Genomic DNA, 55487 nt, shown 5'->3' with positions numbered 1-55487 from the left:
GCTACCTCGGCCCGAAGGTCTTCCGCGTCGAGACGGCCTCCGGCCTCGGCCACGGCGCGCGCGATCGCCTCGGCCATGGGGCCCTCGTGGAAGGCTGCGCGCCCCTCGCGACCGATTGCCCGCAGAAGGCGGGCCAGCGCGGGCTGGACGAAGCGGTCGCCGGATCCCAGCCGCAGAAGGGCCCATTCCCCCGCCCCCCCGGCGAGCAGCCGCGCCTCCTGCGCCGTCCGCGCCGCAACGAGCGCCGGACTCACCTCAAACCCCGCCTCGGCCAGACCGACGGCCGGGGCGAGAACGGCCTCGAGCGGGCGGCGCCCCCAGCGGCCGTGAAGCGCGATCCAGGCATCGACCAGACCCGGCACGGTGACGGACGCGCCCCCAGATGTCGCCATCGCATCCGCGCGACGGGCCGAGGGGCCCGCGCCGTTGACCGCGAGGACCCGGCCCCCCGGCTCGCGCACGAGTGCGAAGGCATCGCCGCCCAGTCCGCAGGCATCGGGGGCGAGAACGCAGAGGGCGGCCTGCGCGGCCACCAGCGCGTCCACCGCGCTCCCGCCCTCCATGAGCAGGCGCTGTCCCGCGGCCGTCGCCAGCGGATGGGCGGCCGCCACGGCGCCGCGCTGGCCCCCGAGCACAGGGCGGGGCCGGGAGGAGAAGGGCGTGATCCGCATGGATCCTCCGTCACGATTGCCGCCCGACGCTAGCGCCGGTGCTGCGACGGATTTTCGCCCCCTGCGGGTCTGCGCGCCCGCTCTGCGCGCGGAGGTCGCTCTCTCCCGGAAAACTTGCCGCTTCGCACCGCACCGGGGAAGCCGCTAGAAGGGTCCGGCAGCCGGGGGAGGAGCACCGTGACCTATGTCGAGCACGATCCGCGCTTTCGCGCCCTGATCCAGCCCTCGGCCCGGCTCGAATGCCTGGGCTCCGGCCTGCGCTGGGCCGAGGGGCCGGTCTGGTTTCCGATGCTCCGCACCCTCCTGCTGAGCGACATCCCGAACGACCGCATCATGGCCTGGACCGAGCAGGGGGGGCTGGTGCCCTTCCATGCCCCGGCCGGCTACACGAACGGGCACACCCGCGACCGGGAAGGGCGTCTCGTGTCCTGCGAGCACGGGGGGCGGCGCGTGGTGCGGTGGGAGCATGACGGCCGCATCACCGTCCTGGCCGAGCGGTTCGCGGGGCGGCGGCTCAACTCGCCCAACGACGTGGTCGTCGCCGCCGACGGCGCCATCTGGTTCACCGACCCGACCTACGGCATCCTGTCGGACTACGAGGGCTTCGAGGCCGATCCCGAGCAGGATGCCCGCGGGCTCTACCGCATCGCGTCCGAGGGCGGCGAGCCGGAGCGCATGGCGTCCGATTTCGTCCAGCCGAACGGCCTGGCCTTTTCACCCAACGGCCGCCGCCTCTATGTCGCCGAAAGCGGATCGAGCCACGATCCGTCCGTCCCCTCGATCCTGCGCGCGTTCGACCTGGACGGGTCCGGTCGCCTCAGGGGCGGCGGCGAATGGGCCCGGGTGGAGCCCGGACCACCCGACGGATTGCGGGTCGATGCCAAGGGGCATGTCTGGTGCTCGGCCGCCGACGGTGTGCATGTGTTCCACCCGGACGGCGACCTGCTGGGCCGCATCCTGGTCCCCGAGCGCGTGGCCAATCTCTGCTTCGGGGGGTCCCGCGGGCATCGTCTGTTCATTGCGGCCACCACCTCGCTCTATGCCGTGTTCGTCAACGCGCGGTCGGCGATCTGATCGGCCCCCACGACACGCCCCCCGTCCCCCTCGGTCCCGTCTGGCCCCCCCGGTGACAGGGCGCGCCGGACGGCCTCCGCCAGGTCGTCCCCAAGGTCGTCGGTCGCCGGCGCGGGAGAGGCGGGCGCTTCGGCGGGCGCCGGGCGCGGGCCGTCGCCCAGCGCCGCATCGAGTTCCCCGAGCCGCGCCACAAGAAGGCCGAGGGCGCCGCCCACCCGACCCGGCCTGAGGGTGTCGTCGGCGGGGCCGGGTGACGTGCCTTCCGTCAGCCGGGCCGCCACGGCGCCGATCCGTTCCGCGCAGCGCAGGATCAGCGCCGGAACCGGCCCCTCCAGCCCGGCCACCGCATCCTCGATGGCCGCAAGGCGGCGTTCCAGCCGCTCCTGCCGTGCGGCGAGGTCGCCGCCGGCGGCGGGCGCGCCCCGCTCCGCCACCAGCGCGTCGATGATTTCGCCCTGCATGGCGATCTGGGCGGACAGGCGCGCCTCCATCTCTGCCATCGCCCGTGTCCAATCCCCGTCGTCCGGCCGTGACCCCAGCCGCGCGGCGATGTCGTCGAGCCGCGCCAGGATGCGCCCGCCGGTGGTCAGCCGGAGCGGCATCCCGCCCCCCGGACCCGCTGCCCCTCCCTGTTCCATGCCGCTACCGCCCGTCGAATCGAATCGCCCTTCCGCGCCCACTCTGCCGCAAAGGTCCTAAGGAACCGTTAACGCGCCGCAGGCTGGGGCTGGCCGTGCCGGATGGGCGGCGCTAGCTTCCGCCGGGCGCCAGGGGGCGACCGAGTCGCGGAGGGGCCATGGAACTCGTCACCTATGCCGATTCCGAGATGATGATGATCGAGATCGCCCAGCGCCTCGCCGGAGAGCTGCGCCAGGCGCTCAATGCCGGCGACAGCGCCGCCATCGCGGTGCCGGGGGGGCGCACGCCGGGCCCGATCTTCGACTCGCTCTGCGCCGCGGATCTGGAATGGGACCGGGTCTCGGTGCTGCTGACCGACGAGCGCTGGGTGCCCGAGGATCATCCGCGGTCCAACACCCGCCTGCTGCGCCAGCGCCTGCTGACCGGCCACGCGGCGGCGGCCCGCTACCTTCCGCTCCATGCCGACACGCCGACGCCCGAGGAGGCCATCCCGCTCCTGTCCGCCCCGATCGCCGCGGTTCTACCCTTGACGACCTGCCTGCTGGGCATGGGCGAGGACATGCACGTGGCGTCGATCTTTCCGGGTGCGGACCGCCTGCAGGAGGCGCTCCACGGCGAGGCCATCCTTGTGCCGATGCGCGCGCCGGGCGCCGAGGAACCGCGCATCACCCTCTCGGCGCGCGTCATCGGAGGGGCGATCGCGCGTCATCTGGTCATCACCGGCCCCGAGAAGCGGGAGGCGCTGGAACGGGCCCGCTCGTTGCCGCCCGAGGAGGCGCCCGTCGCCGCCGTCCTCAAGGGCACCGTGGTCCACTGGGCGGAGAGCTGAGCATGTGGGACGACCTGAAGCGCCACCACGCCGCCACCCGCGACCGGTCCATCCTGTCGCTGTTCGAGGCCGATCCCGACCGGGCCGGGCGCTTCTCCGCCCGCGCGGGGGACCTGCTGCTCGACTGGTCCAAGACCAGCATCGACGACGAGGGCCGCCGCCTGCTGCTGCGCCTGCTCGACGAGGCACGCGTGGCCGACCGGCGCGAGGCGATGTTCCGCGGCGACAGGATCAACGAGACCGAGGGCCGCGCCGTCCTGCACACGGCCCTGCGCAACCTCGATGGCGGCCCGGTCATGGTGGACGGGCAGGACGTCATGCCCGGCGTGCGCGACACGCTCGCGCGGATGGAGCGCTTCGCCGCCGCGGTCCGCGAGGGGCGCGAGGCGGGGCCGGGGGGCCGCTACACGGATGTCGTCAACATCGGCATCGGCGGCTCGGACCTCGGGCCCAAGATGGCCACGCTTGCGCTCGCGCCCTATGCGGACGGCCCCCGGACGCATTTCGTCTCCAACGTGGACCCGGCCGACATCGCCGACGCGCTGTCCGCCTGCGACCCGCGGCGCACGCTGGTCATCGTCGCCTCCAAGACCTTCACCACGCAGGAGACCATGGCCAATGCCGCGACCGCGCGGGCCTGGCTGTCGGATCATGTGGAGAAGCCGGCCGCCCAGTTCGTCGCGCTCTCCTCGGCACTCGACCGCACGGCCGCCTTCGGCATCCCGCCCGAGCGGGTGTTCGGCTTCGAGGACTGGGTCGGCGGGCGCTACTCGGTCTGGGGGCCGATCGGCCTGTCCCTGATGATCGCGGTGGGCCCCGAGGCGTTCCGCGCCTTCCTGCGCGGCGGGCAGGCGATGGACCTCCATTTCCGCGCCGCGCCCTGGGAGGAGAACCTGCCCGCGCTGCTCGCCCTCGTGGGCCTGTGGCACAACCAGGTCTGCGGCCATGCCACGCGCGCAGTCCTTCCCTACGACAACCGCCTGATGCGCCTGCCCGCCTATCTCCAGCAGCTCGAGATGGAATCGAACGGCAAGGGCGTGGCGATGGACGGCTCGCCCCTCTCGGTCCATTCCGGCCCCGTCGTCTGGGGCGAGCCCGGCACCAACGGCCAGCACGCCTTCTACCAGCTCATCCACCAGGGCACCCGCATCGTCCCCTGCGAGTTCCTGGTCGCGGCCGAGGGCCACGAGGAGGGGCTCGAGCACCAGCACCGCCTGCTTGTGGCCAACTGCCTCGCCCAGTCCGAGGCGCTGCTGCGCGGCCGGACCGAGACCGAGGCGCGCGCGATGCTGGAGGCCAGGGGCCTCGCGGGCGCCGAGCTGGACCGGCAGGCGCGGCACCGCACCTTTCCGGGCAACCGCCCTTCGGTCACGCTGGCCTATCCGCGGCTCGACCCGTTCACGCTGGGCCAGATCATCGCCCTCTACGAGCACCGCGTGTTCGTGGAAGGGGTCGTGCTCGGGATCAACTCGTTCGACCAGTGGGGGGTGGAACTCGGCAAGGAACTGGCCGGGGCGCTCCTGCCCATGGTGGAGGGGCGCGAGGGGACCGCAGGCAAGGACGGCTCCACCGCCGCGCTCGTGGCCTTTTTGCGCCAGCACGGGCTGTGAGGGCGCGCCTCAGCGGCGGGCGCAGTGGAACGGCCGCTCGCCCGTGCGGGTGAAGATCGAACCGTCTCCCCCGAGCGTCATGCGCAACCGCCAGAACGTGTCGCCATGCACCTCGAGGGCGAGCGGCATTCCCGGCCCCGAGGAGGCCGAGGCCACGAACTCGGACGGACCGACGCGCGCGAAGAACTTGGGCCCCGGATGGGCGGCGGCCACGCGCGAATCGGTGGCCACGGAGGCGAGGACGCCTGGCGCGTCCGGATCGGTCAGCCCCCAGCCGCCCTGCGGCGCGCAGGGCGCCACGTCCTCCAGGTCCAGCCACTCCACGCAATGGAGCGGGCCGTCCGCCGAGGGCTGCCACAGCAGCACCCGGAACGCCTCGCCGCCCTCGGTCGCGCAGTCGAGAAGGGCCGGCTCCTGCGCCGCCGCAAGGGCGGGCGCCAGCGCGAGCAGGAGCGCGCCCCCGCGGATCATCCCACCGCCGCCGTGACGATGATCTCCACCTTGTAGTCTGGCGTGGCCAGCCGCGCCTCTCCGGTCCAGCGGGCGGGGGGGTTCGCCGGGTCGATCCAGGCATCCCAGACCGCGTTCATCTCCTCGAAGGCGGCCATGTCCGCGAGCCAGATCTGCGCCGTCAGCAGGCGGCTCTTCGAGGTGCCGCAGGCCGCGAGCAGGCGGTCGATCTCGGCCAGCACGGCGCGGGTCTGCTCGGCCACGCTGGCGCCCGGCGCCCCGACCTGCCCGGCCAGATGGGCCACGCCCCCGTGGATCACCGCCTGGCTCATGCGCGGCCCCGGCTCGATGCGCTGGATGTCGTGGCTCATACGGTCCTCCCTGTCCGGCCTCGGGGGGAGGACTAGCGCGAGGGAAGGCGGGACGGAAGGGCTGGAGCGGGTGAAGGGAATCGAACCCTCGTCGTCAGCTTGGGAAGCTGCTGCTCTACCATTGAGCTACACCCGCGCGGGGCCGACATAGCGCAGCGCCGGCCCCGCCCGCAAGGCCCTCAGTCGTCGTCGCCGTCGCGCAGGACGAAGGTCACCATCATGTTGACGCGAAAGCCAGTGACGCGCCCGTCCTGCACCTCCACGTGCTGCTCCTTGACCCAGGCACCCGTGATCCCGTGCAGCGTGCGCGACGCGCGCGCGATCCCCTGACGGATCGCATCTTCGAAGCTCTGTGCCGAGCGGCTCGACAATTCGATGATCTTGGCCACGGACATGGCATTCCTCCCTGCGGGGCCGCGTGCCCCCGGGTCATCATACCGCTGCCGGGCGCGAGGGTGCGCGGCTCCTCAGCCCCGCCGCCGCCGTCGGCCACCCTCCGCCGCCCCGCCCGCGTTGAAGGAGGGCTCGGGCAGGGCCACGCGCGCAGCCAGATGCGGGAACGGGTCCGTCGCGTGCGGGATCGCGTTGGCGGCCACGAAATGCTCCTGGAACCGGGGCTCGATCGCGGTCTCGATCTTCTGGATGCGCCGGACCAGCGCCGCCGCCTCGCGCCGCGCCGCGACCGAGCAGAGCGCGATCCGCGCCCCCGTGCCGGCGGCATTGCCGGCGCTGCGCACGGCCCCTTCCGGCACGTCCGGGATCATGCCCAGGATCGTGGCATGCAGCGGCGAGATGTGCGCACCGAAGGCTCCGGCCAGCACCACGCGGTCCACCCGCTCCACCCCGCGCGCGTCCATCAGCAGCCGCGCCCCGGCATAGAGCGCCGACTTGGCGAGCTGGATCGCCCGGATGTCGCCCTGCGTGACCAGGATGCGCGGGCCCCCGGCGGCGGTCGCGTCGTGCAGCAGGTAGGCATGGGTGCGCCCCTGCGGCACGCAGCGGGCGCTGCCCGTCTGCTCGGCCGATCCGATCAGCCCGGCCCGGTCCACCAGCCCCGCGAGGCGCATCTCGGCCACCGCCTCGATGATGCCCGACCCGCAGATGCCCGTGACGCCCCCCGGCCCCACCGCCTCGGCAAAGCCCGGCTCGTCGGACCACAGGTCGCAGCCGATGACGCGGAATCGCGGCTCCCCGGTCGCGGGGTCGATGCGGACGCGCTCGATGGCGCCGGGGGCGGCACGCTGGCCCGCGCTGATCTGCGCCCCCTCGAAGGCCGGCCCCGTGGGCGAGGAGCAGGCCAGCACCCCCGAGCGGTCCCCGAGCAGGATTTCCGCATTGGTGCCCACGTCCACGACCAGCACCAGGTCCTCCGACAGGTCGGGCCGCTCGGCCAGCGCCACGGCGGCCGCGTCCGCGCCCACATGGCCCGCGATGCAGGGCAGGACATGAACGCGCGCCGCCTCGTTCACCGAGCCCAGCCCGAGGTCGCGCCCCTCCAGGTCGAGCGCCCCCCCGGTGGCCAGCGCAAAGGGCGCCTGCCCCAGCTCCACCGGGTCGATGCCCAGAAGCAGGTGGTGCATCACCGGGTTGCAGACGAACACCGCCTCGACGATGGCGCGCCCCTCGATCCCGGCCTCGGCCGCGAGCGATTGCGCCAGCCCGTCGATCGCCTCGCGCACCGCCCGCGTCATCTCGCGGTCCCCGCCGGGGTTCATCATGGCATAGGAGACGCGGCTCATCAGATCCTCGCCGAAGCGGATCTGGGGGTTCATCACCCCCGCGCTCGCCCGCACGCTCCCGTCCGAGAGGTTCGTCAGATGCGCCGCGATGGTGGTCGATCCCACATCCACCGCGAGCCCGTAGAGCGGTCCCTCGAAGAAGCCGGGCCAGAGGTCGAGCACGACCGCCGGTCCCGCCCCCCCGGTCCAGAGCGCGACCGTCACCTGCCACTCGCCCTTGCGCAGCGCGGTCTGAAGGCGCGACAGGACGGGCAGGGGCGCGGTGACGGCCTCGATGCCCCACTGGCGGCGCAGCGCCTCCGAGAGCCGTTCGAGATCGCCGCGCGGCTCGTGCATGTCGGGGGGCTCCACCTCCACCAGGCGCAGATGGGTGGCGGGGTCCATGACGACGGGACGGTCGTCGGCGGCCTTGCGCACGACCTGCCGGTGGACCTGGCTCTCGGGCGGCACGTCGATGACCACATCGCCCTCGATCCGTGCCTGGCAGCCCAGACGCCGTCCCGGGGGCAGGCCGCGCACCCGGTCGTAGCGGGCTTCGACCGCGTTCCATGCGCTGAGAGCGTCCGCCGCCACGGTGACGCCGTGCTTGGGAAACTCGCCGAACTGGGGCGCGACCTGGCACTTGGAGCAGATCCCCCGTCCCCCGCAGACCGAGTCGAGATCCACCCCGAGGCTGCGCGCCGCCTGCAGCACCGGCGTTCCCACGGGAAACCGGCCCCTCTTGCCGGAGGGGGTGAAGATCACCAGCGCTTCCCGCGCGAGGGCCGGCGCGTCGGCGAGGGGCTGGGCGGTCACGGCGGCGCTCCCTTTGCGGCTGACCTCGCGTGTCTAGCCCGGCCCGCGTCTCCCGCAAGGCCCGGATTCGCCGCAGGCGCGGCCGTTTGCGTCCCCCCGGGCCGCATGGCATGACGCGCCATCACGCGCAGGAGGCACCCATGGAGATTCGCGAGGCCCTGACCTTCGACGACGTGCTGCTGGTCCCCGCCGCCTCCTCCGTCCTGCCCTCGACCGCCGACACGCGGACGCGGGCGACGCGCGGGATCGCCATGAACATCCCGCTCCTGTCGGCCGCGATGGATACGGTGACGGAGGCGCGCATGGCCATCGCCATGGCCCAGGCGGGCGGCATCGGCGTCATCCACCGCAACCTCGACCCCGAGGCGCAGGCCGCCGAGGTGCGTGCCGTCAAGCGCTTCGTCTCGGGCGTGGTGGACGCGCCCATCACGTTGCGCCCCGACCAGACGCTGGCCGACGCGCGCGCCCTGATGGAGCGCTTCTCCGTCACCGGATTTCCCGTGGTGGACGAAGGCGGGCGCGTCGTCGGCATCCTGACCAACCGCGACATGCGCTTTGCCTCGGACGAGCGGACGCCGGTCCGGGTGATGATGACCGCCGACAACCTCGCCATGCTCCAGGAGCCTGCGGATCTCGACGAGGCGCGCTCGCTGATGAAGGCGCGCCGCATCGAGAAGCTCCTCATCACCGATGCGCAGGGGCGGCTCACGGGCCTTCTGACGCTCAAGGACAGCGAACAGGCGGTGCTGAACCCGATCGCCTGCAAGGACGCGCTGGGCCGCCTGCGCGTCGCCGCGGCCACCACCGTGGGCGATGCCGGCCACGAGCGGTCCGAGGCCCTGATCGAGGCAGGGGTGGACATCGTCGTGGTGGACACCGCCCACGGCCATTCCGAAGGCGTGGCCCGGGCCGTGAGCCGCCTCAAGGCGCTCTCCAACGAGGTGCAGGTGATCGCCGGCAACGTGGCGACGGCCGAGGGGACGCGGGCGCTGATCGACGCGGGCGCCGACGGGGTCAAGGTCGGGATCGGCCCCGGCTCCATCTGCACCACGCGGATGGTCGCGGGGGTGGGCGTGCCGCAGCTCACCGCGATCATGGACGCGGCCGCGGTGGCGGGCGACGTGCCGGTGATCGCGGATGGCGGCATCAAGATGTCGGGCGATTTCGCCAAGGCCATCGCGGCGGGCGCCTCCTGCGCGATGGTGGGCTCCATGATCGCCGGCACGGACGAGAGCCCCGGCGAGGTGATCCTCTATGGCGGGCGGTCCTTCAAGTCCTATCGCGGCATGGGCTCGCTCGGGGCGATGGCGCGCGGCTCGGCCGACCGCTACTTCCAGAAGGACGCCGCTTCCGACAAGCTGGTGCCCGAGGGGATCGAGGGGCAGGTGCCCTACAAGGGGTCGGCCGCGGCGGTGATCCACCAGCTCGTGGGCGGGCTGCGCGCCGCCATGGGCTACACGGGCTGCGCCACCATCGAGGCCATGCGCCGCGACTGCCGCTTTGTCCGCATCACCTCGGCCGGGCTGCGCGAAAGCCACGTCCACGACGTGACGATCACGCGCGAGAGCCCGAACTACCGGCTGGGCTGAGCCGCGGCGTCCGTGACCCCGGCCGCCCGAGTTGCCGCCGCCGCGGGCCTGCTCGACCGCATCCTGGCAGGCGAGCCGGCCGAGCAGGTGCTGACCGGCTGGGGCCGGCGGTCGCGCTTTGCCGGCTCCGGCGATCGGGCCGCGGTGCGCGATCTTGTCTTTGATGCGCTCCGCCGCCGGCGCTCGGCCGCCTGGGCCGGAGGCGGCGAGACGGGCCGCGCCCTCCTGCTCGGACTGGCCCGGCTGGACGGCACGGACCCGGCGACGATCTTCACGGGCGGCCGTCATGCGCTGGCGCCGCTCTCGGCCGACGAGGGCGGGCGGGCGCTGGCCGAGGCGCCACGGGCCGTGCGCCTCGACCTGCCGGACTGGCTCCTGCCGCTGTGGGACGCGGCGCTCGGCCCCGACGCCGACCGCGCGGCCGAGGTCCAGCGCCACCGCGCCCCCGTGACGCTCCGCGTCGATCTTTCCCGGCTGACGCGCGAGGAGGCCGCCCGTCGGCTGGCGGCCGAGGGCGTGGACACGATCCCCGATCCCCGCGTGCCGACCGCGCTGCGGGCCCTCGGCCGCGCCCCCCGGATCACCGCCACCGCCCCCTATCGTGACGGTCTTGTGGAACTTCAGGATGCCTCCTCGCAGGAGGCGGTGCTGCGGCTTCCCCTGCGGGACGGAGACCGCGTCCTCGACCTCTGCGCGGGCGGCGGCGGCAAGACGCTTGCCATGGGTGCGCGGGCGCGGCTCGAACTCGTGGCGCACGACATCGACCCGCGCCGCATGGCCGACCTCCCCGCTCGGGCGGAGCGGGCGGGACTCGCCGTGCGGCGCGTGCGCGACCCGGCCTCGGGAGCGCCCTTCGACCTCGTGCTCGTGGATGCGCCCTGCACGGGCAGCGGCACTTGGCGGCGCAACCCCGACGCCCGCTGGCGTCTCACCCGCGCCGATCTCGACCGGCTCACCGCCGTGCAGGATTCGCTGCTCGGTCAGGCCGCGCGGCTTGTCCGGCCCGGCGGGGCGCTGGCCTTCGCCACCTGCTCCGTTCTCGAGGAGGAGGGGGACGCGCGCATCCGGCCGCTCCTTGCAGGCGGGTGCTGGACGCTCGCGGACCGGTTCCGCGTCGTGCCCGACGCGGATCGCGACGGCTTCTATCAGGCCGTCCTGCGGCACCGGGGACACGCGAGCTGACGGTTTTCGGCCGGCGACGCCGTCGGGTCCGTTTCCATTTACCGTTTGTTAGGACTTGTCTGCTCAACTGGTGCGGAGATCACAGGACCCGTGCCGTGCCCCAGACGCAGCCCGCCACGCCCCCAGACGGCCCCCTGCCGCATCCCGTCCGTTCCCGGCCGGGCGGAGAGGCCGAGCTGCGACCCCCGGCGCCGCCCCCTTCGCCGGGCATCTCCCTTCCGCCGCGCCCGGCTCTGGCGATCCCCCTGCCGCTCTCCGTGCTGGTCGCGGGCTGCCTCGCCCTGGCGGCCGCGCCGATCGCCGCGGCGTCCTGGCTGCGCCTTGGTCTGACCCTGCTGGGGGTCACCCTGTTCGCCACCGCGGCCCTGCTTGCGCTGGCGGAGGGGCAGCGCCGCCGCCGCTGCCGGAATGTCGCGCGCTCCCTGTCGCTTCTGGCCGAGCACGACGCCATCCCGACCCTGCTGGCCGATCGCCTGGGCGAGGTGCACTGGCGCAACCCCGCCGCTCGGGCCGCGGGGACCGGCGGGCGGACGGCGACGGCCTTTCTCGAGACGATGATCGCCGCACCGGGCGCGCTCGTCGCCCGGCTGCAGGACCGGGCCGAGCAGACCGGCTGGGCCGCCGAGGACCTGATCACCCGCCGCGGCCATCTGCGCGTCTCCGTCCGAACGGCGCACGAGGATCTGTTCGTCTGGCGGTTCGAGGATCTCGGCGCCCGCCCCGACCAGCGGCGCGCGACCGACGCGCTCACCCTGCCCATGATCGTCGCCGGTCCGGCAGGGACGATCCTCTACATGAACGAGGCGGCGCGGAGCCTGATCGGCGGCCGCCCCCGCCATGTCGATGCCGTCCTCGGCGCCGCGCCGCTCGTCTCCGGGCGCAACCACACGCTTCGTACCGCCGAGGGTCCGGTGGACTGCCTCCTGGCGGTGGTCAACGGTCCCGGCGGTCGGCGCGAGATCTATCTTCTGCCCGCTTCGGCCTCGCTGCCGCCGTCCGCCGCACAATGGGCGGTGATCGAGACCCTGCCGATCCCCCTGCTCAAGGTCTCCCGCACGGGCGAGGTTCTGGCCGCCAACCGGTCCGCCCGCGCGCTGATCCCCGTTCCCGTGCCTCAGGGCACCCGGCTGTCCGACCTGCTGGAGGGGCTGGGACGGCCCGTGGCCGAATGGGTGGCCGACGTGGCCGAGGGGCGTGCCGCCGCCGGTCCCCAGTTCCTCCGGGGCCGGGGGGAGCATCAGGACTGGTTCCTGCGGGTCACCCTCACCCTGGCGGGACCGGCCGAGGACCTTCATCTTCTCGCCATCCTGGACGACGTGACCGAGCTCAAGGCGCTCGAGGCGCAGTTCGTGCAGAGCCAGAAGATGCAGGCCCTGGGCCAGCTCGCCGGGGGGGTGGCGCACGACTTCAACAACCTGCTGACGGCCATCTCCGGCCATTGCGACCTGCTGCTCCTGCGGCACGACGAGCGGACGCCGGACTATGCCGACCTCATCCAGATCAGGCAGAACGCCAACCGTGCCGCGAGCCTTGTCGATCAGCTCCTCTCCTTCTCGCGCAAGCAGAACCTGCTGCCGGAAACCTTCGACCTGCGCGACACCCTGTCGGATCTGACCCATCTGCTGAACCGGCTGACGGGCGAGCGCATCCGTCTGACGCTGGACCACGATCCGGACCTCCACGCCGTCCGGGCCGACCGCCGGCAGCTCGAGCAGGTCATCATGAACCTGGTCGTCAATGCGCGCGACGCGATGCCGGACGGCGGCGAGATCCGCATCGAGACGGGCAATGTCCTTCTGCCGCAGCCGGTCACGCGGGACCGCGCGGTGATCCCGGCAGGGCGCTGGGTGACCGTGCAGGTGCACGATCAGGGGATCGGCATCCCGCCCGAGCGCCTGCCCAAGATCTTCGAACCCTTCTACACGACCAAGCGGCCGGGGGAGGGGACGGGCCTCGGGCTCTCCATGGCCTACGGGATCATCAAGCAGACGGGCGGCTTCATCTTCGCCACGAGCGAGCCCGGCCGCGGATCGACCTTCACGATCTGGCTGCCCGCGCATGATTGGCCCGACCCTGCGCCGCCGGTGCCCGGGCCCGCGGAGGGAGCTGTGCCCCGGCGGCAGGGAAGCGTGCTCCTGGTGGAGGACGAGGCTCCTGTCCGCGCCTTCGCGTCCCGCGCGCTGCGGCTGCGCGGCCACCGCGTGATCGAGGCCGACAGCGCCGAGGCGGCGCTCGCCATCCTGGAGGACCCCGAAGTGGCTGTGGACCTGTTCGTCACCGACGTGGTGATGCCCGGCCGCGACGGTCCCTCCTGGGTCCGCGAAGCCATCACGCGCCGTCCCGGCACCCGGGTCGTGTTCGTGTCGGGCTATGCCGAGGACGACTTCGCCGAGCACAAGGCCATGGTGCCTCACTCCGTCTTCCTGGCCAAGCCGTTCTCGCTGCAGGATCTGACGGATGTGGTGCGCGACCAGCTGGCGCTGATCGGCGCCGAGGCGGTCACGCCCGATGACGCGCCCGCTCCGCCAGATGGGCGGCGCAGCCGGTCAGCGCAGCCCAGTCGTCCTCCACCACATCGACCGGGAACTGCTCCATGAACGCCGAGAATCGTCCCTTGTCCCTGAAGGCCGCGGCAAAGCCCAGCGCCTCCAGATAGGGGCCGAAGGCCCGCGCCAGACCGCCGACAAGCCAGATCCCTCCGCGCGGCAGCGTGGCGAGGGCGAGGTCCCCGCACACGGTGCCGAGGATCCGGACAAAGACCTCCCCCGCCTGCCGGGCGCGCCCGTCCCGACCGGCGGCGAGCGCGGACATGATCTCGGTCGAGTCGCGCTCGGCCGGCCGGCCCTCCTCCTCGGCAAGCCAGGCGTCCACATGTTCGATCCCCCGGCCCGACAGAACCTCCTCCACCGAGGCGAAGCCGTGCGTGCGGGCGACGAAGCGGGCGAGGCGCAGGTCGCGCTCGTCGCGCACGGGCAGCGTGGCATGGCCCGCCTCCGCAGGGGGGACGATGCGTCGGCCGCCGACCTCGTAGACGGGTGCGATGTTGAAGCCCGTTCCGAGATTGACGACCAGCTGCGCCGCCCCCCGTCCCGCCCGTGGGCCTGCGATGATGCTCCGGGTCAGGCCGGGCTCCGTGTGGCCCAGCGCATAGCCCTGGGCCTGAAGATCGTTGAGGATGGCCACGACATCCGTCCCCGCGCAGCGCGCCAGCGTCTCCTCGTCGATGACCCAGTCGAGGTTGGTGAGCGCCGCCCGACCGTCCCGGACCGGCCCCGCCACCGCGATGCAGGCCGCCTCCGGCGCCGGTTCGCCACACTCCTCGAGAAAACGCCGCACCACCGCCGCGAGATCCGGGTGATCGGCATTCGGATAGCGGCGGGCGGTCGTCTTGTCGACCTGCGTGCCCCGCGCCAGGGCGATCCGCGTGTTCGTGCCTCCGATATCCGCCACAAGGGTCAGCGGCCGCTCCGGGTCCTTCATCGGCGTCCCCACCTGTCCTGTCGCCGCCTCATAGGCCCGCGCGGCACGGGGCGGCAAGCGGCCCGGGGGCGCGGCCGCCGACTGGACGGAGGCGCGCGGCTCTGCCATGACGCGCTCCGCCAAGCTCGAGGAGGATGGCCTCATGGCAGAGGGCGCGATGTCCGACGTGCTGCTGCGACCCGGCGTCACCGCGCTGCCGCGCGATCCGGACTGGTGGCGGGGCGCCGTGATCTACCAGATCTACCCCCGCAGCTTCCAGGACACGGATGCCAACGGGATCGGCGATCTGGCCGGCATCGCGGAGCGGCTGCCCCACGTCGCGCGGCTCGGGGCCGACGCCGTGTGGATCTGTCCGTTCTTTCACAGCCCGATGAAGGATTTCGGCTACGACGTCTCCAACTACTGCGACGTCGATCCCATGTTCGGCACGCTGGCCGACTTCGATCGCGTCGTCGCCGTGGCGCACGGGCTCGGCCTGCGGGTGATGATCGACCTGGTGCTGTCGCACACGTCCGACCAGCACCCGTGGTTTCAGGAAAGCCGTCGGTCGCGCGACAATCCCAAGGCGGACTGGTATGTGTGGGCCGACCCCAAGCCCGACGGAACTCCGCCCAACAACTGGTTGTCGGTCTTCGGAGGATCGGCCTGGGCCTGGCATCCGGGTCGCGAGCAATACTACCTGCACAACTTCCTGGCCTCGCAACCCGATCTCAACCTCCACTGCCCCGAGGTTCAGGAGGCGCTGCTCGACGTCGTGCGCTTCTGGCTGCAACGGGGCGTGGACGGGTTCCGCCTCGACACGATCAACTTCTATTTCGCGGACAAGTACCTGCGGGACAACCCGTCGCTGCCGAAGGAATTGCGCAACGATTCCATCGCCCCGAGCGTCAACCCCTACAACCACCAGTTGCACCTGTTCTCCAAGAACCAGCCGGAGAACCTCGATTTCCTCCGGCGCCTGCGGGCCGAGATGGAGCCCTACGGTGCCGCCGCCGTGGGCGAGGTTGGGGATGCCCAGCGGGGCCTCGAGATCATGGCGGAATACACGTCCGGGGGGGACAAGGTGCAGATGTGCTACCCCTTCGAGCTGCTCCAGCCCGCACGGGCCACGGCCCGGCTTCTCTGCTCCACCTTCGAGCGGCTGGGCCGCGCGGCCCCCGATGCCTGGCCCTGCTGGAGCTATTCCAACCACGACACGGTCCGCCATCCCACGCGCTGGCGCCTGTCGCCCGCCGCGGTCAAGGCCTATGCGACCCTCCTGATGTGCCTGCGCGGATCGGTCTGCCTCTATCAGGGCGAGGAACTGGGCCTGCCGGAAGCCGACTTGGCCTACGAGGATCTCCAGGACCCCTACGGGATCGCCTTCTGGCCCGAGTTCAAGGGCCGCGACGGGGCGCGCACGCCGATGGTATGGGAAGCGGGCTCGCTCAACGGGGGCTTCTCGGTCGCGCGGCCCTGGCTGCCCGTTCCGCAGGCGCATCTGCCCCTGGCCGTGGACGCGCAGGAGAACGACGAGGAGTCGGTCCTCAACCATTACCGCAAGGCGATCGCCTGGCGGCGGCGCCATCCAGCGCTGCGTATCGGCGTCCAATCTCCCATGATCTCGGCCGGCGACCTGGTCGAGTTCGTCCGCATCGGTGGCGGAGAGCAGGTCTTCGTGGCCGCCAATCTGGGCGAGGGTCGGGCGCCCCTGGTCCTGCCGGACGGCGACTGGCAGGAAACGGGAGAGGGGCTCGGGATCCCGGTTGCACCCGGCATGAGAGAGGCGACGCTGGGTCCGTGGGAATTGTGCCTGATGGTGCGGCCGGCCTGAGACGGCATCAGGGCGCATCTTCGAGCACTCCGTCCGCGCTCATCTGCGCATAGAGCAGACCCTCGCGCAGGCCGCGATCGGCCACCGAGAGCCGGTCGGTCGGCCACAGCCGCATCAGCGCCTGGAGGATGGCCACCCCGGACATGATCAGTTCGTGCCGGTCGCGCCCGATCCGGGGATCGGTGCGCCGCCCCTCGGGGCCGAGGGCGAGGTATTCGCGCACCACGGCGTCGATCTGGTCCGAAGTCATCCGCAGCCCGTCCACCTTGGACCGGTCGTAGCGCCTGAGACCCAGATGCGAGGCGGCGACCGTCGTGACGGTGCCGGACGTGCCGATGATCTGGAATCCCTCGCGTGACTGCTCGGTGGCGGAGGGGGCGAAGGCGGACAGGTTCTCCTCGAAATACCAGGACATGAGCGCGAAGCGCGCGCCGTCATCCTCCACGTCGATGAACTGGTCGCGCAAGGTGGCCACCCCGAGGGGAACGCTGATCCAATCCACCACGCGGGCGACGGGAAAGGGTCCGGGCGCCTGCCGGAAGCCGGCGTGGAGGCGCATGATCGCCCGTCCGCGATCGCGAGGGGGCACCGAGGTCAGGTCGATCCACACCAGCTCGGTCGAGCCGCCGCCGATATCCACCACCAGAAGCTGCTCGGTCCGGGTGGAGACGAGCGGCGCGCAGGAGATGACGGCGAGGCGCGCCTCCTCCTCGGGCTGGATGATCTCGAGCGCGAGGCCGGTCTCGCGGCGGACCTGGTCGATGAACTGGGCTCCGTTGCGGGCACGCCGACAGGCCTCGGTGGCCACGAGCCGCATCCGGCCCACATTGTGCCGCTGGAGCTTCTGCCGGCAGACGCGGATGGCGCCGATCGTCCGCGTCATGGCCGCGCGCGAGAGCCGGCCCGTCGCCTCCAGCCCCTGGCCGAGCTGGACCGACTTGGAGAAGCTGTCCACGACGTGGAAGCCCGCACCCTTGGGCTGGGCGATCAGCATCCGGCACGAGTTGGTGCCGAGGTCCAGCGCCGCATAGAGCGTCGCCGGGTCGGGCTTTTGCTGCGGCGCGGGCGGCTCGACCGCAACCGGGAACGCGCCCGCGCCATGGGGACGCCTGGGCGCCATCCTTGCGCCCTCCGATCTCGAAGTTGACGACGATCTTGGATCAGGGACCGGCGGCACGCAAGAGGGAGAGGCCGGTCGCTCCGACGGCAAGACATGTCGGAAAGCGGCTTCGCCAAGGTCGCGAACAGGCGTAGAAGGCCCGTCAGACCGCCCTCGACGGAGCCCCCGCCCGATGCCCGAAGTCACCATCGTCCTGTGGCGCGACATTCCCGCGCAGGTGATCGTCGGGCAGGGGCGGCGGGCGCACAAGGTCCAGCTGTCCGAGCGCTTCGAACAGGCGATCGACCGGGCCGCCATGCGCGCAGGCGCCCGCGACACCGACGCGTACCTGGCCGAATGGCGCAAGGCCGAGCCGTATGTCGTCGAGGGCGACCCGGCCGAGATCGCTGCCGCCGAGGCCGCGCGGCTCGAGGCCGAATACGACGCCGAGCGGCTGCGCGCGCTCGTCGGCAACGACGGCCGGGCGTGATCGCCCGACCCTCCCTGACCGCCCGCTCCCTGGAGGCCCTCATGTCGCTTCTGCCCTTCCTGCGCCGCAAGTCCGAAGCCCCCGCCGGCAGCGCCGAGGCGGTGGCGCGGCTCCTGTCCGGTTTCTCCATCGAGGTGATGCCGCGCACGGCCGAGAAGGTGGAGGATTTCCGCGCCATCCTGCCCCCCGGCACCCGGATCTACATCGCCCATATCGACGGCACCCCGTTCGAGGACATGCTGGCCACGGCCCGGCGCATCGCCGGGGAGGGGTTCCCGGTCATGCCGCATTTCCCCGCCCGGTCCATTCCCGACCGCGCCACCCTGGCCGAATGGGTCGCGCGCTATCGCGGCGAGGCGGGGGTGACGCAGGGGCTGATCCTGGCCGGGGGGCGGGCCGAGCCCGCGGGCGCGTTCGACTCCTCGATGGCGCTCCTGGAGACGGGGCTGTTCGAGGGCTTCACCGACCTGCACGTGGCCGGCCATCCCGAGGGCAACCGCGACATCGACCCCGACGGATCGGACCGCGGCGTGACGGAGGCGCTGCGCTGGAAGGCGGCCTTCGCCGAGCGGACGGATGCGCGCGTCGCGATCACCACCCAGTTCGCCTTCGAGGCCGATCCGGTGATCGCTTGGGCCGAGCGGCTGCGGGCCGAGGGGATCGGGCTGCCCGTCCATCTGGGCATCGCGGGCCCCGCCAAGCTCCAGACGCTGATCAAGTACGCCGTCGCCTGCGGGGTGGGCCCGTCGCTGCGGGTGCTCCAGAAGCGGGCCATGGACGTGACGAAGCTGGTCCTGCCCTACGAGCCCGACGAGCTTGTGGCGGCGCTCGCTGCGCACAAGGCCGCGCATCCCGACTTTGCCGTGGAGCGCATCCACATCTTCCCCCTCGGCGGCATCAAGGCCGCGGCGGACTGGGCGCGGGCGCGCCTGGACCGCACCCTCGCCCCCGCGATCAACGGATAGGACATCATGACCCGCACCATCGTCGAATCGCAGACCCGAACCGTGGTGATCGGCTTTGACGAGCCGTTCTGCGTGATCGGCGAGCGGATCAACCCCACCGGGCGCAAGAAGCTGGCGGCGGAGCTGGAGGCGGGGGACTTCTCCACCGTGGAGGCGGACGCCCTGGCGCAGGTCGCCTGCGGGGCCACGGTCCTCGATGTCAATGCGGGGGTCGTCTACAACTCGAACCCCAACCCGAACGAGACCGAGCCGCCGCTGATGACGCGGATGATCGAGCTGGTCCAGTCGCTGGTGGACGTGCCGCTCTGCATCGATTCCTCGGTCCCGGCGGCGCTGGAGGCGGGGCTCAGGGTCTGCAAGGGGCGGCCCCTGCTCAACTCGGTCACAGGCGAGGAGGAGCGGCTCGAGTTCGTGCTGCCGCTGGTCAAGAAGTACAACGTCCCGGTCGTCGCCATCTCGAACGACGATACGGGGATCAGCGAGGACCCGGACGTGCGGTTCGCGGTCGCCCGAAAGATCGTCGAGCGCGCGGCCGATCACGGCATCCCCGCCCATGATATCGTGGTGGACCCGCTGGTGATGCCCGTGGGCGCCATGGCCACTGCGGGGCGGCAGGTGTTCACGCTGGTGCGGCGGCTGCGCGAGGAGCTGGGCGTCAACACGACCTGCGGCGCCTCGAACATCTCGTTCGGGCTGCCCAACCGGCACGGGATCAACAACGCCTTCCTGCCCATGGCCATCGCGGCGGGCATGACGAGCGCGATCATGAACCCCGTCGCGCTGCCCGTGACGCAGAAGGCCATCGCCGAGAAGCGCGCCGAGGTGGAGGCGGCAGGCGTGGTCCTGCCCCCCGACATGGACGACGAGACGTTCGTCCGCCTGTTCGGGATGGGCAGCACGCGGCCGCGGCCGGGGCGCGAGATGGAGGCGATCCGGGCCGCGAACTTCCTGATGAACAACGACCCCTCGGGCGCGGAATGGATCCGCTTCAACCGCCCGGCGCAGGCCGAGGGCGAGGGGCGGCAGCGGCGCGCGGGCGGGCGGCGGCGCGCCTGACGGGGTGACGGTGTGGGGATCGGGCATGGGGCGGGCATCCGTGAGGGCGGTTGCGCCTACCCTCGCGCGGCAAGGTTAACGAAGGGTTAGCCCACCGCGCGCAGCGGGGCCGTTTCGCGCAACGCCTTGACAGGATGAAGGGCGACGGGCGGGCCGATTCGGCGCGCGGGCTTCCCTTTGGCGGCCCCTCGCGCCATATCGGCGGCCAGCCCCGAGGAGCCCCGATCATGGCCAAGAGTCCCAAGCCCCCCGGCCGCGGCGCGCGCGACCTCGCCGTGCGGGTGCGGACGGCCAAGGGGCGCAAGCTGTCCTCGACCCGCTGGCTGGAGCGGCAGCTCAACGACCCCTATGTGCGGCGCGCGAAGGCGGAAGGCTACCGGTCGCGCGCGGCCTTCAAGCTGATCGAGCTGGACGACCGCTTCCGCTTCCTGCGGCCCGGCGCGCGGGTGGTGGACCTGGGCAGCGCGCCCGGCGGCTGGGCGCAGGTGGCGGTGGCGCGGACCAACGCGCTGGGCGAGCGCGCGGGCAGGCCGCGCGGTCGGGTGATCGGGCTCGACCTGCAGGAGGTGGAGCCGGTGCCGGGGGCGGAGATCCGCGTCATGGATTTCCTCGCCGAGGGGGCGGACGAGGCGGTGAAGGCCTGGCTGGGGGGCGAGGCCGACGTGGTGATGTCGGACATGGCGGCCGCCGCCTCGGGGCACCGGGGCACGGACCATCTGCGCATCGTCGCGCTGTGCGAGGCGGCGGCGGAGCTGGCCTTCGACGTGCTGGCCCCGGAGGGGGCGTTCGTGGCCAAGGTCCTGCAGGGAGGCGCGGAGGCGGGGCTGCAGGCGCGGCTGAAGCGCGCCTTCCGTGCCGTGCACAACGTCAAGCCCCCCGCCTCGCGCAGCGACAGCGCGGAGAAGTTCGTGGTGGCGCTGGGCTTCCGCGGGCGCGGCGGGGACGACGCGGCCCATTGATCCCGCTGCGGCGCCGCGCCAGTGTCGCGGCGACGGCTCTCGGAGGACGCCATGGGCGAGCAGTGGTGGTATGCGATCGACAACCGGCGCGAGGGCCCCGTTCCCTTCGAGCGGCTGCGCGCTCTGGCCCGCGAGGGGCGCCTGAAGGGCGACAGCCTCGTCTGGCGCGACGGCCTGGCCGACTGGGAGCCCGCGCTGCGGCACGTGCCGGAGCTGGACGGGCCAGACCTGGACGATGCCGACCCCGCCGTTCCCCCGCCGCTCGGGCGGACCGGATCGGGCGACGGAGCCATGCCGGCCTGGGCCGCGCGGAGCCGGCGCGACTATCGCGAGACCGTGGGCATGGCCGAGGCGCTGCGCCGCTTCTTCCGCAACTACGCGACCTTCTCGGGCCGGTCGAACCGGGGCGAGTTCTGGTGGGCGGTGCTGGGTCTGCTGCTGATCGGGCTGGCCATCGCGATCGTCGAGACGGCGATCCTCGGCGCGCGGGAGGGGACAGGGCCCCTGTCGGGCCTGTGGACGCTCGCCACGCTGATCCCGCAGCTTGCGCTCGGGGCGCGTCGGCTGCACGACACGGGGCGGTCGGGCTGGTGGCAGCTTCTGGCCTTTGTCCCGATCGTGGGGATCGTCGTCCTGATCGTGTGGTGGGCCCAGCGGGGCGAGGACGGCCCCAACGCCCACGGCTGAGACGCCGCGCCCGGACGCATCAGGCCGGACGGGCGCGCCGCCGGCCCAGCCACGCGAGGCGCAGGGCCTTTTCCGTCTCGAGCAGTCCGAGAAACACGGCCCCTGTCGCCACGATCATCAGCCCGTCGCGCAGCGGCAGGGCGGCCGTGCCGAACAGCGCCTGGAGCGGCGGCAGGTAGGTGACGGCGAACTGGGCCGCGGTCACGGCGAGCACCGTGATCCAGACTGCGGGCGTCGCGCGGACACCGTCCCAGGTCAGCGACGTGCCGTGGAGGTAGCGGACGTAGAACAGGCTGAAGATGCCGAGCACGACGAGCGTGTTGAGCGCAATCGTGCGCGCCACGGGCAGGGGATCGCCGCGCGCGACCGAGAAGGCGAACAGCTCGGACACCGCGAGCACGAACAGGCCGGAGACGAGGACGACATACCACAGCACCTCGCCCGACAGGAGGGGCGCATCGGGGGCGCGGGGCGGGCGCTGCATGGTGCGCGGCTCGGTCGGCTCGAACACGAGGGCGAGGCCCAGCGTCACGCTGGTGACGAAGTTGACCCACAGGATCTGGAGCGGCGTCACGGGCAGGGCGAGGCCGAGGATCAGGGCGACGATCAGGGTCAGCGCCTGGCCGGCATTGGTGGGCAGCGTCCAGGCGATCACCTTGCGGATGTTGTCGAACACGGTGCGCCCCTCGCGCACGGCAGCGGCGATGGTGGCGAAATTGTCGTCGGCGAGCACGAGGTCGGACGCTTCCTTGGCGGCCTCCGAGCCCTTGCGGCCCATCGCGATGCCCACATCGGCGCGGCGCAGGGCAGGCGCGTCGTTGACGCCGTCCCCGGTCATGGCGACGCGCTCTCCGCGCGCCTGGAGCGCTTCGACGAGGCGCAGCTTGTCCTCGGGGCTGGTGCGGGCGAACACGTCGCAGGTGGCAACCGCCTCGGCCAGGGCGGCATCGTCGAGCCCGGCAAGGTCGGCGCCCGTGAGCACGCGGTCCGTCCGCGCCAGACCGATCTCCCCGGCGATGGCGGCGGCGGTGGCGGCATGGTCGCCGGTGATCATCTTTACCGCGATGCCGGCGCGGCGGCATTCGGCCACGGCGGCCACGGCCTCGGGCCGGGGCGGGTCCACGAGGCCGACGAGGCCGAGCAGGACGAGCCGGCCCTCGAGCGCCCCGGGCGAAAGCGGGCCGTCCGGGGCCTCGGCTTCGGCCAGGGCGAGGACGCGGCGGCCTCGCGCGGCGACGGCCTCGGCCGCGCGGTGCCAGGCGGCGGCATCCAGCGGCCGGTCGCCCTCGGCGGTCCGTTCGGCCCCAGCCATCTCCAGGAGCCGTTCGGGCGCGCCCTTGACCATGAGGCGGGAGCGGCCGTCGCGGACATGCAGGGTCGCCATGAAGCGCAGGTCCGAATCGAACGGGATCGCGTCCGTCCGCTGCCAGCCCTGCGCCGCGTCGGGATCGACCTTGCCCGCGAAGGCGAGAAGCGCGCCTTCCATCGGGTCGCCCTCGACGCGCCAGGTTCCGCCCTCGTGATGGAGCGCCGCGTCGTTGCAGAGCGCGGCGGCAAGGGCGAGGTCTCCGAGGGCGGTGCGGCTCCCGGGCGGGATGTGGCCTTCGGGGGCATAGCCCTCGCCGCCGATGGAAACGGGTCCCTCGGTCGTCACGGCATCGGTGACGACCATCTCGTTGCGGGTGAGGGTGCCGGTCTTGTCGGTGCAGATGACGGTGACGGCCCCGACCGCCTCGATGGCCGGCAGGCGGCGGACGATGGCGTGGCGCCGGGCCATGGTCTGCACGCCGATGGCGAGGCCGATCGTGATGACGGCCGGAAGCCCCTCCGGGATCGCCGCCACGGCCACGGCCACGGCCGTCATGAACAGCTCGCCCGGCGTGCCGCGCCCGAAGGCCAGACCGAAGGCGAAGAGCGCGGCGGCCGCCCCGACGATGAGCACGCTCAGCCACCGCGCGAACCCGTCGATCTGGCGCAGGAGCGGGGTGGTCAGCGGCTCGGTGCCCGCCAGCAGGGTGCCGATGCGCCCGATCTCGGTCGCCGCGCCGGTCGCCACCACCACCCCGCGCCCGGCGCCGCGCGTGACCATCGTGCCCGACCACAGCATCGAATGCCGGTCGCCGATCGGCACGTCCGGCGCGGCGGCGTCCGCCGACTTGGCCACGGGCACCGATTCGCCGGTCAGCATGGCCTCGTCGGCGGCGAGCGCGCGCGCCTCGATCAGGCGGATGTCGGCGGGCACGCGGTCGCCCGCCTCGATCAGGACGATGTCGCCGGGCACCAGCGCCTCGCCGGGGATTGTCCGGCGGCGGCCGTCACGCAGGACCTGGGCCTTGGGAGCGAGAAGGTTGCGGATCGCGGCCATGGCCTGCTCGGCCCGCCCTTCCTGGATGAAGCCGATGGCGGCGTTGACGATCACGACGGCGAGGATCACGGCCGTGTCGATCCACTCGCCCAGCAGCGCGGTCACGGCGGCCGCGACGAGCAGGACGTAGATGAGCACGTTGTGGAAATGGCCGAGGAAGCGGCGCAGCGGCCCCTTGCGCGGCGGCTCCGGCAGGCGGTTGGGGCCGTGGCGGCGGAGCCGCTCGGCGGCGTCCTCGCCGCTCAGGCCGGCCGGCGCGCTGTCCAGTTCGGCGAGGATCTCCTCGGCGGGGCGGGCATGCGGCCGGTCGGGCGGCGGGGCTGCGGTCGGCACGGGGGGGCCTCCTCTCGCAATCCGGCGCGGGGCGTCACCGGAGGGGCGGGATCAGGGCCGGGGCGGGTCGTCCGGCGCGGACCGGGACAGCGGCGCCTGGACGGTCCGGAACATCGGCACGCCCAGCCGCACGGCCGCGCGGCCCATCATGTGGGCGGCGATGGGAGCGGTCAGGAAGAGGAACAGCACGATCGCCGCGCAGCGCACGACGATGCCCACGTCGTTGAAGTAGAGCGCCACGCCAGTGAGGATCAGGCCGGCGCTGAGCAGGCCGATCTTGGTGGCGGCATGCATCCGGATCAGCACGTCCGGCAGGCGGAGCACCCCCACGGAGGCGATGATGCCGAAGGCCCCCCCGGCGAGGATCAGGAGTCCGATGGCCACCTCGATCATTCGCGCATCCCCCGTTCTTCTGCCGTCGGATCGAGGCTGCCGCGCCGTTCGGCAAAGCGCGCAAGGGCGGCCGTGGACAGGAAGCCCACGAGCGCGAGGACGACGGCGATGTCGAGAAAGGCCCGGACCTCGGTCCGGATGGCCAGAAGCGCGCAGAACGAGACAAGCGCGATGGCCATCATGTCGAGCGCCATGACGCGGTCGAGCAGGCTGGGCCCGCGCGCGACGCGCACGAAGGCCAGCGCCGAGGCGATCAGGATGAGGCCGAGGCCCACATCCACGCTCCAGGCCAGAAAGGTCGCGGTTGCGGTCATGCCTGTCCCAGCGCCTCCATCACCCAGCGTTCCATGCCCGTCTTGATCTGCCGGCGGATCGCGTCGGGGTTCTCCGCGAACATGGCGTGGACCAGAAGGGTCTGCCGGTCGTCGGAGACATCGACGGAGAGCGTGCCGGGCGTCATGGAGATGAGGTTTGTCAGAAGAAGGATGCCCAGTTCGCCCTGCACGGCAAGGGGCACCTCGAGAAGGGCCGGGCGCGAGCCCTGGCCGGGGGTGATGACGTCCCAGGCGACCTGAAGCGAGGAGACGAGCAGCTCCCACAGGAACATCACGAGCAGGCGCAGGACGAAGAAGGTGCGCAGGAAATAGGTGCGCGGCACCCCGAAGAGCGGGCGCAGCGCCCAGAGGGTGACGAAGCCCATCACGAAGCCCGCGGCCAGGGTGCCGGGCGTCACGTCCTCGCTGAGGGCGGCCCAGGCGAGGGCGAGGAAGACGTTGAGCGCGAACAGGTTCACGGCAGGTCCCCCAGCACGGCGCGGATGTAGTCCGCCGGGTCGAGGAGCTGCGCGCCCGCCATCTCGGCGAAGCCGAGGAGCGGCTGGGGCACGAGGCCGATGAAGAGCGTGAGCGAGGCGAGAAACGCGATGGGCAGGATCAGCGCCGCGCGGGCGCCGGCGCCGAGGCGGGCGGGTTCGGGCGACAGCCCCTCGGGGTGGGGGGTCCAGAAGGCGGCGCCCCAGATCTTGGTCATGGAGAACACCGTCAGGATCCCCGTCACCAGCGCCACCGTCGCGGCGAGCCAGGCATGGATGTCGAGCGACGCCTTGACGATCAGGAACTTGGCCCAGAAGCCCGAAAGCGGCGGAAAGCCCGCGAGCGAGAAGGCGGGCACGAGGAACAGGGCCGCGAGCAGGGGCGCCGAGCGGTAGAGCCCGCCCATCCGCGCCAGCTCGGTCGAGCCGCAGAGCCGCCCCGCCACGCCCGCGACCAGGAATAGGTTCGCCTTCACCAGGATGTGGTGGAGGATGTAGAATACCGCCCCCGCGATGGCGAGCGGGGTGAACAGCGCCAGCCCGAGGACCATGTAGCCGATCTGGCTGACGATGTGGAACGACAGGATCTTGCGGAAGTCGCTCTGGGCGGCGGCGCCGAGCACGCCCGTGAGCATGGTCAGCAGCGCGACCCAGAGCAGGATCTCGTGCGTGAAGCCGGTATCGAGGTCGAAGACGAGGGTGAACATGCGCACGAGCGCATAGACCCCCACCTTGGTCAGCAGCCCCGCAAACAGCGCCGAGACCGCGAAGGCGGGCGTGTGGTAGGAGGCGGGCAGCCAGAAGAACAGCGGAAAGACCGCCGACTTGATCCCGAAGGCGAGAATGAACATCACCGCTACGACCGAGAGGGGGCCCCGCGCTTCGAGCGAGGCGACGGCGATGGACAGGTCGGCCATGTTGAGCGTCCCGGTCATCCCGTAAAGGAGGCCCACCCCCATCAGGAACAGGATGGTGGAGACGAGGTTGAGCGTGACGTAGCGGATGCCGCCGTCGATCTGCTCGGGCCGGGCGCCCAGCGTCATCAGACCGAAGGAGGCGATCAGCATCACCTCGAACCAGACGTAGAGGTTGAAGATGTCGCCCGTCAGGAACGCGCCGCTGACGCCTGCGATCAGGACCTGAAACAGGGCGTGATAGCCCAGCCGCTCGCGCTCGGCGTCGATGTCGCCCAGGGCATAGACCGCCGTGGCGATCGCCGTGACCGCGGTGACGGCGACCATGGCGGCGCCCAGCGCGTCCGCCACGAGCGTGATGCCGAAGGGGGCGGCCCAGTTGCCCATCTGCGCGGCGATCACCGTGCCGTCCGAGACGATGGCCACGAGGGCGAAGGCCGCGGCGGCATGGAGCAGCGTGCCCCCGAGCGACACCCAGCGGCCCCAGCGGCTGGTGCGCAGGGCAAAGCAGAGGATCGCGGTGGCAAGGGGGACCACCACGGGCAAAACGAGGATCAGGCTCACCGGCCGTCCTCCGTCGTCGGGACGGGGCGCCCCTCGGCCAGGGTCATGTCGTCGCTGTCGAGCGTGCCGAGCGCCCCCTGCGCCCGCAGCACGAGCGTCAGAGCGAAGGCGAACAGGCCGAAGCCGATCACGATGGCGGTCAGGATCAGCGCCTGCGGCAGGGGATTGGCGACCGCGGCCGCCGGCGCAGAGGCGCCTTCGGGAATGAGCGGGGGGTTCACGGTGGTCAGGCGCCCGGCGGCGAGGATGACTAGGTTGGCGGCGTTGGAGAGCAGCACGAGTCCGAACAGGAAGCGCAACACGCTGCGCGCGAGCATCAGATAGACGGAGGCGGCCGTGAGGGCGCCGACGCAGAGGACGAGAAGCACTTCCATCAGTCGTTTCTCTCCCCTTCGTCCTCGAGCAGAAGGACCAGCGTCAGGACCGAACCCAGCACGACGAGGTAGACCCCGATATCGAACAGCAGGACCGAGGAGACGGGCAGGCCCTTGCCTCCGTCGGGACCGGTGCCGAGGAAGGGCCAGAGCCCGGTGAACAGGGGCAGGCCGAGGAAGAGCGGCAGCAGGCCTGCCAGCAGCGCCAGCGCCAGGCCGATCGCCGCCACCGCCTCGGGTGCGACGCGCAGGGCGGCGCGCGCCTCGCCCACGCCGCAGGCGAGCGAGTAGATGACAAAGCCCGTCGCGCCGATCAGCCCGCCGATGAAGCCGCCCCCCGGCTCGTTGTGGCCGCGCAGGAGCATGTGGATGGAGAACAGCAGCAGGAGCGCGGCGAGATAGCGGGCTCCGGCCTGGAGGATGACGGAGTTCATGGGGCCCTTCTCCCGCTGCTGGTCCGCGCCGCGCGGAGCAGCGCCAGGGCCGACAGGGCGGCGACCGCCACCACGACGATCTCGCCGAACGTGTCGAGCGCGCGGAAGTCCACGAGGATGACGTTGACGATGTTGCGCCCGTGCGCGTCAGGGTAGCTCGCCGCCTCGAAGAAGTCGCTGAGCCGCCGGTCCATCGGCGTACCGAGGACCATGAGCAGCGCCCCCCCCACGGCCGTTCCTGTTGCGAGGGCGAGCAGGCCGTGCCCGGGCCGGCGGTCGGCGGCGAGATGCGGCAGCCTGAGCATCGCCACCGCCATGAGAACCACCGTGAGGGTTTCCACCAGAAGCTGGGTGATGGCCACGTCCGGCGCACCCCACAGGATGAAGACGATGGCCACCCCGATGCCGGTCGCGCCGAGACCGGCCAGCGCCGCGATGCGCGAAGCGGTCAGCGCCGCCACGGCCGATCCGGCCAGGATGAGCGCCACCGGCGCCAGCTGGAGCCAGCCCACCGCGCCCAGCGCGGCCGGTTCGGGCCAGCGCCCGCGCATCAGCAGCGCAAAGGCCAGCGCGGCCGCCACGACGCCGAAGGTCGCCGCGATATAGGTGCGCAGCCGTCCCGTCTGGATCGCCTGCGCCTGCCAGATGGCGAAGCGCAGCAGCCCCTCCATCAGACGGTCCCAGCCGGTGTCGAAGTCGGGCAGGCGCGCCTCGGCCGCCGCGATCAGGCCGCGCAGGCGGACATGGACGAGGTAGAGCGCGATGCCGACCGCAAAGGTCACGAGGCTGAGCACGAAGGCCGCGTTGAACCCGGCCCAGAGGCGCAGGATGGCGGGCGTCGTGTCGGGGCCGACAAAGCCCAGCACGGTCGGGTTGACCACCGCCCCTTGCAGGAGGCCGGGGAAGATCCCGAAGGCGAGGCCGCCCAGCGCCAGCAGCACGGGCCCCGCGAGCATCGTCCACGGCGCCTCGTGCGGGGTGCGCGGCAGCGGGGCGGGGGCGGGGCGCCAGAAGGGGCGCAAGGCGACGATGCCTGCGACCACCACCATCAGGACGTTGGCCCCGAGCAGGGCGCCCCCGACCAGGTAGGGCCGGGCCGAGTATTCGACCGCCGCCGCATAGGCCAGTTCCTTGCCGATGAAGCCCAGAAGCGGCGGGAAGCCTGCCATCGACAGCCCCGCCAGCGCAGCCGCGAGGGCCGTGACCGGCATGGCGCGGGCGAGGCCGCCGAGGATCTCGGCCTCGCGGGTGCCGGTTTCGTGGTCGATGCAGCCGACGACGAGGAACAGCGACGCCTTGTAGAGCGAGTGGGCGACGAGAAAGGTGGCAAAGGCCGTCATCGCATAGGCGCCCTGCTGGCCCAGAAGCAGCGTGAGCGTGCCCAGCGCCATCACGGTCGTGTAGGCGAGCGAGAGCTTGAGGTCGGTCTGCCGCACCGACAGGAGCGAGGCGAGCACCGCCGTGAAGCCCCCCGCGACCGTCAGGGTCCAGAACCAGACCTCGGTGCCCCCCAGCGTCGGGTGCAGCCGGGCGAGCAGATAGACGCCCGCCTTCACCATGGTGGCCGAGTGGAGATAGGCGCTGACCGGCGTGGGCGCGGCCATCGCGTTCGGGAGCCAGAAGTGGAAGGGGAACTGGGCCGACTTGGTGAAGGCGCCCGCGAGCACGAGGATCAGGATGGCGAGATACCATGGATGCTCGCGGAGCGGCACCTCGGCGCCCAGGATCTCGGCCAGGCTGTAGGTCCCGGTGGCGGTGCCGATGATGATGACGCCCGCCAGAAAGGCGAGCCCCCCCGCCCCGGTCAGCAGCAGCGCCTGAAGCGCCGAGCGGCGCGACTTGGCCGCGGCATGGTCGAAGCCGATCAGCAGGTAGGAGGTGATCGTCGTCAGCTCCCAGAACACGAACAGGAGCACGAGGTCGTCGGCGAGCACGAGCCCCAGCATCGACAGCATGAAGGCCGTCAGGAACAGGGCAAAGCGCGGATAATGCGGGTGCCCCGCGAGGTAGGTGCGCGAATAGAGCAGCACCAGCGCCCCGATGCCGGTGATCAGCAGCGCGAAGGTGAGGGAGAGCCCGTCGATGAGCAGCGAGGCCCGGATACCGAGCGAGGGGACCCATTCCAGCGTGGGCCGCAGCACCGCCCCGCCCGAGACGGCCGGCAGAAGCGCGGCAAACCAGGCAAAGAGCCCTGCGGCCAGCGCGACGGGCAGCCAGGCTGCGGCGGCCTCCGCAAGGGGGGAGGGCCGCCGCGCCTCGTCGGCGGGGGCCCCGGTCGTCGATGCTGGACTCATGCCGGCCCCTTGCGTCCTGTCTCGTGCTCCGTCTGGAGGGGAGACATATACCCTTCGGGCTTGATGGCCACGACGGAACAGGGCACGCGGCCCAGGATCGTCTCGGCAGTGTTGCCGATGAACAGGCCGGCCACGCCCGTGCGCCCGAGCGTGCCCATCACCAGAAGGTCGGCCCGCTCGGCCTCCGCATGGGCCACGATGGCATCGGCGGGGCGCCCCTTGCGGTGGACGGGACGGACGGGAACCGCAGGATCGAGGCCGCGGACCAAGCGCTCCAGCCGGTCGGCGCTGCGGGCGCGCGTCGCTTCGAGCGTGTCCTCGATCTCGGCCTGCATGCCCGAGAGGGCGTGGCGCAGCGCCTCCTCCTCGGGCAGGTGCCACAGGCTGAGCACGTCGAGCGACGCCCCCTCCCGCGCCGCGATGGCGTGGGCGATGGAGAGGATGCGGGGGTTGAGCGCCTCGTGGGCGGGCTCGTCCGAGGTCGTGTCCACGGCCGCCACGATCCGCCGCAGGGGACCCTGCGCGCGCGGCGCGATCAGCCAGAGGGGACAGGGGCAGTAGCGCAGAAGCCGCATGTCGAGCGACCGGAAGCCTGCCGCCGGATTGTCGGCCGCCTCCTTCACGAGGAGGTCGTGGCCACCCTCGATCACCTGCCGCACGGCCTCGTCGGCGGCCGAACCCTGCCGCACGACGCAGGCTGTCGCCGGGCCGTCGCCCCCTGCGCCGGCGATCCGGGACTCGAGCGCGGCGCGGCGCCGCGCCAGGAGCGCGCGCTCGGCCGCCTCGCCGCGCAGGCCGGCCAGAAGGCGCAGCCAGCGTCCCAGGGCGCCGGGCCCGCTCGATTCGACGACGCCGAGCAGGGTCACCCGGCCGCCCGGCTCGGTCATCCGGCGGGCGACGGACAGGGCCCGGTCGCCCGGCGGGTCCCTGTCGCACAGAACGAGCGCATTGCTGAAGCGCACGCAGTCCCCCTTTTCCACGCGCCCCAGATGGGGCCTCCGGCTTGCCGGCGCCAATCGAAAATGGCATCGGGTCCGATAGACGCTCTCTATCGCTCTCCATGCCCACGCTCCAGCAGCTCCGCTATCTCGTCGCCTTGTCCGAGACGCTCCACTTCCGGCGGGCGGCGGAGGCGTGCCATGTCACGCAGCCCACGCTCAGCGACCAGATCAAGGCGCTGGAACTCCGGCTGGGCGCCGCGCTGGTCGAGCGGGGCTCCTCGCGCGTGCTGCTGACGGCGCTGGGCCTGGAGGTGGCAGAGCGCGCCAGAGCCATCCTGCGCGAGGTGGACGAGATCCGCACCCTCGCCCGGGGCGGGGAACGGGCGGGCGCGGGCACGCTCCGGCTCGGCGCCCCGCCGACCGTCGGACCCTACCTGCTGCCGCCCCTCCTCGACGGGCTGCGCGCCGGTCAGCCCGGCCGCGCGCTGTCGCTGCGCGAGGACCGGCCGGCGGCGCTGCTGCGCGCGCTGGAGGACGGCCGTCTCGATCTTGTGGTGCTGGCTGCCGCCGGATCGTCCGAGGGGCTGGGGGGTTGTGCGGTGCGGCCCCTCCTGCGCGAGCCGCTGCTGCTCGTTCTGCCGAAGGCCCATCCCCTCGCGGCGGCGGCAAGGGTCCCGGCGCGTGCCCTGCGGGGCGAGACGGTTCTGGCGCCGGGGCCCGGCCAGCCGCTGCACGAGGAGCTGCGCCGCTTCTGCGCCGCGACCGGTGCCGTCCTGTCGGTCCCCTATGACGGGGTGAACCTGGACGGGTTGCGGCAGATGGCCGCGCTGGGCCTGGGGGTGGCGCTGCTGCCGGCGCTGTATGTGCGCTCGGAGGTCGCGGCCGGCGGGAGCGTGGTCGCGCGCCCGCTCGAGGAACCCGCACCGGCGCGGGATCTCGCGCTGGTCTGGCGGCGCGGATCGGCGGCAGCCCGCGAGGCCGCCGTCCTGGCGCAGGGGCTTTGCGCGATTCTGCAGCAGAGGGCGCCCGAACTCGTCCCGGCGGCGGCGGAGACTTCCCCGCCCGTCTGACCCGTTCCCTGCCGTCCCGACCCGCCTTGACCGAAAGGGCAGTTCTGCGATGGTGCAGGGGGCGGCATCCAGCCGCGGGCGACCGGAGACGAGGGAGAGGGTCGTCGAGAATGGCATCGCCGGAACCGGAGGCCCTTGTCCGGGCCTTGCCGCAGTGAACGGCTCGGCAAATCCGCGGCCGGAGCAGTTGGCACCGGGCCTTGCCTTCGAGCTGGCGCCGGTGGCGCTCGCCATCTTTGATCGGGAAGGGCGGTGCGTGCGGCTCAACCGCCGGGCGGCCGCGATGGCCGCGCGGAACGTCTCTCTCTCCGCCCCTCTGGCGGCATCGGCGGTCTGGCCGGGCTTCGGTGCGGCGCTGGCGCGGCTGGTCGAGCGCTGCCTCTCCGGCCAGGCTGCCGGAACGGAGGACCTGACGGGCGAGGGCCGGACCTGGCGCGTCGCACTCGAGCCCCTGGCGGCGCCGGACGGATCGCCGCTCGGGGTTTGCGCGGCGCTCGAGGACATCACGTCCGAGGCCGCCCGCCGGCGGCTCCGCGACTTCCTGCTGCGGCTGGACGAGGCGCTGCGCCGGGCGCCGGACGGGGATGCGGCGATCGACAGGGCCTGCGCCCTGCTCGGCGAGGAGCTGGGGGCAGGCTTTGTCGGCCTGAGCCGCATCGAGGAGGACGGCGAGCACGGTGTCGTCGAGCATGTCTGGCGCGGCTGTTCCGGTCCGCCCGTCCGGGCGCGCAAGCGCCTGCGCGAGTTCGGCGAGGGCCGGATGGCGCCGCTGCGGCGCGGCGAAACGGTCGTGGTCGAGGACGTGTGCGACGATCCCCGGATCGCGGATGCCGGGCCCCATCTGGCCCTCGGATCGCGGGCGACGATCGATGTGCCGCTCCTGCGCGACGGGCAGTTGCGCGGCCTCCTGTTCGCCTCGTCGCCCGAGCCCCGGCACTGGACCCCGATCGAGGTGGCGCTGGTCGAGAAGACCGCCGCCCGCGCCGCCGAGGCAGCCGAACGCGTGCGCGCCGAGGCCGCCCTGCGCGAGAGCGAGGCGCGGTTCCGGCAGCTGGCCGAGACGGTCCGGGAAGTCTTCTACGTCTTCGAGGTGCCCGAGGGACGGATCAGCTATGTGAGCCCCGCCTACGAGGAGGTCTGGGGCCAGCCGGTCGAGGCGCTCTATCGCAATCCGCGCGCGTTCCTGGCGGCGGTGCATCCCGAGGACCGCCCCGCGGTGCTCCGGCGGCTGCGCGTGGTCGGGGAGGGTCTGCCGGCGGAGGGGGAGTACCGCGTGCTCCGGCCCGACGGATCGGTGCGCCACGTCTACGACCGGGCGGTGGTCACGACCGACCCGGCCACGGGCCAGCGCCGGATCATCGGCCTGGCCGCCGACGTGACCGATCGGCGCCTGGTGGAGGAACGACTCCACCTGGCCACCTCGGCCGGGGGAATGGGCATCTTCGACGTGGACCTCGGGACCGGACGCATCAACTGGGACCGCCGGCTGCGCGAGATCTGGGGACTGAGCCCCGACGAGACGGTGACCGACGCGCTGTTCGTGGGCGGCATCCATCCCGACGACCGGGCCCTGATGCGCGCGGCGGTGGCCGCCGCCATCGATCCCGCCGGAGACGGCATCTACAGCGCCGAATACCGGGTCCTCCCCTATGGCGGGGGGCCCCGGCGGTGGATCGCCGCAGCCGGGCGGGTGCATTTCGCCGCCGGCCGCGCCGTCCGGCTGATCGGCACGGTCCGCGACGTGACCGCGCGGCGCGAGGCCGAGGACGCGCTGCGCGACTCGGAGGAGCGGCAGCGCACCCTGGTCGCCGCCCTGTCCGAGATCGTCTGGACCACCGATGCCGAAGGTCGCGCCGAGCCGATGGAAGCCTGGGCGCGGCTGACGGGCCTGCCGGTCGAGGCGACCGCGGGGCATGGCTGGCTGTCGGCCATCCATCCGGAGGATGCCGAGCAGGCGGCCTGCCGCCTCGCCCTCGCCGCGGCCGAGCCGGGGCGCCGCTATGTGGCGGAGTTCAGGGTCCGCTGCGCGGACGGCACCTATCGCTGGTTCGAGAGCCGGGGCGTGCCGATCGTGGACGAAGGGGGTCAGGTGCGCCGGTGGATGGGCGTGACGCTCGACATCGACGAGCGCAAGCGCGCCGAGGCCGCGACCGCCGAAAGCGAGGCGCGCTTCCGCACCCTCGCCAACACGCTGCCGGCGCTCATCTTCGTGGCCACGGGCGAGAAGGGGAACGTCTGGGTCAACGACCGCTTTGCCGCCTTCACCGGGCGCCCGCGCGAGGCGCTGCTGGGCCGGGGCTGGACGGCCGTGCTGCATCCCGACGACGTGCGCCCGACCCTGGAGGGTGCCGAACGGAGCTGGCGCGAGCGCGCGCCCTATGCGACCGAGATCCGCATCCTGCGCGCCGATGGCGAGCCGCGCTGGCATCTGGTCCGCGGCGCACCCGTGACCGACGCGGCCGGACAGACCGTCCAGTGGGTCGGGGCGGCGGTGGAGATCCAGGAGATCGTCGAGGCGCGCGAGGCCGTCGCCCGCTCGCGCGAGGCCGTGGAACGCGCCAATGCCGAACTGGAGCAGCGCGTGGCGGAACGCACGGCCTCGCTGGCGGAGGCCAACAACCGCCTTGCCGCCGAGATCCGCGAACGCGAGGCCGCCCAGTCGCAACTGCTCCAGAGCCAGAAGCTCGAGGCGCTGGGCCAGCTCACCTCGGGCATCGCGCACGATTTCAACAACGTCATCGCCGCCATCGCCGGGGGGTTTCAGGTCATCGAGCGGCGCAGCAGCGACCCGCGCCTGGTCGAGGTGGCCCGGCACGGCGCCCGGGCGGCCAGACGGGGCGGGCGGCTGGTCCAGCAGCTTCTGGCCTTTGCGCGCCAGCAGGTGCTCGATCCCCGCCCGGTGGATCCCCGCGCCCTTCTGGACGAGGCGCTGCCGCTGCTGACGCGCTCGCTCGGGCCGGGGGTCGCGTTCGAGGTGGACTGCCCCCCGGACCTGCCCGCCGTGCTGGTCGATCCGCTCCAGTTCGAGACGGCGCTCATCAACCTCGCCGTCAATGCCCGGGACGCCATGGACGGGCAGGGGCGCGCAGTGCTGCGATTGCGCGAGAGCCGTCCCGGCGAGCCGGGCCACCCGCCCGAGATGGCGGCCGCGCCGGCCGTGGCCGTCTCGCTCTCCGACACCGGTTGCGGCATGGAGGGCCCGACGCTCGAGCGGGCGCTCGAGCCGTTCTACACCACGAAGGAGCCCGGCCGCGGCACCGGACTGGGCCTGCCGATGGTTCACGGCTTCATCCGGCAGTCGGGCGGTGCGCTGGCCATCGAGAGCGCGGTGGGTCAGGGCACCACCGTGACCCTGTTCCTGCCGCTGAGCGGGGAGGCCCCGCCCGCCGCCGGCCGCGCGGACGAGCGCCCGACCCTGCGTCCGGCCGCGGCGGCCGTTCTGCTGGTGGACGACGACCCGGAGGTGCGGGGGGTCGTCGCCGCGCATCTGGCCGATCTCGGCTGCCGCGTCACCGAGGCGGGCAGCGCCGCCGAGGCGCTGCGCCGGCTGGAGGAGGAGCCGCGACCCGACCTGGTCCTGACCGACGTCATCATGCCGGGCGGGGACGGCGTGTCGCTGGCCGAGGCCCTGCGGGGCCGGCATCCGCATCTGCCGGTGCTGTTCATGACCGGTCATGCCGACCGCCGGCGCCTTGCGCAGGAGCGCGTCCTCGACAAGCCCTTCACCCCCGAGGCCTTGGCGCAGGCGATCGCGGCGATCCTGGCGCAGGTTCCCGGCGCCTGAGCGCCGCCGCCCCGGCCGTGCGCCTGCCGGCGGGACCGACGGGCAGGGGCGGCGCCGGCGATCAGGAAACAAGTGCGCCCCGAGCGGCGTTGGCTGGCCGGACCCTCCGGGGGCCTCGCGCCTCCCTGCCGCGACGGAGACATCATGGATCAGCCCCACCCCACCCCCCGATGGACGGCCGATGGCCGCGTGCTCGCGACCGCGGCCGCCGCCCTGGGCCTCGGCGCCCTCGCGGGCCTCGCGGCCTATGGCGTCCTTGCCCCCTCTCCCCGCGCGCCCGAGCCGCGCCGCATCCCCGACGACGCCCCCGGCCGGACCGCGCGGCAGGCCCGGTTCGGCGACTTCGCGGTGACCGGGCGCAGCGTCACCATCAACCGCCCGCGGGAGGAGGTCTTTGCCTTCTGGCGGCATTTCCCGAACCTGTCGCAGTTCATGGAGAACATCGAATCGGTCCGGGAGGAGCCGGGCGGCCTCGGCATCTGGACCATCCGGGCTCCCCTCGGCATGACGGTGGAGGTGCGCACCCGCATCGTCAACGAGCGCCCCGGCGAGCAGATCGCCTGGCGCTCGACGCCCGACAGCGACGTGGAAACGGAAGGCAAGGTGTCCTTCCGCGACGCGCCGGGCGGGCGGGGCACGATCGTCGCGGCGCTTGTGGCGTGGAAGCCGCCCTTCGGGGCGCTGGGCCAGACCGTGGCCAGGCTGTTCGCGGCCGAGCCGTCGGTGCAGTCCCGGCGAGACCTCAAGCGGCTCAAGATGCTGCTCGAGACCGGCGAGATCGCCACGAACCGCAACCGCAAGGCCTGAGGAGGTCCCGATGCGCGCGCTCACCTATCACGGCAAGCACGACGTCCGCGTGGACACCCACCCGGACCCCGAGATCGTCAATCCCCGCGACGCCATCATCGAGGTCACGTCCACGGCGATCTGCGGATCGGACCTCCACCTCTACAACGGGGTGATCCCCGGCGTCCTGAGCGGGGACATCCTGGGCCACGAGTTCATGGGCATCGTGGTCGAGGCGGGGCCGAAATCCACCCTGCGCAAGGGCCAGCGCGTGGTGGTGCCCTTCACCATCTCCTGCGGGGCCTGCTTCCACTGCCGCAACGAGGACTATTCCGCCTGCGACAATTCCAACCCGGCCGAGAAGCAGGACGCCTCCGAGGCGCTCTACGGCCAGCCGATGGCGGGGCTGTTCGGCTATTCGCACCTGACGGGCGGCTATCCCGGCGGGCAGGCGGAATACGTGCGGGTGCCGTTCTCGGACGTGGGGCCGATCGTCGTGCCGGACGGGCTGGAGGACGAACGGGTGCTGTTCCTGTCGGACATCCTGCCCACCGGCTGGATGGCGGCCGAGAACGCGGACATCCGGGGCGGCGACACGGTGGTGGTGTTCGGCGCGGGGCCCGTGGGTCTGTTCGCCGTCCAGAGCGCGCTCGTCATGGGGGCCGAGCAGGTCATCGCCATCGACCACTACCCCCACCGTCTGGAACTGGCCCGGGGCCTGGGCGCCCGGATCATCGACTTCACTCAGACCGAGGTGCTGGACGCCCTGCTCGAGATGACGGGCGGGCAGGGACCCGATGCCGTCATCGACGCGGTAGGCATGGAGAGCCACGGCATGCGGCCCGACAACCTGGCCGACACGGTCAAGCAGAAGGTCGGCATGGGCGCCGATCGCGTGGGCGCGCTGCGCACGGCGATCATGGCCGTGCGCAAGGGGGGGCGGCTGTCCATCCCCGGCGTCTATGGCGGCCTGGCCGACAAGTTCCCCATCGGCGCCGTGATGGAGAAGGGTCTGACCGTCCGCACCGGCCAGACCCATGTTCAGCGCTACCTGCCGGACCTGCTGCGCCGCATCGAGGAAGGCGAGATCGACACGACCTTTCTCATCTCGCACCGCCTGTCGCTCGAGGACGCGCCTGCGGGGTATCGCAACTTCCTCTACAACCAGAATCTCTGGACCAAGGTCGTGCTGAAGCCCAAGTGGGAGAAGGGTCGCATGCAGGCCTGAGACGGTGGCCACGGCGCCCGCCCGGGCGGGGGCGGGCAGGGTCGCCACCCCTTGGCCGCAGCAGGGTCCGACGCGCCGCCGGTGATCCCTGTTGCGCCAGGGCATCAGGCTGGCGCCGTCTGCGGGGCGGGCACAGGCGGTTAACCTTTCGTTAACCTTTTGCTTGCCCCGGAGCGCGGTCCGACTCACATGGGGGGCATGAGCCTTCGCCTCCTCGTTGCCGCGCTGGTCCTGTCGGCCTTCTCCATGGCGCCGTCCCGGGTGCTCGTCACCTGGGGCGACGCGGTTCTGGCCGAGCGCAGCGGCGGCGTGGTCAGCGGCGCGTCGGAGGCGGTGCCGCGGGCGGACGGGCTGATCCGCGGCGTGCTGCGCGTGATGGACGGCGACACGGTGGAACTCGCCGGACAGCGCGTGCGGCTGCACGGGGTGGATGCCCCCGAGGCGGGCCAGACCTGCGAGGATGCGACCGGCCGACCCTGGGATTGCGGCGCATGGGCCACGGCGGAAGCCCGCGCCCGCTGGGACGGCCGGCCGGCACGCTGCGAGCCCCTCGACACCGACCGCTACGGGCGGATCGTGGCGCGCTGCCATGTGGGGGCCGAGGATCTGGGCGCCACCCTGGTGCGCGAGGGGATGGCGATTGCCTACCGGGCCTTCTCGCTGGACTACGTCGCGCAGGAGGAGGAGGCGCGGGCGCGCGGCGCGGGCCTCTGGCAGGGGCGCTTCGAGGAGCCCGCCGCCTGGCGCGCCGCCATGCGCGCCGGGCAGGGAGCGGCCCCCCCTAGCGAGTGCCGCATCAAGGGTAACATCTCGGCCAACGGACGGATCTACCACCTGCCGGGCGGGCTGCATTACGACCGCACCACCATCGACCCGGCGCGCGGCGAGCGGTGGTTCTGCTCGGAGGAGGAGGCGCAGGCGGCAGGCTGGCGGCCGGCCGCGCGGTAGGGCGGACCCCCTCGGCCGCACAGGTCTGCCGATGCGGTCGGGGAGGGGCGCGGCTGCATTCCGGCGACGGCCGGGGCGCCCGGGCGCGGCAGCGGAAAGGGCAGGACGCGACCCGTCCGGCGCGCGCTTTCCTCCGCCCGGCCGAGCAGCGCCTGCGCCAGACGGGACGGATCGTGGAGCCCCCGCGGCAGCACCGCATCCGCCCCCGGCGCCCCGACCGGACGGGCCCCGGCGGGAACCGCATCCCGCCGGTCCGGCGCCAGCGCCACGAGCCGCTCCAGCCGCGGGCGGAGGCCGGCCAGATCCTCCAGCAGGGTCAGGGCGTCGGGCAGGGCCAGATCGACCAGAACGGCGGCCGGACGCCAGAGCCGCAGGTGGCGCGCCGCCGCCTCCGCCCCGGCCGCATGGCGCAGGCGGCCGCCGCCGGCCAGCACGGCCGAGCGCAACCCCTCCACCGTCGGGGCGCAGGCGCTGACGGCGAGAAGCGTCAGCCCGAGCAGCGGCCGGGCAGGGCAGGGTGCCGGGCGCGGCGGCAGGGGCGGAAGCGCGGCCAGCATGGCGGCGGCGGGAGAGGCGATCATGGAGTGCATCCTTCTGGAGGCGATTCGGGTTCCGGCCCCAGAATGGCAACGATCCGTGAACATCCGGTTAACGCGCCACCGGCGCACGGGGCTTGCGGCGCGGGGGCGGCCGGGCGACAAGGGGCCATGATCGGCCGTCTCAACCACGTCGCCATCGCCGTGCCGGACCTGACGGCCGCCGCCCGCACCTATCGCGACGCGCTGGGCGCCGAGGTCGGAGAGCCGGCGGACCTGCCCGGTCACGGGGTCCGCGTCGTCTTCGTCACACTGCCCAACACCAAGGTCGAACTGCTCGAGCCCCTGGGCGACGACAGCCCCGTTGCGGCCTTTCTCGCGCGCAACCCTGCCGGGGGCATCCACCACCTCTGCTACGAGGTGGAGGACATCCGGGCGGCGCGCGACCGCCTGCTGGCTGCGGGCGCGCGGGTGCTGGGCGACGGGGAGCCGCGGACGGGCGCGCATGGCAGGCCGGTCCTGTTCCTGCATCCGAAGGACTTCGCCGGCACGCTGGTCGAGCTGGAGGAGGCCTGAGGCTGCGACCATCGCGCGCCTTGGCCTGCCCCGCGATCCGGTCTAGGTCCGGCCCCGACCCGGGAGAGACGCCATGACCATCACCTCCGCCCTCGTGCTGTTCGCCGTGATCTGGTTCATGGTGTTCTTTGTCGTCCTGCCCCTGCGGCTCGTGACCCAGGGCGACGCGGGCGAGGTCGTGCCGGGCACGCCCGAATCCTCGCCCATCAACCCCGACATCGGACGCAAGGCGCGGATCACCACGCTGTGGGCGCTCGGGCTGTGGGCGGTGATCGCGGCGACTGTGGTCTGGGGACCCTGGGGGGTGCGCGACCTCGACTGGTTCGGGCGGATGGAACCCCCGCGCACGGCCGCGCCCTGACCGCTCAGCCGCGCGCCAGCCGCTGGAACAGGTGGGCGAAGGCCGCCGCGGCCAGCGTCGGCGCGACGAGGTTCACGACCGGCACCGCGAGCGGCAGCGCCGCGACCGCGCCCAGCGCCCAGATCCGCCCCCGGTGCCGCCGCGCCAGCGCGGCGACCGCATCGGGCGGCAGCCGCCGGAGCGCCGCGACGCGAAAGCTCTCGCGCCCCAGGAGCCAGCCGTTGAGCCCCAGCCAGATCAGCGGCGCGAGCGGCGCGGCCACGAGGTAGAGCCCGAACGCCAGCGCGTTGGCGAGCAGCACCACCCCGAACGAGGAGGCTGCGTCGCGAGCCGCCTCGGACCAGGGCTGGGCGCGGGCGGGGGGCAGGGCGGGATAGTGGCGCGCCTCGACCGCCCCGGCCACTTCGTCCAGGAAGAGCGAGGTCATGGCCGAGGCGACGGGCACCATCAGCACGACCGACAGCACCAGCACCACCGGCACCGCGGCCCAGGTCAGCAGAGCCCCGAGCGGCGCCGTGCGGTCGATCCACGGGATCGCCACCGTCTCGGGGACGGCCCAGGCGACCAGCGCGACCACCCCCGCCGAGGCGCCGAGCAGCAGCACCAGCGCCAGCGCCACGCCCCGCCCCAGCACGCGCCGGAAGGCCGGGTCCCCGATCTGGCCCAGCGCCAGGAGATAGGACGAAAGGATCACGCCTCGACCCACTCCACGATCCGGTCGAGGTCGGGGCGCGGGCGGTCGGGCACGGGGGCGGTCGGCGTGCCGATATGGACAAGGCCCGCGACGCTCTCCCCCTCGGCGAGGCCCAGCCCCTCGCGCCGGAACACCGGGTCGTAGCAGGGCCAGCCGGTCAGCCAGTTGGCCCCCCAGCCGGCCGCGAGCGCCGCGTTGAGCAGCGACAGGCAGGCGGCCCCGGCGGAATAGGTCTGCTCGACCAGCGGGATGCGGTCGGTCGGGCGCGGCACCTGCACCACCGCCACGGCAAGGTCCGCGTCGGCATATTGCGCGGCCGCCTTGGCGATCTTCTCGGCCTCGAGGCCCAGCGCCGCCCCCCGCGCCTCCACCAGCGCGGCGAGGCGGCGCGTGGCGGGCCGCGTCAGGACGAGGAACCGCCACGGCTCGAGCTTGCCGTGATCGGGCACCCGCGCCGCAGCGGTCAGCAGCGTGCGCAGCTCCTCGCGCGAGGGGACGGGGGGGCGGAGCGTGCGGGCGGGCCGCGAACGGCGCGTGAGGAGAAAGTCGAGAACGGCCGGGTTGGAGTCGGGCATGGGGCCTCCGCGGGGGTCGCCCCCAGATAGGACCCGGACGCCCCCCGCACCAGACCCGGCGAGATCAGTCGAGCCGCACCCCCTCGCGCACCAGCTCGTCGGCGACCTGCCGGATCGCGCGGGCCATCGTGTCGGCGATGCCGTCGGCCTGATCCTCGGTCAGGATCAGGGGCGGGGACATGACGTTGAGATGCCCCAGAGGCCGGACCAGCAGGCCCATCGCCTCGGCCGCGGCGGCGATGCGACGCGCCTCGCCCACCTCGTCGGGCAGGGGCTCGCGCGTGCGCTTGTCCCGTACCGATTCGATGCAGACCATCAGCCCGCGCCCGCGCACGTCCCCCACGAGCGGCAGGTCGCGCAAGGCCGACAGGCGCTCGAGGAGCCGGTCGCCCACGCGGATTGCGTTGCCGAGCAGGTCCTCCTCGCGCGTGATCTCGAGGGCCTTGAGCGCGGCGGCGGCCGCGACGGGGTGGCCCGCATAGGTGTAGCCCGAGGTGAACCAGCGCTCGCCCCGCTCGGCCATCGCCTCCCAGATGCGGTCGGAGAAGATCACCGCGCCCATCGGCACATAGGCCGAGGTCAGGCCCTTGGCCACGCAGATCATGTCGGGCCGGATGCCGAAGGCGTCCTCCGAGGCGAACCAGTGGCCGATCCGGCCGAAGGCCGTCACCACCTCGTCGGCGACGAACAGGATGTCGTTCTCCCGGCAGATCTCCCAGATCGCGCGGAGATAGCCCTCGGGCGGGATGATGACGCCGCCCGAGGCCTGGATCGGCTCGGCGAAGAAGGCGCCGATGCGCTCGGGACCCACGCGCCCGAGCAGCGCGCGGAACTCGTCCACCAGGGCGTCGCGGAACTCCGCCTCGGTCATGCCCTCGGGGCGGCGGTAGGGATCGGGGCAGGACAGGTGGAAGATGCCCTCGCTCTGGTAGCGGAACTCGGGCACGCGGTCGCCGCGGCGCTTGCCGATGCTCATGCAGAGATGGGTGGAGCCGTGATAGCTCTGCTCGCGGGCGACCAGGCCGGTCTTGTCGGGCCGGCCGAGGCAGGTCTGCACATAGGCCACCATGCGCGCGGCGCTGTCGATCGCGGTCGAGCCGCAGGTGGTGAAGTGCACGCGGTTGAGGTCGCCGGGCGCGAGCGCCGCGAGTTCCGCCGCCAGCCGGGCTGAGGGCTCGTTGGTCATGTCCACGAAGGTGCTGCAATAGGCGAGCCGCCGCGCCTGGTCGGCGATGGCCTCGGCCATGTCGGCGCGTCCCAGCCCCACATTGGTGCACCAGAGCCCTCCCACCGCGTCGAGATAGCGCCGCCCCTCGCGGTCCCAGAGCCAGACCCCCTCGCCCCGGTCGATCACGAGCGAGCCCTCTCGCTCGAAGGTGCCGAACTGGGTCCAGGGATGCAGGGTATGGGCGTGGTCCAGCGCCCAGGGGTCGTCGTTGCGCAAGGCGACGGTCATGGCTCACCTCCTCCGTCCCCCCGGAGGCTAGCGCGCGGGCCCGCCTCGGCCAATCGTCTGCGAGCGACACCCGATGTCGCAGCGTGTCGCCTGCGCGGCCGCGGGGCTTGCTAGCACGGCCGGCATGGACGCGATCGCACAGGGCGAATGGGACATCATCATCGTCGGCGCAGGCTCGGCCGGCTGCGCGCTGGCTTGGCGCCTGTCGGCCGATCCGCGCCTGCGCGTGCTGGTGGTCGAGGCGGGCGGCACCGACCGGCGGCTGTTCGTGCAGATGCCGCTGGGCTACGGCAAGCTCTTTCACGACCCGCGCGTGAACTGGTGCTTTCGCGCCGAGCCCGATCCGGGCCTGGCAGGTGTGGCAGACCACTGGCCCCGCGGGCGGCTTCTGGGCGGGTCGTCCTCGATCAACGCAATGGTCTGGATCCGCGGCCATCCCGGCGATTACGAGGACTGGGCCGAGGCGGCAGGCTCCTTCTGGGGCTGGCCGGAGGCGCTCGCGGCCTTCCGCGCGCTCGAGGACTGGGAGGGCGGCGCGGACGAATGGCATGGGACGGGCGGTCCGCTTCACGTCTCGACCGGGGCGCGCGATCCCCATCCCCTCGTCCGCCGGGCCATTGCGGCGGCGCAGGCGGCCGGGCTGCCCTTCAATCCCGATTTCAACGGCGCCTCGCTCGAAGGGGTGGGCTTCTACCCCATGACGATCCGCGGCGGGCGGCGCAACAGCGCGGCGCGCGCCTTCCTGCGGCCGGCGATGCGGCGCGGCCGGGTCGCGGTGATGACGCGCGCGCAGGCCACCCGGCTCCTGTGGGACGGGCACCGCTGCACGGGGGTGGAGGTTGTCCGCAGGGGGCGCATCCTGCATCTGCGCGCCGCGCGCGAGGTGGTGCTGTCGGCCGGCGCCGTGGGCACGCCGCAGATCCTGATGCTGTCGGGGGTGGGCGACGGGGCGGCGCTGGCCGCGCTCGGGCTGCCCGTCCTGCACCACAACCCGCAGGTGGGCCGCAACCTCTGTGACCATCAGGGGCTCAACTACACCTGGCGGATGCGGGTGCCGACCTACAACCAGGTGCTGCGGCCCTGGTGGGGCAAGGGCCTCGCGGGGGCACGCTGGCTGCTGTCGGGGCGGGGGCCGCTGGCCTTCTCCATCAATCACGGCGGCGGGTTCTTCCGCACCGATCCGGGCCGCAACCGGCCCAACATGCAGCTCTACATCCAGGCCTTCTCGACCCTGATCCCCCGCGCGGGCGAACGGCCCGTCCTGTCGCCGGACCCGTTTCCGGGCATGTCGCTCGGGCTGTCGAACTGCCGTCCCACCAGCCGGGGCGAGATCGCGCTGCGGACGCCGGACCCGCTCGCCCCGCCCCGGATCACGGTCAACGCGCTTTCGTCGGACGAGGACATCCGCGAGATGCTGGACGGCGTGCGGATGCTGCGGCGCATCGCGGCGCAACCTCCCTTCGCCGAGGTCGTGGCCGAGGAGCTGCGCCCCGGCCCGGCCGTCGCCACGGAGGAGGCGCTGGTCGCCGATATCCGGGCGCGGAGCGGCACCGTCTATCACCCCTCCTGCACGGCCCGGATGGGCCGCGACCCGGCGCGGTCGGTCCTCGCGCCCGACCTGACGGTGCGGGGGGTGGAGGGGCTCCGCGTCGCGGATGCCTCGGCCTTTCCCACCCTGCCGGGCGGCAACACCAACGCACCCGCCATCCTCGTGGGCTGGAAGGCCGGCGATCTGATCCTGTCGCGCCGGGCGGCCTAGCGGGGCCGGACGCGATAGATGCCTTCCGGCAGGTCCAGCGCCGCGCGCAGGTCGCGCAGCATGGCGGGCGACAGATGGACGGCCGCCACGCTGCCGCTGTCGGGATCGTACTGCTCGACCACGACCCCCGACTCGGAGGCCCGGATCACCACGTCCTCCTGCAGGGGCGCAGGGCCTTCATCCACCAGGGTGATCACCGTGGCGTCGAAATCATGTTCGATCGTGACCATGCCCCGATCCTACCGGCGCGGCCCCGCCGCGTCCACGGGCGGGGCGACCGGCAGGGCCCCGCGCGGTCCGATGCCAAATCCGTGAGCGGCAGGGGGGGCGGCTGGTCCGTTCCGCCGCGACGTCCTAGGGTCGGCCCGAGGGGCAACGAAGGGGAAGGGGGTCCATGCGTCTGTTCCGTCTTGCAGCGTCGCTGGCCGTCTGCGTCGCGCTGGGTGCGTGCGTCGCGCCCCCGCCGCGCGGTCCGGTCGGGGCTCCCGTGCCGGACCGGATCATGGTTCCCGCCGCCCCCGCCGACCGCGGTCTCGACCGGGCGCGGACCTTTCTCAGCGTTGCCGAGCGGATCGAGCCCGTGGCCGAGGTGGAATGCCGCCGGCGCAACCCGCCCTCGGTGAACTGCGACTTCCGCATCGTGGTGGACGACCGCCCCGGCATGCCGCCCAACGCCTTCCAGACGATCGGGCGCGACGGCCGGCCGCTTTTGGCCTTCACGCTCGCGCTGCTGGCCGAGGTGGAGAACGAGGACGAACTGGCCTTCGTCATGGCGCACGAGGCGGCGCACCACATCGCGGGCCATCTCGCCCGCCAGGACGTGAATGCCAGCCGTGGGGCGGCCATCTTCGGGGAACTCGCCTCGCAGCGGGCCGGGGCCACGGCCGAATCGATCCGCCGCGCGCAGCTTCTGGGCGCACAGGTGGGCGCACGCACGTTTTCCAAGGAATTCGAGCTCGAGGCCGACGCGATCGGCACCGTCGTGGCGGCCCGGGCCGGGTTCGACCCGATCCGCGGCGCGCAGTTCTTCCTGCGCATCCCCGATCCCGGCAACCGCTTCCTCGGCACGCATCCGCCCAATGCCGAGCGCATCGCGACCGTGCGGCGCGCCGCGGCCGAGATCGGGTTCCGCCCCCGCTAGGCCAGCGGCCCCCAGGCCACGGCGGCGAAGAAGCAGCCGGAGGCCGCCAGCACGAAGCCGTGCCAGATCGCGGTGGAGAAGCGCAGGCTCTCCCACAGGAAGAACACCGTGCCCAGCGTGTAGAGCAGCCCTCCGGCGGCGGCGAGGACGATCGCCGGGGTCGGAAGCGCCAGCGTCGCCGGCCACAGGACCAGCGCGCCCATCCAGCCGAGCGCCAGATAGAGGGCCGTCCCCCATGGGTCCGGGTCGCGCCAGAAGGCCATCTTGGCCACCGCACCCCCAAGCGCGAGAGCCCAGAGCGCCCCGAGCGCGGCCCAGGCCAGCGCCCCCTGGGCCAGCGCCGCGAAGGGCGTGGCCGTCCCGGCGATCTTGAGGAAGATCGCCGCATGGTCGAGCCGGCGCAGGAGACCCCGCAACCGGTCCCAGGGTGCCAGATGATAGAGTGCGGAGGCGGCGAAGGTGGCGAGCAGGGCCGCCGCATAGACCAGCCCCGCCGCGCCGCGGGCTCCATCCATCCGGCTGACCGTCCAGACCACGACCGCGACCGCCCCGGCCACGGCGAAGCACAGGCCCAGCACATGCACCACCGCATCGGCGATCCGTTCGGAGCGGAGCCGTGCGGCATAGGGCGAGGGCGTGTGGGTCATCGAGATGGCGGTCCCGGGCCGGTGGGGCCCCTGCAACAGCAACGCAGGACCCCGCCGCGCGGTTCACCGCCCCCGCGCTGCCGTGAGGGCAGGGGAGGGAGGCCGGCGCCCGCGGCCGTCCGCGCTGCTGCGCCAAGCGGCGCGGCTCTCCCGCCACAAGGGGGACATCCCGCGGGGCCGGGGGCCTGCCTCGGCCCGGGTCCGGCGCCTGCCGCCCGGCCGCCGAACTCCGGCCGGGACCCGTCCCCGTCCTGCGCGGCACCGGTCGGAAGAGGCCGGGCAGGAGGGGGCCGGGGCAGACGGCTCCATGTCCCCGGCGCGGCTCCCTCAGTTCGCCGGGGCGGGCACCGCAACCGTGACCATGTTGCGCCCGCCGCTCTTGGCAGCATAGAGCGCGGCGTCGGCCCGCTCGAGCAGGCTCGGGGCATCGAGCCCTCGGGCGAGGTCCTCCGGTCCGGCCGCGGCCACGCCGACCGAGAGGGTCACGCGCGCGGTCCGGCTGCGGGGCCCGATCCAGGCCGCCTCCGTCCCGGTCGCCGCGAGCGCCCCGTCCCCGGCGGCGCGATCCAGCGCGAAGGGCTGGCTCTCGACCGCGCGGCGGAGCGATTCGGCCACCGCCCGGGCCTGCGCGGCCCGCGCGCCCGGCAGGACGGCCAGGAATTCCTCGCCCCCCATGCGGGCGAGAAGGCAGCCCTCGCCGAGGCGGGTGCGCAGGCGCCGCGCCACCTCGGCCAGGACCCGGTCGCCCGCCCCGTGGCCCCAGCGGTCGTTGACCGCCTTGAAATGGTCGATGTCGAGCACGAGCAGCGCGAGCGGCTCGCGCCGCGCACGGGCCTCCTCGATCAGGCGGTGCAGTTCGGGTTCGGCATGGCGGCGGTTGTGCAGCCCGGTCAGGGGATCGCGCAGCGCGGCCTCCAGATGGGCGCGCACCGTGGCGCGCAGCCGGTCGGCCCGCGCCTTGCGTTGCAGCAGAAGCCGGACGCGAAGCTCGATCTCCGGCGTGCCGGCCGGACCGCAGGCCACCCCGTCCGCCCCGAGATCGAGCGCGAGGGCCGCGGTCTCGGGCGCGGTGTCGGGCAGAAGGACAAGGGTGGCGGCGTGCTGTCCTTCGGTCCGCGCGCGCAGCTCGGCCAGCCGGTCGAGGATGCGGATGCCGCCGGGCAGGTCGCCGCGCAGCCCGCGCGCATCGAGGATGTAGAGGTCCGCCTCGTCCCCCTCGGGCACGACCAGGGCGACGCCGCGTCCCAGCGCGGCCAGGTCGCTGCCCACGCCCTCTCCGGCCGGGGCGGGCAGAAGCGCCACGCGACCCGCCGCAGGACCCAGGAACGCGGCCGGAGCCTCGGCCAGTCCGCCCGCCGCATCCAGATCCCGTGTCCGCGCCCGGTCGCGCAGGATGCGCCGCACCCGCGCGAGAAGAAGGCGCGGCGGACTGTCGCGCTCGACGATGTCCTCGGCCCCGCCGGCCAGCGCGGCGATCCGCAGGTCCGTCCGGCCGGCCGGCACGAGGACGAGTGCCGGGACCGACCGCCCGCAGGCCGCCAGCGCGCCCAGCCCCTCGCCCCCGTCGCCCGCATCGACCAGCGCGAGCGAGGCGCCGCCGCGCCCTGCCGCCCGCCGCGCGAGCGGCCCCGCGCCGGCATGGTCCTCCGCCGCGAGGCCCGCCGCCTCGAGGGCGGCGCGCAAGAGCAGGCGGCGCGGTGCGTCCGACCCGACGATCATGATGCGTCCCGTCATGCCGGTCCCTTCCTTCTGCGCCCCCGGGGCGCCTTCGGACCCATCCTGACTCAAAATCGTTAAGAAAGCGTTTCCAACCTGGTAAGCATGACGCATGAACCGCGATGCCGCCGAGACCCTCGCCCTGCGTGCCCTCGCCTGGATGGCCGGGCAGGAGGAGATGGCCTCCCGCTTCGCCGCGGCCACCGGCATGCCGCTGTCCGAGGCCTCGGCCCGCCTGCAAGACCCTGTTTTCCTTGCATCCGTTCTCGAGTTCCTGTTGAACGAGGATCGCTGGGTGATCGCCTTCTGCGATGCCGAGGGGTTGCGCTACGAGGAGCCGATGAAGGCGCTGGTGGCGCTGCCGGGCGGCCGCCGGGACGAATGGCCGTGAGCAGACGTTAACCGATGGCCCGCAATCGGGCGGAAGGCAGGCGGAATGACGCGCATCCGGGGAATCGTGTTCGACAAGGACGGCACGCTGTTCGACTTCCAGGCGACCTGGGGCGCCTGGAGCCGCCGGCTGATCGAGGAGGAATCGCGCGGCGATCCCGGCCTGCGGGACCGTCTGGCCGATCTGCTGGGCTACGACCTCGCCACCGGGCGCTTCCGTCCCGACAGCGTCGCCATCGCCGCCACCACCCGGACCGTGGCCGAGCATCTCCTGCCGGTCCTGCCGGACGAGGATCTGGAGGCCCTGATCGCCCGCATGGATGCGCGTGCGGCCGAGGCGCCGCAGGTCGAGGCCGCGCCGCTGGCCGAGCTCATGGAGCGGCTGGAGGGCATGGGCCTCGCACTCGGGGTGGCCACCAACGACAGCGAGGGACCGGCGCGGGTCCATCTGGAGGAGGCGGGCGTCGCCGACCGCTTCGCCTTCGTCGCGGGCTTCGACAGCGGCTGGGGCGCCAAGCCCGGGCCCGGCCAGCTTCTCGCCTTTGCCGAGGCGGCCGGGCTCCATCCCGGCGAATGCGTCATGGTGGGCGACAGCCTGCACGACCTGCACGCGGCGCAGGCGGCCGGGATGACGGGGGTGGCCGTGCTGACCGGGCCCATCCCACGGGACGTCCTCGCGCCGGCGGCGGCGGCGGTGCTGGCCTCGATCGCCGATCTGCCCGACTGGCTTCGCGGGCGCATCTGATCGCTGATGGTCCGGGAGCGACCCGAAAGGTCGCAGCCCGCCTGCCCGCCCCGCGCTTGCGCCGGTAGGATCGCCGCGACAGGAGGGGAGGGCCCCATGGCCGAGGAGATCGCCAGCACCGAGGCGCCGCGCGCCCGCCGCCGCAGCGGGGGCCGCGCCGGACATTCCGCCCGCCGCGGCAGCGCCGTGCACGAGCAGATGCCCTGGCGCATCCCCCTCAACCGCGACCGCCCGACCGAGCCGCTCGACGAGGAGGGCATCGCCGCCATCCACGACGGCGCCATGCGCATCCTCGAGGAGATCGGGATCGAGTTCCTCCACGACGAGGCGCTGGACCTGTTCCGCCGGGCCGGCTGCCGGGTCGAGGGGACGAACGTCCGCATGGGCCGCGACTGGGTCGAGGAGATGGTCCGCCGCGCGCCGTCCCGCTTCACCATCACGCCGCGCAATCCCGGCCGCGCCCTGCCGGTCGGCGGGCAGTCGCTCCTGTTCGGCAACGTGTCCTCGCCCCCGAACTACTGGGACCTCGAGATCGGCCGCAAGGTGCCGGGCACGCGCGCGCACTGCGCCAACCTGTTCCGCCTGACGCAGCACTTCAACTGCATCCACTTCGCCGGGGGCTACCCGGTCGAGCCGGTGGACGTGCACCCCTCGGTCCGCCATCTCGACGCGCTGTTCGACAAGCTCACGCTGACCGACAAGGTCTGCCATGCCTATTCGCTGGGTGCCGAGCGGGTCGAGGACGCGATGGAGATGGTCCGCCTCGCCGCCGGGCTGTCCGAGGAGGAGTTCGCCGCCGGCCCGCGGATGTACACCAACATCAACTCCACCTCTCCGCTCAAGCACGACGCGCCCATGATCGACGGCTGCCTGCGGCTGATCCGGCGCGGCCAGGCGGTGGTGGTCACGCCCTTCACGCTGGCGGGCGCCATGGCCCCGGTGACGATGGCCGGCGCCGTCGCGCTGTCGGTGGCCGAGGCGCTGTCGGCCATCGCCCTCTTCCAGTGGGTCGCGCCGGGCTGCGCCTGCGTGCTCGGCACCTTCACCTCCAACGTGGACATGCGCTCGGGCGCGCCCGCCTTCGGGACGCCCGAATACATGCGCGCCACCCAGATGACCGGGCAGATGGCGCGCTTCTACGGCCTGCCGCTGCGCGCCTCGGGCGTCTGCGCGGCCAACGTCCCCGACGGGCAGGCCATGTGGGAGACATCCAACTCGCTCTGGTCGGCGGTCCAGTCGGGCACGCACATGGTCTATCATGCGGCCGGCTGGCTCGAGGGAGGGCTCGTGGCCAGCCCCGAGAAGTTCGTCATGGATTGCGAGATCCTCCAGATGATCCAGCGCTACATGGAGCCCGCGATCTGGGACACCTCGCCCGACGCGATCGCGCTGGACGCGATCCGAGAGGTCGGATCGTCGGGGCACTATTTCGGCACCGCCCACACCCAGGCCCGCTATGAGACGGCGTTCTATGCGCCCTTCGTCAGCGACTGGCGCAACTGGGAGGCGTGGGAGGCGGCGGGCGCCGTCTGGACGGCCGAGCGCGCGCACCGCCTCTACAAGGAGATCCTCGCCGCCTGGGAGGAGCCGCCGATGGACCCCGCCTGCCGCGAGGCGCTGGCGGATTTCGTGGCGCGCCGCAAGGCGGAAGGCGGCGCGCCGACCGACTTCTGAGGAGGCCGGTCCTCGCCCATCACGGAACCGTGATCGGACCGCGACGAAACCGGGAGGGTCCGGTTTTCGTGAGTCTGGGCGTTGGCCGGGCCGAAACCCGGTCAGGATCAGACCCATACGGGAGAGAACCGATGAAGACGCTTCTTGCCGCCTCCGCCCTCGCGCTGACCGCCGGGGCCGCTCTGGCCCAGATGGACGGCGAAAACCCGATGGTGGGCGGCGCGCCGATGCTGCCCACGAACAACATCGTCCAGAATGCGGTCAACTCGGCCGATCACACCACGCTGGTGGCTGCCGTCCAGGCGGCGGGGCTGGTGGAGACGCTGCAGGGTCCGGGGCCGTTCACCGTCTTCGCGCCGACCAACGACGCCTTCGCCGCGCTGCCCGCCGGCACGCTCGACACCCTCCTGATGGAGGAGAACCGCGACCAGCTCACGCAGATCCTGACCTGCCATGTCGTGGGGGCCGAACTCTTCTCGGGCCCGCTGATCGAGCAGATCGGGTCGGAGGATCTGGTGGCCCAGATCACGACGCTGGGCGGCTGCGTCATCACCGCCCGGATCGTGGGCGACGGGCTCCAGCTCACCGACGAGAACGGCAATACCGCCAACGTGACCATCGCGGACGTGGACCAGTCGAACGGCGTGATCCACGTCATCGACGCCGTGCTGCTGCCCGCCTCCTGACGGGGCAGGGCCGCCGGGCCATTCCCGGCGGCCCCCTTTCGCCTCAGCCGCCGAGGCATTCCTCGAAGGCGGCCGCCATCTGCTCCATCATCGTCTCGTAGAGCGCGGGCCCCGGCTCGAGGCTCACGCCGTCCGGGTCCACTTGGGCCGTGCGCAGGTCGGCCCCCTCGCCCAGCGTGGCGGCCCAGGCGGGATCGGTCTCGGCGTCCAGGATCAGGCAGACGATGTCGCCCGACCGCACCCCCTGACGCAGCTCGTCCACCGTCCGCGGGCTCGGCGCGGCGCCCGAGGCATCGGCGAGCGCCCCCCCCGTGGCCAGACCTGCGGCGCGCTCGAAGTAGCGATAGGCGTCGTGGCCCGCGGCGAAGCCCGTCCCCGACAGAGGTCCGAGGCGTTCGCGCAGATCCTCGCCCAGCGCGGCCATGCGCTCCTGCGCGGCGGCGGCGTTGGCGCGGTAGGTCTCGGCATGGGCGGGGTCCTCCTCGGCCAGCACCTCCGCGATGGTGCCGAGCCAGGCCGAGGCGACCGCCGGATCGAGCCAGGCATGCGGATCGACGTCGCCGGGCCGGCCGTGGGCGTGGCCATGGTCATGCGCATGATCGTGGTCGTGCGCGTGGTCATGATCGTGGTCGTGGTCATGCCCGTGATTATGGTCATGGTCATGGTCATGGTCATGGCCGTGTTCTGCGCCGTGGTCGTGACCGTGATGCGCGTGCTCGCCCAGGATCAGGGGCTCCCACCCCTCGGTCGCCAGCAGTTCCACCACACGCGCGTCGGGGGCGAGCGAGGAGAGCGCCCCCTCCATCCAGGGCAGCATCGCCGGCCCGGTCCACACGATCACGTCCGCCTGTCCCAGCGCGCGCGCCTCGGACGGGCGCAGCGCCATGTCGTGGGGCGAGGTGCCCGGCGGCACGATCAGCCCGGGCTCGCCCACCCCCTCCATGACGAGCGACACGAGGCTGTGCACCGGAGCGGTGTCCGCCAGGACGCGCGGCGTCTCGGCCAGGGCGGGCGCGGCGAGCAGGGCGGCAAGGGCGGCGGATGCCGAAAGACGCATGGGGATTCTCCTTCTGCGATGTCTGCGATCCGCACCACGCCTAGCGTGACCGTTACGATATAACAAGTGCGTCCGTTACCCTGTAACGCCTTTCCGCTTGCCAGACCGGCCCCCCCGGTGCTACCACCGCCCCCCTGATGAGCCTCGCCTTCGACCGCCACGACCATGCCGCCTGCCGCCGCGATGCCCTCGCCGCGGCCGAGGCCGTCTGCGCCGAGCGCGGCGAGCGCCTCACCCCGCTCCGCCGCCGCACGCTCGAGATCCTGCTCGAATCGCACGTCGCGCTCGGGGCCTACGACGTGCTGGCGCGCCTTGCGGCCGAGGGGTTCGGCTCCCAGCCGCCCGTCGCCTATCGCGCGCTCCACTTCCTCGTCGAGCGCGGGCTCGCCCACCGGGTCGAGGGGCTCCAGGCCTTTGTCGCCTGCGCCCGCCCCGGCGCCGGTCCGCACGAGGCTGCCTTTGTCGTCTGCCGCCTGTGCCGCCGCGTCGCCGAGGAGCCCGCCGGCGCGCCGCCCCCCCGCCCGGACGGCTTTGCCGTCGAGCGCCGCGTGGTCGAGGCACAGGGCCTCTGCGCCGCCTGCCGCGACGGGGCAGGGGAGGCGCCGTGACCCTGATCGCGGCCGAGGGGATCGACCTGCGCTACGGCGCCCGCCGCGTCCTCCATGGCGTTTCCCTGCGCATCGAGCGGGGCGAGATCGTCACCGTGGTCGGTCCCAACGGATCGGGCAAGTCGAGCCTCCTGCGCTGCCTGATCGGGGCCGAGCGGCCCAGTTCGGGGCGCATCCTGCGCGCCGCGGGCCTGCGCCTGGGCTATGTGCCCCAGAAGCTGCACATCGACGCGACCCTGCCCATCACCGCGCGCCGCTTTCTCGACCTGCCCCAGCGCGTCCCCGAGGCGGAGGCCGCGGCGGCGCTGGAGGAGGCGGGCGCCCCCGGCCTCGGCGGGCTCCAGATGGCGGCGCTCTCGGGCGGGCAGTTCCAGCGCGTGCTGCTCGCCCGCGCGATCCTCGGGCGGCCCGATCTCCTCCTTCTCGACGAGCCGACGCAGGGCCTCGACCAGGCCGGGACCTCCGGCTTCTACCGCCGGCTGGCCGCGATCCGCGACCGGCTGGGCTGCGCCGTCCTGCTCGTCAGCCACGACCTTCACGTGGTCATGAGCGCGTCCGACCGCGTCGTCTGCCTCAACGGCCATGTCTGCTGCGAGGGCACGCCCGCCGTCGTCTCGGCCGCCCCGGCCTGGCGCGAACTGTTCGGGACCGGCACGGCCGGGGCGCTCGCCCTCTACCGGCACGAGCACGACCACGAGGATCACGTCGCCCACCATCACCCGGTCGCGGGGGCCGAATGATCCTCGACGCCTTCCTGTGGCGCGCGGGCCTCGCGGGGCTCGGCGTGGCGCTGGCGGCGGCGCTCTTGGGCTGCTTCGTCGTCTGGCGGCGCATGGCCTATTTTGGCGACGCCACGGCCCATGCCGCGATCCTGGGGGTGGCGCTCTCGCTCGCGGGCGGGGTGCTGCCGCCGCTCGGCATCCTCGTCGTCGCAGGGCTGATGGCCGTCCTCATCACGGTGCTGGCGGAGCGGGGGCTCGGAACGGACACGATCCTCGGGGTGCTCGCGCACGGGGCCCTGGGGGTGGGGCTCTTTGCCGCCGCCGTCCTGCCCGGACCGCGCGTCAACCTCGAATCCTGGCTCTTCGGCGACGTGCTCACCGTCACCTGGCGCGACCTGGGGCTGATCTGGGCCGGCACGGCCGTTGTCGGGCTGGTCCTGTGGCGGCACTGGGGGATGCTGCTGACCGCCACCCTGTCGCCCGATCTGGCGCGGGCGGCCGGCATGGACCCGCGCCGCGCGACCCTCCTGCTGTCGCTGCTGCTCGCGGCGCTGGTGGCGGTGGGCATCCAGGTCGTGGGGGCGCTGCTCGTGACGGCGCTGCTCGTGATCCCGGCCGCATCGGCGCGAGGGCTCGCCCGCACGCCCGAGGGCATGGCCGGCATTGCTGCCGGGATCGGCGCGCTGTCGGCCGTCGGCGGGCTGGGGCTGGCGATCCTCGCCGATGCGGGGGTGGGCCCCTCCACCGTGACCGCCGCCGCGCTCCTCTTTGCCATCGTCACCGCGACGACACGCCTGCGGGGCCGCTGAGCACCGGCCGATTGACTTTCCCGCGCCGTTGTGCGCGTTTTGTTCCGGCCCGCCATGGGGGAGTCCGGCATGCCGTTCGACACGTCCTCGGCCCTCGCCATCCGGGCGCGCGGCCTCGTCAAGCGGTTCGGGACCTTCACGGCCGTGGACGGCATCGACCTCGACGTGCCGCGCGGCACGATCTTCGCCATCCTGGGCCCCAACGGCGCGGGCAAGACGACGCTCCTGCGCATGCTGGCCACGCTGCTGCGCCCCGACGGGGGAGAGGCGACGGTCATGGGCCATGACCTGCTGGCGGAGCCCGACGCGGTGCGCGGCGCGATCAGCCTGACGGGCCAGTTCGCCTCGCTGGACGAGGATCTGACGGGGCGCGAGAACCTCGTCATGCTCGCGCGTCTCTGGGGCTTCGGCCGCGCCGCGGCGCGGGAGCGTGCGGCGGCCCTGCTGGCGGCTTTCGATCTGGCCGAGGCGGGCCACCGGCAGGTCAAGGCCTATTCGGGCGGCATGCGCCGGCGACTCGACATCGCGGCCTCGCTGGTCGTCACGCCCGGCATCCTCTTTCTGGACGAGCCGACGACGGGGCTCGACCCGACGGCCC

54 protein-coding genes and 1 tRNA gene (2 of these 55 cut by a window edge) are annotated in these 55487 nt (G+C 73.0%); 29 read left to right on the top strand and 26 right to left on the bottom strand.

Going from position 1 to position 55487, the window contains the following annotated elements:
* Positions 1–671, bottom strand: the 5' end (the start) of a protein-coding gene (locus tag GT358_RS00550; protein ID WP_166580624.1) for a gamma-glutamyltransferase family protein. Its footprint begins 802 nt before the window's first position; only the first 671 of its 1473 coding nucleotides appear in the window; its start codon is at positions 669–671; the stop codon falls past the left edge of the window.
* Positions 672–848: 177 nt separating this feature from the next.
* On the opposite strand from GT358_RS00550, the gene GT358_RS00545 reads away from it, so the two are divergent.
* On the top strand, positions 849–1745 hold the full coding sequence (locus tag GT358_RS00545; protein ID WP_166580623.1) for an SMP-30/gluconolactonase/LRE family protein: 897 nt from the start codon (positions 849–851) through the stop codon (positions 1743–1745).
* On the opposite strand, the gene GT358_RS00540 is transcribed toward GT358_RS00545, so the two are convergent.
* Positions 1709–2347, bottom strand: a complete 639-nt coding sequence (locus GT358_RS00540; RefSeq protein WP_166580622.1) for a hypothetical protein — start codon at positions 2345–2347, stop codon at positions 1709–1711. The genes GT358_RS00545 and GT358_RS00540 overlap by 37 nt on opposite strands.
* A gap of 194 nt (positions 2348–2541) precedes the next feature.
* On the opposite strand from GT358_RS00540, the gene pgl reads away from it, so the two are divergent.
* The gene (gene pgl / locus GT358_RS00535; protein ID WP_166580621.1) at positions 2542–3213 is read left to right on the top strand and encodes a 6-phosphogluconolactonase; all 672 of its coding nucleotides are present in this window, start codon (positions 2542–2544) and stop codon (positions 3211–3213) included.
* A 2-nt stretch (positions 3214–3215) separates the two neighbouring features.
* A complete protein-coding gene (pgi, locus tag GT358_RS00530) occupies positions 3216–4823 on the top strand; it encodes a glucose-6-phosphate isomerase (protein ID WP_166580620.1) in 1608 nt (535 codons plus the stop codon).
* A gap of 9 nt (positions 4824–4832) precedes the next feature.
* Here pgi and GT358_RS00525 read toward each other — a convergent pair whose 3' ends face one another.
* The 5 genes from GT358_RS00525 to GT358_RS00505 form a co-directional block, all read right to left on the bottom strand.
* Positions 4833–5294 carry a hypothetical protein gene (locus GT358_RS00525; RefSeq protein ID WP_166580619.1) on the bottom strand — a complete coding sequence of 154 codons (462 nt, stop codon included), beginning with the start codon at positions 5292–5294 and terminating at the stop codon, positions 4833–4835.
* Positions 5291–5644, bottom strand: a complete 354-nt coding sequence (locus GT358_RS00520; RefSeq protein ID WP_166580618.1) for a RidA family protein — start codon at positions 5642–5644, stop codon at positions 5291–5293. The genes GT358_RS00525 and GT358_RS00520 overlap by 4 nt, the downstream gene beginning before the upstream one ends.
* A 62-nt stretch (positions 5645–5706) precedes the next feature.
* Positions 5707–5780 (bottom strand) — tRNA-Gly (locus GT358_RS00515).
* Between the two features lie 43 nt (positions 5781–5823).
* Positions 5824–6039: a dodecin family protein gene (locus tag GT358_RS00510; protein WP_166580617.1), complete on the bottom strand. Its 216-nt coding sequence runs from the start codon at positions 6037–6039 to the stop codon at positions 5824–5826.
* Between the two features lie 72 nt (positions 6040–6111).
* Entirely contained in the window at positions 6112–8178 is a 2067-nt protein-coding gene (locus tag GT358_RS00505) for an ASKHA domain-containing protein (protein ID WP_371416177.1), read from the bottom strand.
* 140 nt (positions 8179–8318) lie between these two features.
* Here GT358_RS00505 and guaB point away from each other — a divergent pair, with 140 nt between their 5' ends.
* The 3 genes from guaB (at position 8319) to GT358_RS00490 (ending at position 13546) form a co-directional block, all read left to right on the top strand.
* A complete protein-coding gene (guaB, locus tag GT358_RS00500; protein ID WP_166580616.1) occupies positions 8319–9767 on the top strand; it encodes an IMP dehydrogenase in 1449 nt (482 codons plus the stop codon).
* 12 nt (positions 9768–9779) lie between these two features.
* Positions 9780–10949, top strand: coding sequence for an RsmB/NOP family class I SAM-dependent RNA methyltransferase (locus tag GT358_RS00495; protein ID WP_166580615.1), 1170 nt, complete (start codon positions 9780–9782; stop codon positions 10947–10949).
* A 209-nt stretch (positions 10950–11158) separates the two neighbouring features.
* Positions 11159–13546: an ATP-binding protein gene (locus GT358_RS00490; protein ID WP_371416202.1), complete on the top strand. Its 2388-nt coding sequence runs from the start codon at positions 11159–11161 to the stop codon at positions 13544–13546.
* Here the strand turns inward: GT358_RS00490 and GT358_RS00485 are convergent.
* A complete protein-coding gene (locus tag GT358_RS00485) occupies positions 13449–14429 on the bottom strand; it encodes a glucokinase (protein WP_166581046.1) in 981 nt (326 codons plus the stop codon). The two genes, GT358_RS00490 and GT358_RS00485, sit on opposite strands and share 98 nt — an antisense overlap.
* A 157-nt stretch (positions 14430–14586) precedes the next feature.
* On the opposite strand from GT358_RS00485, the gene GT358_RS00480 reads away from it, so the two are divergent.
* Positions 14587–16242, top strand: a complete 1656-nt coding sequence (locus GT358_RS00480; protein WP_166581045.1) for an alpha-amylase family glycosyl hydrolase — start codon at positions 14587–14589, stop codon at positions 16240–16242.
* A 7-nt stretch (positions 16243–16249) separates the two neighbouring features.
* Here the strand turns inward: GT358_RS00480 and GT358_RS00475 are convergent, their stop codons facing one another.
* Complete coding sequence (locus tag GT358_RS00475; RefSeq protein WP_166580614.1) at positions 16250–17362, bottom strand: Ppx/GppA phosphatase family protein; 1113 nt, start codon at positions 17360–17362, stop codon at positions 16250–16252.
* Between the two features lie 172 nt (positions 17363–17534).
* Between GT358_RS00475 and GT358_RS00470 the strand changes: the two genes are divergently transcribed.
* The 5 genes from GT358_RS00470 (at position 17535) to GT358_RS00450 (ending at position 21498) form a co-directional block, all read left to right on the top strand.
* Complete coding sequence (locus tag GT358_RS00470; protein ID WP_166580613.1) at positions 17535–17831, top strand: virulence factor; 297 nt, start codon at positions 17535–17537, stop codon at positions 17829–17831.
* A 41-nt stretch (positions 17832–17872) separates the two neighbouring features.
* Complete coding sequence (locus tag GT358_RS00465) at positions 17873–18796, top strand: methylenetetrahydrofolate reductase (RefSeq protein WP_166580612.1); 924 nt, start codon at positions 17873–17875, stop codon at positions 18794–18796.
* Positions 18797–18802: 6 nt separating this feature from the next.
* On the top strand, positions 18803–19852 hold the full coding sequence (locus GT358_RS00460; RefSeq protein ID WP_166580611.1) for a methyltetrahydrofolate cobalamin methyltransferase: 1050 nt from the start codon (positions 18803–18805) through the stop codon (positions 19850–19852).
* Positions 19853–20079: 227 nt separating this feature from the next.
* Positions 20080–20811 (top strand): RlmE family RNA methyltransferase, encoded by a 732-nt coding sequence (locus tag GT358_RS00455; RefSeq protein ID WP_166580610.1) that lies wholly within the window; start codon positions 20080–20082, stop codon positions 20809–20811.
* Positions 20812–20862: 51 nt separating this feature from the next.
* The gene (locus tag GT358_RS00450; protein WP_166580609.1) at positions 20863–21498 is read left to right on the top strand and encodes a DUF805 domain-containing protein; all 636 of its coding nucleotides are present in this window, start codon (positions 20863–20865) and stop codon (positions 21496–21498) included.
* A gap of 19 nt (positions 21499–21517) precedes the next feature.
* Here GT358_RS00450 and GT358_RS00445 read toward each other — a convergent pair whose 3' ends face one another.
* Genes GT358_RS00445 through GT358_RS00405 form a run of 9 tightly spaced genes read right to left on the bottom strand, consistent with a single transcriptional unit; the run spans position 21518 to position 30942 of the window.
* A complete protein-coding gene (locus GT358_RS00445; RefSeq protein WP_166580608.1) occupies positions 21518–24196 on the bottom strand; it encodes an HAD-IC family P-type ATPase in 2679 nt (892 codons plus the stop codon).
* Positions 24197–24247: 51 nt separating this feature from the next.
* Positions 24248–24589, bottom strand: a complete 342-nt coding sequence (gene mnhG / locus GT358_RS00440) for a monovalent cation/H(+) antiporter subunit G (protein WP_166580607.1) — start codon at positions 24587–24589, stop codon at positions 24248–24250.
* Positions 24586–24903 carry a monovalent cation/H+ antiporter complex subunit F gene (locus GT358_RS00435; RefSeq protein WP_166580606.1) on the bottom strand — a complete coding sequence of 106 codons (318 nt, stop codon included), beginning with the start codon at positions 24901–24903 and terminating at the stop codon, positions 24586–24588. Before GT358_RS00435 ends, mnhG begins: the two co-directional genes overlap by 4 nt.
* Positions 24900–25382, bottom strand: a complete 483-nt coding sequence (locus GT358_RS00430; RefSeq protein ID WP_166580605.1) for a Na+/H+ antiporter subunit E — start codon at positions 25380–25382, stop codon at positions 24900–24902. Before GT358_RS00430 ends, GT358_RS00435 begins: the two co-directional genes overlap by 4 nt.
* The gene (locus GT358_RS00425; RefSeq protein ID WP_166580604.1) at positions 25379–26878 is read right to left on the bottom strand and encodes a Na+/H+ antiporter subunit D; all 1500 of its coding nucleotides are present in this window, start codon (positions 26876–26878) and stop codon (positions 25379–25381) included. Before GT358_RS00425 ends, GT358_RS00430 begins: the two co-directional genes overlap by 4 nt.
* The gene (locus GT358_RS00420) at positions 26875–27252 is read right to left on the bottom strand and encodes a Na+/H+ antiporter subunit C (RefSeq protein ID WP_166580603.1); all 378 of its coding nucleotides are present in this window, start codon (positions 27250–27252) and stop codon (positions 26875–26877) included. The genes GT358_RS00425 and GT358_RS00420 overlap by 4 nt, the downstream gene beginning before the upstream one ends.
* A complete protein-coding gene (locus tag GT358_RS00415) occupies positions 27252–27686 on the bottom strand; it encodes a Na+/H+ antiporter subunit B (RefSeq protein ID WP_166580602.1) in 435 nt (144 codons plus the stop codon). Before GT358_RS00415 ends, GT358_RS00420 begins: the two co-directional genes overlap by 1 nt.
* Entirely contained in the window at positions 27683–29980 is a 2298-nt protein-coding gene (mbhE, locus tag GT358_RS00410; RefSeq protein ID WP_166580601.1) for a hydrogen gas-evolving membrane-bound hydrogenase subunit E, read from the bottom strand. The genes GT358_RS00415 and mbhE overlap by 4 nt, the downstream gene beginning before the upstream one ends.
* Positions 29977–30942 carry a universal stress protein gene (locus tag GT358_RS00405; protein WP_166580600.1) on the bottom strand — a complete coding sequence of 322 codons (966 nt, stop codon included), beginning with the start codon at positions 30940–30942 and terminating at the stop codon, positions 29977–29979. The genes mbhE and GT358_RS00405 overlap by 4 nt, the downstream gene beginning before the upstream one ends.
* Positions 30943–31040: 98 nt before the next feature.
* On the opposite strand from GT358_RS00405, the gene GT358_RS00400 reads away from it, so the two are divergent.
* The 5 genes from GT358_RS00400 (at position 31041) to GT358_RS00380 (ending at position 38737) form a co-directional block, all read left to right on the top strand.
* On the top strand, positions 31041–31991 hold the full coding sequence (locus GT358_RS00400) for a LysR substrate-binding domain-containing protein (protein ID WP_166580599.1): 951 nt from the start codon (positions 31041–31043) through the stop codon (positions 31989–31991).
* A gap of 187 nt (positions 31992–32178) precedes the next feature.
* Positions 32179–35775, top strand: a complete 3597-nt coding sequence (locus tag GT358_RS00395) for a PAS domain-containing protein (RefSeq protein WP_166580598.1) — start codon at positions 32179–32181, stop codon at positions 35773–35775.
* A 144-nt stretch (positions 35776–35919) separates the two neighbouring features.
* Positions 35920–36582 carry an SRPBCC family protein gene (locus tag GT358_RS00390; RefSeq protein WP_166580597.1) on the top strand — a complete coding sequence of 221 codons (663 nt, stop codon included), beginning with the start codon at positions 35920–35922 and terminating at the stop codon, positions 36580–36582.
* Between the two features lie 10 nt (positions 36583–36592).
* A complete protein-coding gene (locus tag GT358_RS00385) occupies positions 36593–37789 on the top strand; it encodes a zinc-dependent alcohol dehydrogenase (protein WP_166580596.1) in 1197 nt (398 codons plus the stop codon).
* 198 nt (positions 37790–37987) lie between these two features.
* The gene (locus tag GT358_RS00380) at positions 37988–38737 is read left to right on the top strand and encodes a thermonuclease family protein (RefSeq protein WP_243730634.1); all 750 of its coding nucleotides are present in this window, start codon (positions 37988–37990) and stop codon (positions 38735–38737) included.
* On the opposite strand, the gene GT358_RS00375 is transcribed toward GT358_RS00380, so the two are convergent.
* Entirely contained in the window at positions 38641–39318 is a 678-nt protein-coding gene (locus GT358_RS00375; protein WP_166580595.1) for a hypothetical protein, read from the bottom strand. The genes GT358_RS00380 and GT358_RS00375 overlap by 97 nt on opposite strands.
* A 126-nt stretch (positions 39319–39444) precedes the next feature.
* On the opposite strand from GT358_RS00375, the gene mce reads away from it, so the two are divergent.
* Both mce and GT358_RS00365 read left to right on the top strand, forming a co-directional pair.
* Positions 39445–39849 (top strand): methylmalonyl-CoA epimerase, encoded by a 405-nt coding sequence (mce, locus tag GT358_RS00370; RefSeq protein ID WP_166580594.1) that lies wholly within the window; start codon positions 39445–39447, stop codon positions 39847–39849.
* 73 nt (positions 39850–39922) lie between these two features.
* On the top strand, positions 39923–40210 hold the full coding sequence (locus tag GT358_RS00365) for a DUF1467 family protein (RefSeq protein WP_166580593.1): 288 nt from the start codon (positions 39923–39925) through the stop codon (positions 40208–40210).
* Positions 40211–40214: 4 nt separating this feature from the next.
* On the opposite strand, the gene GT358_RS00360 is transcribed toward GT358_RS00365, so the two are convergent.
* The 3 genes from GT358_RS00360 to GT358_RS00350 form a co-directional block, all read right to left on the bottom strand.
* Entirely contained in the window at positions 40215–40904 is a 690-nt protein-coding gene (locus GT358_RS00360; protein ID WP_166580592.1) for an EI24 domain-containing protein, read from the bottom strand.
* On the bottom strand, positions 40901–41479 hold the full coding sequence (locus GT358_RS00355; RefSeq protein WP_166580591.1) for a nitroreductase family protein: 579 nt from the start codon (positions 41477–41479) through the stop codon (positions 40901–40903). The genes GT358_RS00360 and GT358_RS00355 overlap by 4 nt, the downstream gene beginning before the upstream one ends.
* A 64-nt stretch (positions 41480–41543) precedes the next feature.
* Positions 41544–42935: an aminotransferase gene (locus tag GT358_RS00350; RefSeq protein ID WP_166580590.1), complete on the bottom strand. Its 1392-nt coding sequence runs from the start codon at positions 42933–42935 to the stop codon at positions 41544–41546.
* A 124-nt stretch (positions 42936–43059) separates the two neighbouring features.
* Here GT358_RS00350 and GT358_RS00345 point away from each other — a divergent pair, with 124 nt between their 5' ends.
* On the top strand, positions 43060–44694 hold the full coding sequence (locus tag GT358_RS00345; RefSeq protein WP_166580589.1) for a GMC family oxidoreductase: 1635 nt from the start codon (positions 43060–43062) through the stop codon (positions 44692–44694).
* Here the strand turns inward: GT358_RS00345 and GT358_RS00340 are convergent.
* Positions 44691–44924, bottom strand: coding sequence for a hypothetical protein (locus GT358_RS00340; protein WP_166580588.1), 234 nt, complete (start codon positions 44922–44924; stop codon positions 44691–44693). The two genes, GT358_RS00345 and GT358_RS00340, sit on opposite strands and share 4 nt — an antisense overlap.
* Positions 44925–45088: 164 nt before the next feature.
* Here GT358_RS00340 and GT358_RS00335 point away from each other — a divergent pair, with 164 nt between their 5' ends.
* Positions 45089–45835, top strand: a complete 747-nt coding sequence (locus tag GT358_RS00335) for a M48 family metallopeptidase (RefSeq protein WP_166580587.1) — start codon at positions 45089–45091, stop codon at positions 45833–45835.
* Here the strand turns inward: GT358_RS00335 and GT358_RS00330 are convergent.
* On the bottom strand, positions 45832–46482 hold the full coding sequence (locus GT358_RS00330) for a hemolysin III family protein (protein ID WP_166580586.1): 651 nt from the start codon (positions 46480–46482) through the stop codon (positions 45832–45834). The two genes, GT358_RS00335 and GT358_RS00330, sit on opposite strands and share 4 nt — an antisense overlap.
* A gap of 327 nt (positions 46483–46809) precedes the next feature.
* Positions 46810–48216 carry a diguanylate cyclase gene (locus GT358_RS00325; RefSeq protein WP_166580585.1) on the bottom strand — a complete coding sequence of 469 codons (1407 nt, stop codon included), beginning with the start codon at positions 48214–48216 and terminating at the stop codon, positions 46810–46812.
* 94 nt (positions 48217–48310) lie between these two features.
* On the opposite strand from GT358_RS00325, the gene GT358_RS00320 reads away from it, so the two are divergent.
* The 4 genes from GT358_RS00320 to GT358_RS00305 all read left to right on the top strand — a co-directional run bounded on the left by GT358_RS00320 (position 48311) and on the right by GT358_RS00305 (position 51693).
* A complete protein-coding gene (locus tag GT358_RS00320) occupies positions 48311–48589 on the top strand; it encodes a DUF3572 domain-containing protein (RefSeq protein WP_166580584.1) in 279 nt (92 codons plus the stop codon).
* 45 nt (positions 48590–48634) lie between these two features.
* Entirely contained in the window at positions 48635–49333 is a 699-nt protein-coding gene (locus GT358_RS00315) for an HAD family hydrolase (RefSeq protein WP_166580583.1), read from the top strand.
* A gap of 96 nt (positions 49334–49429) precedes the next feature.
* Complete coding sequence (locus GT358_RS00310; RefSeq protein ID WP_166580582.1) at positions 49430–51007, top strand: trimethylamine methyltransferase family protein; 1578 nt, start codon at positions 49430–49432, stop codon at positions 51005–51007.
* 131 nt (positions 51008–51138) lie between these two features.
* Positions 51139–51693, top strand: a complete 555-nt coding sequence (locus GT358_RS00305; protein ID WP_166580581.1) for a fasciclin domain-containing protein — start codon at positions 51139–51141, stop codon at positions 51691–51693.
* Positions 51694–51736: 43 nt separating this feature from the next.
* On the opposite strand, the gene GT358_RS00300 is transcribed toward GT358_RS00305, so the two are convergent.
* Positions 51737–52750, bottom strand: a complete 1014-nt coding sequence (locus GT358_RS00300; protein WP_166580580.1) for a zinc ABC transporter substrate-binding protein — start codon at positions 52748–52750, stop codon at positions 51737–51739.
* A gap of 137 nt (positions 52751–52887) precedes the next feature.
* Between GT358_RS00300 and GT358_RS00295 the strand changes: the two genes are divergently transcribed.
* The 4 genes from GT358_RS00295 to GT358_RS00280 all read left to right on the top strand — a co-directional run.
* Positions 52888–53358: a Fur family transcriptional regulator gene (locus GT358_RS00295; RefSeq protein ID WP_208103249.1), complete on the top strand. Its 471-nt coding sequence runs from the start codon at positions 52888–52890 to the stop codon at positions 53356–53358.
* A complete protein-coding gene (locus GT358_RS00290) occupies positions 53355–54098 on the top strand; it encodes a metal ABC transporter ATP-binding protein (RefSeq protein WP_166580579.1) in 744 nt (247 codons plus the stop codon). Before GT358_RS00295 ends, GT358_RS00290 begins: the two co-directional genes overlap by 4 nt.
* On the top strand, positions 54098–54889 hold the full coding sequence (locus GT358_RS00285; protein WP_371416201.1) for a metal ABC transporter permease: 792 nt from the start codon (positions 54098–54100) through the stop codon (positions 54887–54889). Before GT358_RS00290 ends, GT358_RS00285 begins: the two co-directional genes overlap by 1 nt.
* Positions 54890–54958: 69 nt before the next feature.
* Positions 54959–55487, top strand: the 5' portion of a protein-coding gene (locus GT358_RS00280) for an ATP-binding cassette domain-containing protein (RefSeq protein ID WP_166580577.1). The gene runs 434 nt beyond the window's last position; only the first 529 of its 963 coding nucleotides appear in the window; the start codon lies at positions 54959–54961; its stop codon lies off the right edge, out of view.

The organism is Rubellimicrobium sp. CFH 75288 (assembly GCF_009904055.1).
In the GTDB taxonomy this organism is placed as follows: Bacteria; Pseudomonadota; Alphaproteobacteria; order Rhodobacterales; family Rhodobacteraceae; genus Rubellimicrobium.
The sequence above is the reverse complement of the archived record's forward strand: the minus strand, read 5'-3'. Positions and strand labels throughout refer to the sequence as shown.

What these genes read in the sequence shown, in the direction of transcription:
- GT358_RS00350 (WP_166580590.1), bottom strand. Translation starts at nt 42,935, where the DNA reads ATGACCGTCGCCTTGCGCAACGACGACCCCTGGGCGCTGGACCACGCC.
- GT358_RS00375 (WP_166580595.1), bottom strand. Translation starts at nt 39,318, where the DNA reads ATGATCGCCTCTCCCGCCGCCGCCATGCTGGCCGCGCTTCCGCCCCTG.
- GT358_RS00435 (WP_166580606.1), bottom strand. Translation starts at nt 24,903, where the DNA reads ATGACCGCAACCGCGACCTTTCTGGCCTGGAGCGTGGATGTGGGCCTC.
- GT358_RS00380 (WP_243730634.1), top strand. Translation starts at nt 37,988, where the DNA reads ATGAGCCTTCGCCTCCTCGTTGCCGCGCTGGTCCTGTCGGCCTTCTCC.
- GT358_RS00345 (WP_166580589.1), top strand. Translation starts at nt 43,060, where the DNA reads ATGGACGCGATCGCACAGGGCGAATGGGACATCATCATCGTCGGCGCA.
- GT358_RS00415 (WP_166580602.1), bottom strand. Translation starts at nt 27,686, where the DNA reads ATGAACTCCGTCATCCTCCAGGCCGGAGCCCGCTATCTCGCCGCGCTC.
- GT358_RS00485 (WP_166581046.1), bottom strand. Translation starts at nt 14,429, where the DNA reads ATGAAGGACCCGGAGCGGCCGCTGACCCTTGTGGCGGATATCGGAGGC.
- mnhG (WP_166580607.1), bottom strand. Translation starts at nt 24,589, where the DNA reads ATGATCGAGGTGGCCATCGGACTCCTGATCCTCGCCGGGGGGGCCTTC.
- GT358_RS00475 (WP_166580614.1), bottom strand. Translation starts at nt 17,362, where the DNA reads ATGGCGCCCAGGCGTCCCCATGGCGCGGGCGCGTTCCCGGTTGCGGTC.
- mce (WP_166580594.1), top strand. Translation starts at nt 39,445, where the DNA reads ATGATCGGCCGTCTCAACCACGTCGCCATCGCCGTGCCGGACCTGACG.
- GT358_RS00520 (WP_166580618.1), bottom strand. Translation starts at nt 5,644, where the DNA reads ATGAGCCACGACATCCAGCGCATCGAGCCGGGGCCGCGCATGAGCCAG.
- pgi (WP_166580620.1), top strand. Translation starts at nt 3,216, where the DNA reads ATGTGGGACGACCTGAAGCGCCACCACGCCGCCACCCGCGACCGGTCC.
- GT358_RS00455 (WP_166580610.1), top strand. Translation starts at nt 20,080, where the DNA reads ATGGCCAAGAGTCCCAAGCCCCCCGGCCGCGGCGCGCGCGACCTCGCC.
- GT358_RS00365 (WP_166580593.1), top strand. Translation starts at nt 39,923, where the DNA reads ATGACCATCACCTCCGCCCTCGTGCTGTTCGCCGTGATCTGGTTCATG.
- GT358_RS00355 (WP_166580591.1), bottom strand. Translation starts at nt 41,479, where the DNA reads ATGCCCGACTCCAACCCGGCCGTTCTCGACTTTCTCCTCACGCGCCGT.
- guaB (WP_166580616.1), top strand. Translation starts at nt 8,319, where the DNA reads ATGGAGATTCGCGAGGCCCTGACCTTCGACGACGTGCTGCTGGTCCCC.
- GT358_RS00480 (WP_166581045.1), top strand. Translation starts at nt 14,587, where the DNA reads ATGTCCGACGTGCTGCTGCGACCCGGCGTCACCGCGCTGCCGCGCGAT.
- GT358_RS00310 (WP_166580582.1), top strand. Translation starts at nt 49,430, where the DNA reads ATGGCCGAGGAGATCGCCAGCACCGAGGCGCCGCGCGCCCGCCGCCGC.
- GT358_RS00295 (WP_208103249.1), top strand. Translation starts at nt 52,888, where the DNA reads ATGAGCCTCGCCTTCGACCGCCACGACCATGCCGCCTGCCGCCGCGAT.
- GT358_RS00315 (WP_166580583.1), top strand. Translation starts at nt 48,635, where the DNA reads ATGACGCGCATCCGGGGAATCGTGTTCGACAAGGACGGCACGCTGTTC.
- GT358_RS00305 (WP_166580581.1), top strand. Translation starts at nt 51,139, where the DNA reads ATGAAGACGCTTCTTGCCGCCTCCGCCCTCGCGCTGACCGCCGGGGCC.
- GT358_RS00450 (WP_166580609.1), top strand. Translation starts at nt 20,863, where the DNA reads ATGGGCGAGCAGTGGTGGTATGCGATCGACAACCGGCGCGAGGGCCCC.
- GT358_RS00385 (WP_166580596.1), top strand. Translation starts at nt 36,593, where the DNA reads ATGCGCGCGCTCACCTATCACGGCAAGCACGACGTCCGCGTGGACACC.
- pgl (WP_166580621.1), top strand. Translation starts at nt 2,542, where the DNA reads ATGGAACTCGTCACCTATGCCGATTCCGAGATGATGATGATCGAGATC.
- GT358_RS00335 (WP_166580587.1), top strand. Translation starts at nt 45,089, where the DNA reads ATGCGTCTGTTCCGTCTTGCAGCGTCGCTGGCCGTCTGCGTCGCGCTG.
- GT358_RS00470 (WP_166580613.1), top strand. Translation starts at nt 17,535, where the DNA reads ATGCCCGAAGTCACCATCGTCCTGTGGCGCGACATTCCCGCGCAGGTG.
- GT358_RS00525 (WP_166580619.1), bottom strand. Translation starts at nt 5,294, where the DNA reads ATGATCCGCGGGGGCGCGCTCCTGCTCGCGCTGGCGCCCGCCCTTGCG.
- GT358_RS00540 (WP_166580622.1), bottom strand. Translation starts at nt 2,347, where the DNA reads ATGCCGCTCCGGCTGACCACCGGCGGGCGCATCCTGGCGCGGCTCGAC.
- GT358_RS00325 (WP_166580585.1), bottom strand. Translation starts at nt 48,216, where the DNA reads ATGACGGGACGCATCATGATCGTCGGGTCGGACGCACCGCGCCGCCTG.
- GT358_RS00300 (WP_166580580.1), bottom strand. Translation starts at nt 52,750, where the DNA reads ATGCGTCTTTCGGCATCCGCCGCCCTTGCCGCCCTGCTCGCCGCGCCC.
- GT358_RS00420 (WP_166580603.1), bottom strand. Translation starts at nt 27,252, where the DNA reads ATGGAAGTGCTTCTCGTCCTCTGCGTCGGCGCCCTCACGGCCGCCTCC.
- GT358_RS00330 (WP_166580586.1), bottom strand. Translation starts at nt 46,482, where the DNA reads ATGACCCACACGCCCTCGCCCTATGCCGCACGGCTCCGCTCCGAACGG.
- mbhE (WP_166580601.1), bottom strand. Translation starts at nt 29,980, where the DNA reads ATGAGTCCAGCATCGACGACCGGGGCCCCCGCCGACGAGGCGCGGCGG.
- GT358_RS00320 (WP_166580584.1), top strand. Translation starts at nt 48,311, where the DNA reads ATGAACCGCGATGCCGCCGAGACCCTCGCCCTGCGTGCCCTCGCCTGG.
- GT358_RS00390 (WP_166580597.1), top strand. Translation starts at nt 35,920, where the DNA reads ATGGATCAGCCCCACCCCACCCCCCGATGGACGGCCGATGGCCGCGTG.
- GT358_RS00465 (WP_166580612.1), top strand. Translation starts at nt 17,873, where the DNA reads ATGTCGCTTCTGCCCTTCCTGCGCCGCAAGTCCGAAGCCCCCGCCGGC.
- GT358_RS00510 (WP_166580617.1), bottom strand. Translation starts at nt 6,039, where the DNA reads ATGTCCGTGGCCAAGATCATCGAATTGTCGAGCCGCTCGGCACAGAGC.
- GT358_RS00460 (WP_166580611.1), top strand. Translation starts at nt 18,803, where the DNA reads ATGACCCGCACCATCGTCGAATCGCAGACCCGAACCGTGGTGATCGGC.
- GT358_RS00340 (WP_166580588.1), bottom strand. Translation starts at nt 44,924, where the DNA reads ATGGTCACGATCGAACATGATTTCGACGCCACGGTGATCACCCTGGTG.
- GT358_RS00400 (WP_166580599.1), top strand. Translation starts at nt 31,041, where the DNA reads ATGCCCACGCTCCAGCAGCTCCGCTATCTCGTCGCCTTGTCCGAGACG.